The 57,671-nt window shown below is 32.8% G+C and carries 60 protein-coding genes and 1 pseudogene (1 of these 61 cut by a window edge); 49 read left to right on the forward strand and 12 right to left on the reverse strand.

From position 1 onward, the window contains the following. Positions 1–16: 16 nt before the first annotated feature. The 6 genes from WFZ86_RS04725 to WFZ86_RS04750 all read right to left on the reverse strand — a co-directional run bounded on the left by WFZ86_RS04725 (position 17) and on the right by WFZ86_RS04750 (position 3,551). Complete coding sequence (locus WFZ86_RS04725; protein WP_024981118.1) at positions 17–322, reverse strand: 2TM domain-containing protein; 306 nt, start codon at positions 320–322, stop codon at positions 17–19. A gap of 2 nt (positions 323–324) precedes the next feature. Next, a complete protein-coding gene (locus WFZ86_RS04730) occupies positions 325–627 on the reverse strand; it encodes a 2TM domain-containing protein (RefSeq protein WP_342690864.1) in 303 nt (100 codons plus the stop codon). Positions 628–629: 2 nt separating this feature from the next. Beyond that, positions 630–956, reverse strand: coding sequence for a 2TM domain-containing protein (locus tag WFZ86_RS04735; protein ID WP_342690865.1), 327 nt, complete (start codon positions 954–956; stop codon positions 630–632). Positions 957–958: 2 nt separating this feature from the next. After that, positions 959–2,314 (reverse strand): histidine kinase, encoded by a 1,356-nt coding sequence (locus tag WFZ86_RS04740; protein WP_342690866.1) that lies wholly within the window; start codon positions 2,312–2,314, stop codon positions 959–961. A gap of 72 nt (positions 2,315–2,386) precedes the next feature. Next, complete coding sequence (locus WFZ86_RS04745) at positions 2,387–3,010, reverse strand: hypothetical protein (protein ID WP_342690867.1); 624 nt, start codon at positions 3,008–3,010, stop codon at positions 2,387–2,389. Between the two features lie 136 nt (positions 3,011–3,146). After that, positions 3,147–3,551, reverse strand: coding sequence for a DUF2141 domain-containing protein (locus WFZ86_RS04750; protein ID WP_315169980.1), 405 nt, complete (start codon positions 3,549–3,551; stop codon positions 3,147–3,149). 217 nt (positions 3,552–3,768) lie between these two features. Between WFZ86_RS04750 and WFZ86_RS04755 the strand changes: the two genes are divergently transcribed. Beyond that, the gene (locus WFZ86_RS04755) at positions 3,769–4,023 is read left to right on the forward strand and encodes a hypothetical protein (RefSeq protein WP_342690868.1); all 255 of its coding nucleotides are present in this window, start codon (positions 3,769–3,771) and stop codon (positions 4,021–4,023) included. Positions 4,024–4,083: 60 nt separating this feature from the next. Further along, entirely contained in the window at positions 4,084–4,407 is a 324-nt protein-coding gene (locus tag WFZ86_RS04760; protein ID WP_342690869.1) for a hypothetical protein, read from the forward strand. 443 nt (positions 4,408–4,850) lie between these two features. Here the strand turns inward: WFZ86_RS04760 and WFZ86_RS04765 are convergent, their stop codons facing one another. Further along, complete coding sequence (locus WFZ86_RS04765; RefSeq protein WP_342690930.1) at positions 4,851–6,977, reverse strand: TonB-dependent receptor; 2,127 nt, start codon at positions 6,975–6,977, stop codon at positions 4,851–4,853. A 392-nt stretch (positions 6,978–7,369) separates the two neighbouring features. On the opposite strand from WFZ86_RS04765, the gene WFZ86_RS04770 reads away from it, so the two are divergent. From WFZ86_RS04770 to WFZ86_RS04820, 11 genes are all read left to right on the forward strand, one after another. Continuing rightward, positions 7,370–7,765, forward strand: coding sequence for a hypothetical protein (locus WFZ86_RS04770; protein ID WP_342690870.1), 396 nt, complete (start codon positions 7,370–7,372; stop codon positions 7,763–7,765). 153 nt (positions 7,766–7,918) lie between these two features. After that, positions 7,919–10,408, forward strand: a complete 2,490-nt coding sequence (locus WFZ86_RS04775) for a YbcC family protein (protein ID WP_342690871.1) — start codon at positions 7,919–7,921, stop codon at positions 10,406–10,408. An 11-nt stretch (positions 10,409–10,419) separates the two neighbouring features. After that, on the forward strand, positions 10,420–12,288 hold the full coding sequence (locus WFZ86_RS04780; RefSeq protein ID WP_342690872.1) for a proton-conducting transporter transmembrane domain-containing protein: 1,869 nt from the start codon (positions 10,420–10,422) through the stop codon (positions 12,286–12,288). Between the two features lie 31 nt (positions 12,289–12,319). Then, complete coding sequence (locus WFZ86_RS04785; RefSeq protein ID WP_342690873.1) at positions 12,320–13,921, forward strand: SulP family inorganic anion transporter; 1,602 nt, start codon at positions 12,320–12,322, stop codon at positions 13,919–13,921. Between the two features lie 122 nt (positions 13,922–14,043). After that, complete coding sequence (locus WFZ86_RS04790; protein ID WP_342690874.1) at positions 14,044–14,808, forward strand: DUF2490 domain-containing protein; 765 nt, start codon at positions 14,044–14,046, stop codon at positions 14,806–14,808. Between the two features lie 79 nt (positions 14,809–14,887). Then, positions 14,888–15,283, forward strand: coding sequence for a hypothetical protein (locus WFZ86_RS04795; RefSeq protein WP_342690875.1), 396 nt, complete (start codon positions 14,888–14,890; stop codon positions 15,281–15,283). A 155-nt stretch (positions 15,284–15,438) separates the two neighbouring features. Next, positions 15,439–15,978 (forward strand): IS1096 element passenger TnpR family protein, encoded by a 540-nt coding sequence (locus tag WFZ86_RS04800; protein WP_159686032.1) that lies wholly within the window; start codon positions 15,439–15,441, stop codon positions 15,976–15,978. 117 nt (positions 15,979–16,095) lie between these two features. After that, positions 16,096–17,154 (forward strand): nucleoid-associated protein, encoded by a 1,059-nt coding sequence (locus WFZ86_RS04805; protein ID WP_342690931.1) that lies wholly within the window; start codon positions 16,096–16,098, stop codon positions 17,152–17,154. 110 nt (positions 17,155–17,264) lie between these two features. After that, entirely contained in the window at positions 17,265–19,637 is a 2,373-nt protein-coding gene (locus WFZ86_RS04810; RefSeq protein WP_342690876.1) for a GAF domain-containing protein, read from the forward strand. Between the two features lie 398 nt (positions 19,638–20,035). Continuing rightward, positions 20,036–21,130 carry an FRG domain-containing protein gene (locus WFZ86_RS04815; protein WP_342690877.1) on the forward strand — a complete coding sequence of 365 codons (1,095 nt, stop codon included), beginning with the start codon at positions 20,036–20,038 and terminating at the stop codon, positions 21,128–21,130. Between the two features lie 152 nt (positions 21,131–21,282). After that, positions 21,283–21,816 (forward strand): hypothetical protein, encoded by a 534-nt coding sequence (locus WFZ86_RS04820; RefSeq protein ID WP_342690878.1) that lies wholly within the window; start codon positions 21,283–21,285, stop codon positions 21,814–21,816. A gap of 115 nt (positions 21,817–21,931) precedes the next feature. Here the strand turns inward: WFZ86_RS04820 and WFZ86_RS04825 are convergent, their stop codons facing one another. Then, positions 21,932–22,318: a transposase gene (locus WFZ86_RS04825; RefSeq protein WP_342690879.1), complete on the reverse strand. Its 387-nt coding sequence runs from the start codon at positions 22,316–22,318 to the stop codon at positions 21,932–21,934. Positions 22,319–22,782: 464 nt separating this feature from the next. On the opposite strand from WFZ86_RS04825, the gene WFZ86_RS04830 reads away from it, so the two are divergent. From WFZ86_RS04830 to WFZ86_RS04920, 18 genes and pseudogenes are all read left to right on the forward strand, one after another. Beyond that, the gene (locus tag WFZ86_RS04830; RefSeq protein ID WP_342690880.1) at positions 22,783–23,406 is read left to right on the forward strand and encodes an NAD(P)H-dependent oxidoreductase; all 624 of its coding nucleotides are present in this window, start codon (positions 22,783–22,785) and stop codon (positions 23,404–23,406) included. An 835-nt stretch (positions 23,407–24,241) separates the two neighbouring features. Further along, positions 24,242–24,580 (forward strand): hypothetical protein, encoded by a 339-nt coding sequence (locus WFZ86_RS04835; protein ID WP_342690881.1) that lies wholly within the window; start codon positions 24,242–24,244, stop codon positions 24,578–24,580. Positions 24,581–24,785: 205 nt separating this feature from the next. Further along, positions 24,786–25,774: pseudogene (locus WFZ86_RS04845) on the forward strand (IS30 family transposase). A 170-nt stretch (positions 25,775–25,944) separates the two neighbouring features. Then, the gene (locus WFZ86_RS04850) at positions 25,945–26,334 is read left to right on the forward strand and encodes a hypothetical protein (RefSeq protein ID WP_342690884.1); all 390 of its coding nucleotides are present in this window, start codon (positions 25,945–25,947) and stop codon (positions 26,332–26,334) included. A gap of 195 nt (positions 26,335–26,529) precedes the next feature. Then, on the forward strand, positions 26,530–27,051 hold the full coding sequence (locus WFZ86_RS04855) for a hypothetical protein (RefSeq protein WP_342690885.1): 522 nt from the start codon (positions 26,530–26,532) through the stop codon (positions 27,049–27,051). Positions 27,052–27,339: 288 nt separating this feature from the next. After that, positions 27,340–28,218 (forward strand): helix-turn-helix domain-containing protein, encoded by an 879-nt coding sequence (locus WFZ86_RS04860; RefSeq protein WP_342690886.1) that lies wholly within the window; start codon positions 27,340–27,342, stop codon positions 28,216–28,218. Between the two features lie 71 nt (positions 28,219–28,289). Continuing rightward, positions 28,290–29,123 carry a Rossmann-fold NAD(P)-binding domain-containing protein gene (locus WFZ86_RS04865; protein ID WP_342690887.1) on the forward strand — a complete coding sequence of 278 codons (834 nt, stop codon included), beginning with the start codon at positions 28,290–28,292 and terminating at the stop codon, positions 29,121–29,123. 20 nt (positions 29,124–29,143) lie between these two features. Beyond that, entirely contained in the window at positions 29,144–29,665 is a 522-nt protein-coding gene (locus WFZ86_RS04870) for an anthrone oxygenase family protein (protein ID WP_342690888.1), read from the forward strand. A gap of 17 nt (positions 29,666–29,682) precedes the next feature. Then, a complete protein-coding gene (locus WFZ86_RS04875) occupies positions 29,683–30,063 on the forward strand; it encodes a DUF5367 family protein (protein WP_342690889.1) in 381 nt (126 codons plus the stop codon). Between the two features lie 197 nt (positions 30,064–30,260). After that, positions 30,261–30,764 carry a hypothetical protein gene (locus tag WFZ86_RS04880; protein ID WP_342690890.1) on the forward strand — a complete coding sequence of 168 codons (504 nt, stop codon included), beginning with the start codon at positions 30,261–30,263 and terminating at the stop codon, positions 30,762–30,764. Between the two features lie 183 nt (positions 30,765–30,947). Further along, entirely contained in the window at positions 30,948–31,991 is a 1,044-nt protein-coding gene (locus tag WFZ86_RS04885; protein WP_342690891.1) for a hypothetical protein, read from the forward strand. Positions 31,992–32,138: 147 nt separating this feature from the next. Beyond that, positions 32,139–32,669 carry a hypothetical protein gene (locus tag WFZ86_RS04890; protein ID WP_342690892.1) on the forward strand — a complete coding sequence of 177 codons (531 nt, stop codon included), beginning with the start codon at positions 32,139–32,141 and terminating at the stop codon, positions 32,667–32,669. A gap of 318 nt (positions 32,670–32,987) precedes the next feature. Further along, positions 32,988–33,641 carry a hypothetical protein gene (locus WFZ86_RS04895; protein WP_342690893.1) on the forward strand — a complete coding sequence of 218 codons (654 nt, stop codon included), beginning with the start codon at positions 32,988–32,990 and terminating at the stop codon, positions 33,639–33,641. A gap of 119 nt (positions 33,642–33,760) precedes the next feature. Next, positions 33,761–34,426: a hypothetical protein gene (locus tag WFZ86_RS04900; protein ID WP_342690894.1), complete on the forward strand. Its 666-nt coding sequence runs from the start codon at positions 33,761–33,763 to the stop codon at positions 34,424–34,426. 188 nt (positions 34,427–34,614) lie between these two features. Further along, positions 34,615–35,187, forward strand: a complete 573-nt coding sequence (locus WFZ86_RS04905; RefSeq protein ID WP_342690895.1) for a hypothetical protein — start codon at positions 34,615–34,617, stop codon at positions 35,185–35,187. A gap of 152 nt (positions 35,188–35,339) precedes the next feature. Further along, on the forward strand, positions 35,340–36,125 hold the full coding sequence (locus WFZ86_RS04910) for a hypothetical protein (RefSeq protein ID WP_342690896.1): 786 nt from the start codon (positions 35,340–35,342) through the stop codon (positions 36,123–36,125). A gap of 409 nt (positions 36,126–36,534) precedes the next feature. Beyond that, entirely contained in the window at positions 36,535–38,070 is a 1,536-nt protein-coding gene (locus WFZ86_RS04915) for a M20/M25/M40 family metallo-hydrolase (RefSeq protein ID WP_342690897.1), read from the forward strand. A gap of 219 nt (positions 38,071–38,289) precedes the next feature. Further along, positions 38,290–38,859: a hypothetical protein gene (locus WFZ86_RS04920; protein ID WP_342690898.1), complete on the forward strand. Its 570-nt coding sequence runs from the start codon at positions 38,290–38,292 to the stop codon at positions 38,857–38,859. 59 nt (positions 38,860–38,918) lie between these two features. Here the strand turns inward: WFZ86_RS04920 and WFZ86_RS04925 are convergent, their stop codons facing one another. Next, a complete protein-coding gene (locus WFZ86_RS04925; protein ID WP_342690899.1) occupies positions 38,919–39,209 on the reverse strand; it encodes a hypothetical protein in 291 nt (96 codons plus the stop codon). Positions 39,210–39,449: 240 nt separating this feature from the next. Between WFZ86_RS04925 and WFZ86_RS04930 the strand changes: the two genes are divergently transcribed. Continuing rightward, positions 39,450–40,061, forward strand: a complete 612-nt coding sequence (locus tag WFZ86_RS04930) for a TrbJ/VirB5 family protein (RefSeq protein ID WP_342690900.1) — start codon at positions 39,450–39,452, stop codon at positions 40,059–40,061. Between the two features lie 199 nt (positions 40,062–40,260). On the opposite strand, the gene WFZ86_RS04935 is transcribed toward WFZ86_RS04930, so the two are convergent. Then, on the reverse strand, positions 40,261–40,644 hold the full coding sequence (locus tag WFZ86_RS04935; protein WP_342690901.1) for a hypothetical protein: 384 nt from the start codon (positions 40,642–40,644) through the stop codon (positions 40,261–40,263). Between the two features lie 182 nt (positions 40,645–40,826). Here WFZ86_RS04935 and WFZ86_RS04940 point away from each other — a divergent pair, with 182 nt between their 5' ends. The 4 genes from WFZ86_RS04940 to WFZ86_RS04955 all read left to right on the forward strand — a co-directional run bounded on the left by WFZ86_RS04940 (position 40,827) and on the right by WFZ86_RS04955 (position 43,547). Continuing rightward, positions 40,827–41,210: a hypothetical protein gene (locus tag WFZ86_RS04940; protein ID WP_342690902.1), complete on the forward strand. Its 384-nt coding sequence runs from the start codon at positions 40,827–40,829 to the stop codon at positions 41,208–41,210. Between the two features lie 474 nt (positions 41,211–41,684). Beyond that, the gene (locus WFZ86_RS04945; RefSeq protein WP_342690903.1) at positions 41,685–42,209 is read left to right on the forward strand and encodes a YozE family protein; all 525 of its coding nucleotides are present in this window, start codon (positions 41,685–41,687) and stop codon (positions 42,207–42,209) included. Positions 42,210–42,683: 474 nt separating this feature from the next. After that, complete coding sequence (locus WFZ86_RS04950) at positions 42,684–43,337, forward strand: hypothetical protein (protein WP_342690904.1); 654 nt, start codon at positions 42,684–42,686, stop codon at positions 43,335–43,337. A 24-nt stretch (positions 43,338–43,361) separates the two neighbouring features. Continuing rightward, complete coding sequence (locus tag WFZ86_RS04955; RefSeq protein WP_342690905.1) at positions 43,362–43,547, forward strand: hypothetical protein; 186 nt, start codon at positions 43,362–43,364, stop codon at positions 43,545–43,547. A 390-nt stretch (positions 43,548–43,937) separates the two neighbouring features. Here the strand turns inward: WFZ86_RS04955 and WFZ86_RS04960 are convergent, their stop codons facing one another. After that, positions 43,938–44,108 carry a 6-carboxytetrahydropterin synthase gene (locus tag WFZ86_RS04960; RefSeq protein ID WP_342690932.1) on the reverse strand — a complete coding sequence of 57 codons (171 nt, stop codon included), beginning with the start codon at positions 44,106–44,108 and terminating at the stop codon, positions 43,938–43,940. 438 nt (positions 44,109–44,546) lie between these two features. On the opposite strand from WFZ86_RS04960, the gene WFZ86_RS04965 reads away from it, so the two are divergent. Both WFZ86_RS04965 and WFZ86_RS04970 read left to right on the forward strand, forming a co-directional pair. Further along, positions 44,547–45,599 (forward strand): DUF1852 domain-containing protein, encoded by a 1,053-nt coding sequence (locus tag WFZ86_RS04965; RefSeq protein ID WP_342690906.1) that lies wholly within the window; start codon positions 44,547–44,549, stop codon positions 45,597–45,599. A gap of 32 nt (positions 45,600–45,631) precedes the next feature. After that, a complete protein-coding gene (locus WFZ86_RS04970; RefSeq protein ID WP_342690907.1) occupies positions 45,632–46,663 on the forward strand; it encodes a methionine synthase in 1,032 nt (343 codons plus the stop codon). Positions 46,664–47,034: 371 nt separating this feature from the next. Here WFZ86_RS04970 and WFZ86_RS04975 read toward each other — a convergent pair whose 3' ends face one another. Next, entirely contained in the window at positions 47,035–48,027 is a 993-nt protein-coding gene (locus WFZ86_RS04975; RefSeq protein WP_342690908.1) for a bile acid:sodium symporter family protein, read from the reverse strand. Between the two features lie 167 nt (positions 48,028–48,194). Here WFZ86_RS04975 and WFZ86_RS04980 point away from each other — a divergent pair, with 167 nt between their 5' ends. The 11 genes from WFZ86_RS04980 to WFZ86_RS05030 all read left to right on the forward strand — a co-directional run. Then, positions 48,195–48,647, forward strand: coding sequence for an Lrp/AsnC family transcriptional regulator (locus tag WFZ86_RS04980; RefSeq protein WP_342690909.1), 453 nt, complete (start codon positions 48,195–48,197; stop codon positions 48,645–48,647). A 1,061-nt stretch (positions 48,648–49,708) separates the two neighbouring features. Next, complete coding sequence (locus tag WFZ86_RS04985; protein WP_342690910.1) at positions 49,709–51,841, forward strand: TonB-dependent siderophore receptor; 2,133 nt, start codon at positions 49,709–49,711, stop codon at positions 51,839–51,841. Between the two features lie 105 nt (positions 51,842–51,946). Further along, complete coding sequence (locus tag WFZ86_RS04990; RefSeq protein WP_342690911.1) at positions 51,947–52,675, forward strand: DUF4198 domain-containing protein; 729 nt, start codon at positions 51,947–51,949, stop codon at positions 52,673–52,675. Positions 52,676–52,682: 7 nt separating this feature from the next. Further along, positions 52,683–53,015, forward strand: coding sequence for a hypothetical protein (locus WFZ86_RS04995; RefSeq protein WP_342690912.1), 333 nt, complete (start codon positions 52,683–52,685; stop codon positions 53,013–53,015). 21 nt (positions 53,016–53,036) lie between these two features. Further along, positions 53,037–53,339 carry a hypothetical protein gene (locus WFZ86_RS05000; protein ID WP_342690913.1) on the forward strand — a complete coding sequence of 101 codons (303 nt, stop codon included), beginning with the start codon at positions 53,037–53,039 and terminating at the stop codon, positions 53,337–53,339. A gap of 2 nt (positions 53,340–53,341) precedes the next feature. Continuing rightward, on the forward strand, positions 53,342–54,883 hold the full coding sequence (locus tag WFZ86_RS05005; RefSeq protein ID WP_342690914.1) for a PepSY-associated TM helix domain-containing protein: 1,542 nt from the start codon (positions 53,342–53,344) through the stop codon (positions 54,881–54,883). Between the two features lie 19 nt (positions 54,884–54,902). Then, on the forward strand, positions 54,903–55,058 hold the full coding sequence (locus WFZ86_RS05010) for a hypothetical protein (RefSeq protein WP_342690915.1): 156 nt from the start codon (positions 54,903–54,905) through the stop codon (positions 55,056–55,058). A gap of 569 nt (positions 55,059–55,627) precedes the next feature. Further along, complete coding sequence (locus WFZ86_RS05015) at positions 55,628–56,191, forward strand: Crp/Fnr family transcriptional regulator (protein WP_342690916.1); 564 nt, start codon at positions 55,628–55,630, stop codon at positions 56,189–56,191. Positions 56,192–56,275: 84 nt separating this feature from the next. After that, on the forward strand, positions 56,276–56,731 hold the full coding sequence (locus WFZ86_RS05020) for a hypothetical protein (protein ID WP_110305247.1): 456 nt from the start codon (positions 56,276–56,278) through the stop codon (positions 56,729–56,731). A 6-nt stretch (positions 56,732–56,737) separates the two neighbouring features. Continuing rightward, on the forward strand, positions 56,738–57,430 hold the full coding sequence (locus WFZ86_RS05025) for a DUF4386 domain-containing protein (protein WP_342690917.1): 693 nt from the start codon (positions 56,738–56,740) through the stop codon (positions 57,428–57,430). A 226-nt stretch (positions 57,431–57,656) separates the two neighbouring features. Next, on the forward strand, positions 57,657–57,671 hold the 5' portion of the coding sequence (locus WFZ86_RS05030; RefSeq protein ID WP_342690918.1) for a hypothetical protein. 324 nt of this gene lie beyond the right edge of the window; only the first 15 of its 339 coding nucleotides appear in the window; its start codon is at positions 57,657–57,659; its stop codon lies off the right edge, out of view.

A 57,671-nucleotide genomic window follows, 5' to 3' on the forward strand; every position in this document is an offset into this window, starting at 1 on the left:
TGTTTTTTATTTTAATTTATTTCCAATCGTTTCTGGATTGTTTTTCTTTTTCCATAAACTCTTTAATTTTTTGCTCTTCCCATTCTTTGCCGAAAAAGGGCATCCAATTGAACACTTTCATCGCGTGAAAGAACACGCCTACACCCCAACCTAGTAAAGGCCAAAAGAACCATAAATATCCTGGCGAGGTCAACAAATTAATTACTGCTAAAAATATATTCACTACAATGTAAGAGGTCAAATTTCCGTAAAATCCTTTTAAATCCTCTACTCTTTTCTTGGCTTGATAATATCTGTCTTCTTCTTGAAAATTCGTTTCCATAATTATTTCCAAATTTGTTTTTCTGTCTTTTCTCCAAGTATTTTTTTGATTTGCTTCTCCTCCCAATCCTTATTAAAAAATGGAGCGAAATCATACACTTTTAATCCATTCAAAACTACTGCAATTCCCCATCCCAACAAACACCATATAAAATATAAATATCCCGGAGATGTCATGAGATTTACAACTATTACAATTGGGTTTATCAACAAGTAAACGGTCAAATGTTCGTGAAATTTTTTAATTTCTTTTACTTTTTTTTGAGCTTGATAATATCTATCTTCTTCTTGAAAATTCGTTTCCATAATTATTTCCAAATTTGTTTTTCGCTGTTCTTTCCGATTATTCTTTTAATTTGCTTTTCTTCCCAAGATTTACCCAAAATTACTTCGGTAAAAAACAATTGAACTGCTTGAATAACAAAAAAGGTCGTCCAAATCGCCATTACAAAAACGTTGATATACCGAATGGGGAAAAAGTTCAAAGGTGCGCCATAATACGTTTTCAAAACATAGATTACTACGCCTAGCATAAAAAATACCATATGAAAATAAAAATCTTTCAGCTTTTTTACTCTCTCTTTGGCCATTTGAACCAAAGCTTCTTGTTCTTGATTCGTATCTATTCGTTCCATCTTTATTTCCATTTTTGTTGTTCGTCTTCTTTTCTTAAAATCTCTTGAATTTTTCGTTCTTCCCAGCTAGAGCTGTAACCAAAAACTTTGAAACCGTGCATAATCAAACCAAATCCCCAGCCACCAGCGGAAAACCAAAACCAATGAAATTGTGGGACAAAAGTAAGATTCACATAAATTAAAATAGGGATAACTACACAATATGAAATCAGATTGCCATAAAATCCTTTTAATTCCTCTACTCTCTTTTTTGCGCGGTAGTACGCATTGTTTTCTCTGTAATTTAATGTCGTTTCCATAACAGTTATTTGTTGGGTTAAAATGGGTATTTTAACGGTAAAAGTTTGTTCGTTTTGTTCAATCAGTACTTTTCGTTTGGTAATGATTGCGTATCGATTGATGATGTTTTGTAATCCAACACCTTGTCGGTCTTGCAATACTTCTTTCTTTTGAAAATCATTCTGAATCACCAAATAATCATTTTCAATATAAATTCGGATATGCAAAGGTCTTTGCTCGCTTACCACATTATGCTTTACGGTGTTTTCTAATAACAGTTGCAGTGAAAGCGGCACTACTTTGGCGTCTGGGTTTTGAACTTCGGCAGTCACTTCATAAAACAAGCTGTTCTCAAAGCGCATTTTCAGCAATTTCATATACGTCGTTGCAAAACTCAATTCCTCGGCTACCGATACCAATTCTTTATCTTTTTGTTCCAACACATAGCGGTAAATTTTAGATAATGAAGTGGTGAATCGTTGGGCATTATCTGGATTTTCTTCGATAAGTGAACTCAACACATTCAAACTATTGAAAAGAAAATGTGGATCGATTTGATTTTTTAAGGTTTCGAATTTGGCCGAAGCTGTTCCAGCAATAATCTTTTGTTCGATGACTTCTTTTTTAGAAGCTTGTTTCCAATTGAGCATAAAACTACGCGCGTGCATAAAAATAGAAACTCCCAAGGAAAGAATGATATAAAACATATGCACCCAAACCATTCTGTTGTTGAAAAACTCGGATACTTCCAGCTTCTGAAACACTACGAAAGTCAAATAATCAATTCCTAAGACTACTGGAATAGTATACAAAATGGTACAAAAAATTCCAAAATACACTCTCAAATTGGTTTGCTCTAACCAATTCCATCTGCGGTCCAAAATATCATTGATGAGTCCGTTTCCAAAACCAATTCCGTAAGAATATAGAGCACTAACTAAAAAAGTGGTGAGTAGACTTTGAGGACTGAAATCCCCTTGCAACAACGAAAAAACAAGCGTAAATACTAGTGTAATCTTCAAACAATCTATAAAGCCTTTTTTGATTCCTTCTAGTGTACTGTATTTCTGTTTTTCCATATTCTTTGACTTTTGGTTTTGGTTTTTCAACCCTTTCAGCGTTTTTGACTCCGAAAGGATTTGAAATTTATGCTATTTTTTACAATTTTTTTGAGCTTCTTGAGCACGGTCCAACCCCCATTTTGGTGAGAAAGCTGTTTCTGGTTTAAAAGTAGCAAAAAGTCCGATAGCTTTATCAATTTGTGCACACATAGGTGTTGTATCTGTTCCCCAGAACTTCGCCCCACCAATTTCAAACTCGGCTTTACAAAATACCACTCTTGGATTTTCAGGAGCAATAGCCTGTGCTTTACCGTAGAGTTCCATTACTTTTCCAGACAACTTTTGTCCATTGGTCATTGGGTCATAGGCAATCCAAGCGGTGTGAATCATAGCTTGCATTACTAATAATTCGGGATTGTTTTCGTTTTTGATTAATTCTACATCCAAAGCGTTTTGTGCTTTAGTCAACAAAGCTGTTACTTCGTCTTTGCCTTTGGTTCTAAAAGCGGTTGTAGTGTTTACTAAAGCCACATAATAATTAGGTAACCAATTGTTTTTTTCGACTGCTGCAATTCTTTCGAATAAAGCTACAGCTTCGGTATTTTTTCCTTCTCCCCACAACTGGAACGCTTTTCCCATTCCTTGTTCGTATTGTCCTTGGGCAGCTAATAAACTGCAAATAAATAAAGCGGTGGCGGTTAAAACTTTGATCATAATTTCTATTTTTTTAGTTGTTAATTTCTTTTAAATGGTTGTTGTTATTTTGATGATGTAAAAGTACTACTGATGTAACTGCTGTAAAATTGATTGTGACTGAACTGTCGTTTTTTGAGGATGAATTGTAAACTGCTTATACTTTCAATACGATGTGCTTGTTTTGGGTGGCTTGGAACTTAGCGTCTTTGTATTTTGGAGGTCCCATAAACCCTTTGGCATCGTTTGAAGCTGCATAAGCTTCTTTTGGAATTCCCATAAAGTTGGTGTCTAATTTTCCGTTGCTGTTTTCATCGTGAAAAACACTAATCGCATACTCGCCAGCAGGAAGGTTTTCAAAAGTGAAGGTAGCTTTTGCATTTTTGATTAAAGCGACATTGCCTTTGTAGACTTTTTTTAGAAAATGATTCTCGGAATTGTACAATCCGATTAGGACTTGCCCTTTGTTGTTTTTTAGACCAACGATGTCTACTTTGATAGCGACTTGAGCTGTTGCCATTGCACTTATGGCTAAGAACAGGATAAGAACTGATGTTTTCATAGTTTATTTTTTTAAGGTTGTTTATTATGTTGATGTAAAAGTAGTTTGGACCAATCGAAACTAAAATTGATTGTAACTGAACTGTTGTTTTTGGAGGATGAATTGTAAAAAACAACAACTATTTGTTTCTCTGGTTAAGAATGAGTTACTATTATTAAATTCACCGGAAAACAAATTGTTGCTACTGTTTTTTGTATTTTCGATAAAATTTAAAAAAATGTCTACGAGCAAATTGAAATTAAAAATTTTGAAAAGGTTGGATCATTTAAGCGAATCTAACTTGAAGAAGTTTTATGACCTATTGGTATCAGCGACCGAATCAAAAAAAGACATTTCTGATTGGGATTCTTTATCTCAAAACCAACAAAAAGGTTTGATTGAAGCTACTGAAGAAATAGATCATTCAGAAGGAATGGAACACGAGACATTACTAAATTCGCTTAAAAAAAATATGCTTAAATCCGTTAGTTAGCTGTTATTTTATCAAACGAAGCAAAATTAAACGAGATAAAATATATTAATCTCAAAAGGAATGATTGACAAACTAAATGAAATTTCGAAAAAACTAGATCTTTGGAATATTGCTAAGACAAATGCTATGCAATGGATTGAGAATGAAGGCTTAGATGAAATACGTCAAGATCCAAAATTTTCAAAAGTGGTTTTAATTGACATTGAGTTCATTAAAAAAAAACAAAGTTTAATATTTTGGAATTGTGAACTCGGAAAAACTTATATATTGCGCACAGAATATGTTCTAAAAATTACAAACGGTTCTGAAGATACAGAGGGTTATTACTCTTATGATATTGATGAGAATGGTGATTTTTTTGAAGAATGGTTAAGATTTAAATAAAAACAACCGTTAATACACGCTAAAGCAATTTGGGTTTCGTCTTAATGGAAAAATTGGTTTGTATGCGGAAGTTTTGGCTAATCAGGAAAATAATGCTAATTAGTCCCAAACCACGTGAAGCAGGAAACCGTTTTGAAGTTATTCCAGTAAGGCAATTTTGAGAACTTTGTAGGCATATCATCATCTCCAGAAAACCTACAAGGTTAAAAAAAACCTTGCAGGATAAACGATTCTTTTGATGACTATCTTTTAAAATATAACCCTTTCAGCGTTTAGAACGCTGAAAGGGTTATGCTATTTCTACAAGTATTTTGAAAACGATTCTTCCTAACTAGCCCCGGGAGGAGCGGCATCCTTTGCTGACGGGGTTCGGCAGCAAAGATATAGCGGATCACGGGACGATGCCTGCTGGAAAAGCCCTATGCTTATTGCTCCAATTTAACTTATAAATTCTTTAACTGATTGTCGTTTTTGTTGTCGCTGATGGTCCAGAAGAAACCTACGAAAAAGAAACTATCGGCCGTTGGTGTGATGGCTCTGCGGTTGTACACGCCCGCTGCATCTGGAGTATTGGCGTACTCGTAACCAAAGACATTTTGAGTTTGTAAAATATTGGACACGGAGAAATACAGGATTTTTTGTTGCGACACCAAGTACGCCCAATTGAAACTCAAATTATTGAAAGCTTTGGTTTTTCCGTTCATAAATTGGGACTCGTTAGGATTGTTGTACGGACGACCTGTGGCAAACGAATGGGTGAAACCGATTTGTGATTTCCAGTCGGTGATGAAATATTTGGTCACCAAAGACGCTGTATGATCCGCCACGAAACTTGGCGTAACTTGTTTAGTGAAGTTGCGATAATCGCGCTCCGTATCGATGTAAGAATAAGAAATCCAATATTCTAAATTCTTAATCGAGCTGCCGTCTCTCCAGAACAAATCTAGTCCTTTGGCATAACCAGAACCGTTGTTGTTGTACACTGAATTAAACATTGGCGTTGTTGTATTGAATTTTACCAAATTACTGTAGTCTTTGTAATAGGCCTCGGCTCTAAACGTTTGACGGTCGTTGTTGTATTGAAAGTTCAAGATGTAATGTGAGGCTTTTTCGCTTTCGAATTGGTGCATTTTGGAATATTTGATAAAATCGACACTTGGCGCCTGAGTGAAATCGCCATAAGCGAAAGAAAACTGACTGGTTTTATTTAGTTTGTAAGCCAAGGAAACACGAGGAGCAATGGCGGTTTCGTCCAACAAATCGTTGTATGAGGCCCGAACCCCTACTTTGGCAGCAAAGTTTTTGGTGAATAAAATATCGCCTTCGGCAAAAGCTGCTGCTATTGAGGAATTGTATCCGCTAGTACCACCAAATCCAGAATTTGGCGTGAAATCTTCGTTGAAACGAGTAATGAAATAATCTGTTCCTACAGCCAATTTAACGTGTTGCGAAATGCTTTTACGGAGTTTGAATTTAAGATGTGAGGCGTTTTCGTCATTGTTTAGTTTATCCAAATCCAATCCCAATTTGTTTTTTGAATAGCCATAACTCAATCCTGTTGTCATTTGCCAATTGTTCCCAAAAACACCTTTATAAGAAGTATTTAAGTAAAAGTTGTTATTGTTCAAATCGACTCTGACTTTGTTAGGAGAATTAACGCTTTCTTGATTCAAATCGAATTTGGAGGAATCAAAAGCAGCATACAATTTTAAGATTCCGTTATTGAAATTGTAGCGATACACGGTTTCGCCAGATAGCGATTGAAAAGGATTGTTCCATTCGATATTTTGAGGCACCACTTTTTGATACGGAGCCAAATTGATGTAAGCGGCATTAACACTCAAGGAGCTTTTTTTCCATTTTTGTGTATTTCCAACGCCCAAACCTACGGTCATTAACGAAATTTCGGTTTTGTTTTGATCGGGTTCGTCTTGGGTATTCAATAACAACACACTCGATAAAGCTTCGCCATACTCTGCAGAATAACCTCCAGTAGAAAAAGAGATGCCGCTGAACAAAAACGGAGAAAAGCGTCCGCGAGTAGGCAAATTATTGGTAGCAGCACCATAAGGCTGTGCCACTCGAATACCGTCGACAAAAGTTTGTGTTTCATTGGCCTCACCTCCACGAACGAACAAACGACCGTCTTCACCCACGTTTTGAGTACCTGGTAAAGTTTGTAGCGCAGCAATAATATTTCCAGCAGAACCCGCTGTGGTGACAATATCCAAAGGTTTCAATACTGAAACACGAGCTTTCTCTCCCGACTCTAAGGTTCCCGCCGTAATCACCACCGCGTCTAAGGTGTTGACATTCTCTTTGAGCGTTATCGTTTTGTCTTTGTAATTGGTTACATCTATAACGAGAGTTGCCGTTTCGTGTATCAAAGAGCTTATGATTAGCGTCACATTTCCTTTGACTGTGGTTTCGAATGAGAAAAGGCCTTTCTCATCGCTTGTGGCGCCATCATAAGTGCCTTCAATATAAATATTGGCGCTAACTACGGGCTTACCTTTTGGATCGATAACTTTTCCTGAAATGGTATTTTGAGCAAGAGCCATACTACTCATCAAAACCAATAGGGCTACTAAAAAGAATTTGTCTGCGATTTTTTTGATACTTGTTTCCATTATTCTGTTTGTTTTTTGATGAAGCAAATATCTTTCGGGATTATGAATTCTCTAAAAAGTAATGACCGAATTGTAGAAAAACGAGGCTGAATTGCAATCCTGATCAAATAGAAAATTCTCAATAAAATATAAAAATCTACCCAAAGAATCAATTAAAATCATAAAACACCACCAAACAACTCTAATAATTCAACAAAAAAATGTTGTTAAAAACAGTATTCATTAAAAAAAGCTTTCTGTTTTTTGATATTTCATAATAATAAAAAAAAGTAAAACACCTCTTTGGTTATTCAGTATCAATTTATTTATGTTTGTGCCAAAATTGGCAATTCATGAACGAGATCAAAAAAAAACATATTAATAACAACAGCAAGATTGCCTTGCTCTTTTTATTAGTGTTTTTTAATTTTTTATTGTACTCGGCTTTTAGTGCTATTCCGATTTTTTCCTCTTTTAAATTAGAAAAAGAGAATCTGGTTCAATCTGCAACAAAAGGTGATCATTCAAAATTATCGAAAATTACTTATCCTACCTCCGACATGGAAGAGGATTTTGAATACAGCGAGATTGAAATAAACCCTTTTCTACAAGTCCAAAACAATTTATTTACACTAAATTCTTTGGGGAGTTTTTTTTTAACTACCCAATCTAAATACCACAAAAGCTATTTCTATAAAAAAAGTGGTTTGTTTCTGCTGTTTTGCAATTTAAAATATCATTTGAGTTAGTAAACCTATTGAAAAACATTTTCGATTATTAGTTTATTAACCCCCTAAAGTAACCCAAAAGTTAGTGAAGATTGCGTTAGTCCGAGAAAAAAGGACAACTGTACAATTATTTGCAATCAATACTATTGGGCTGTTTTAGCAATATATTTTAAAATGAAATCAACTTCTATAGTTTTTGATGAACATGAAGTCCTTCATAGTCTAAAGCATTATTTGCCAGCGCAAAACCCGCTAAAGGATTTTGTTCATCACAATACCCTACATGCGTTTCAAGGAAAGACTTTTTTTGAAGCATTAGAGGAATCCTCTAAAATCTTTGGCTACAAAACCTATTTGCCATTAGCAAATTTTAGAGAACGATTTGATAAAAAAGAAATCAATAATGAAGTTCTTGAGCAGGTTATACGTTCAAAAAAAGGAGAAGAACAACTCGCTACTTGGAAGCACAATCTTCTTTACAAAAACTATGACGAGTCAATATATCCTAGAATTGGAAGCCTCCGTTCTACATGGAAGAAAGAATACGCCATCAATCTAGAAAAATCAACATACAGCATTTTATTCAAAGTTCTTTGTGGCTATCTCGATCAAGGAATTGCAATTACTACGTTTCCAGTACTGAAAGATAGTTTCTTGGAGTCTATCAAAGAACTAGATAAAAACAGTTCAATAGGTATTCTTAAAACCAAACGCGCTAAAAATATGCTCCAAAAAGGAGCCTCTATTGAAGAGTTGCTGCATATCATTGTTGGGGATCCTATTTATTATGAATACTATTTATTTGATCAACAGTTTAGCCATCCGGGTTGGAGTGGTATCGTTGCTACCATTGAAGGTAATCCAGCTTCATTATTAGACAAACGTTCTATTTCTCTAAAAGAGTTAATTCAGTTTGAATTACTGCTTGAATTAGATAGTTTGGATCAAAAATTCAATTCCATTTGGCCTCCTTTAAGTTTCAAAATCAACCAAAAACCGGTTCCATTATTTGAAGAAATAAAAAAATCAGAACTTTTTGAAACCTTATCGCTTTGGCAAGAGGCATTCGAGTGGACGTTTTATGACCAAGTTTTATCAGGAATAAAAACAGTTGAAAAAGAAGCGACAACCACAACACCTTCTTTTCAAGGATTATTCTGTATGGATGATCGTGAGTGTTCCTTCAGAAGACACATTGAGCATTTAGATAATTCAGCAATAACCTTTGGTACTCCTGCATTCTTTAATTTCGAATTCTTTTATCAACCGGTTAATGGGCAGTTTTTTACTAAACTTTGCCCAGCACCTATGCAACCGAAATACTTAATAAAGGAAGAGAAAAGAAAGAAAAAACAAGCTAGAGATTTACACTATCATAAACATTCGCATTCCTTAGTTTTTGGCTGGATTATCAGTCAAACTCTTGGTTTTTCGGCAGCCTTAAAATTGTTTTTGAACATTTGGAAACCAACTCTAACTCCAGCAACTAGTGCCTCTTTTAAGCATCTAAATAAAAAATCAAAATTAATCATAGAACATGATGATACGTTTGACAATATAGATGGGCTACAAGTAGGCTTTACTGTTGAGGAAATGGCAAACCGTATAGAAGGTTTATTAAAAAGTATTGGATTGGTGTCTAATTTTGCACCAATAGTTTATATCATAGGCCATGGAGCCACTAGTGTAAACAATACGCATTATGCCGGCTATGATTGTGGCGCTTGTTGTGGAAGACCAAGTTCTGTAAATGCTAAGGTGGCTTGTTTTGCTGCTAATCATCCTGAAGTTCGTGAAATCCTGAAAAAACGTGGTCTCCTTATTCCTGATACAACACAATTTTTACCTGCGTTGCACGACACCACAAGAGATGAGATTGCTTTTTATGATGAAGAAACGCTAACCGCTAGCAATAAAGAATTACATCAACAAAACGAAATTACTTTTGCAAAAGCCTTATCTAGAAATGCCAAAGAACGTTCTCGCCGATTTGACACGATTGATTCTACACAAAGTCTAGAAAAAGTGCATGAAAAAATCAAAAGACGTTCCGTTTCACTTTTCGAACCTAGACCTGAATTAAATCATGCCACCAATGCTATGTGTATAGTAGGCCGTAGAAGTTTGTCTAAGCATTTGTTTTTGGACCGACGTTCGTTTATGAATTCATACGACTATCAAATTGATCCTAAGGGAGATTATCTTGCTGGAATTCTTGGAGCTGTTGCTCCTGTTGGCGGTGGAATCAACTTAGAATATTATTTTTCTAAAGTAGACAACCAAAAACTAGGTGCTGGTAGTAAGCTACCTCATAACGTTATGGGATTGATAGGTGTATCCAATGGTATTGATGGTGATTTGCGTTCTGGTTTACCCAGTCAAATGATTGAGGTACATGATCCTATCCGCTTATTAATTGTTGTAGAACACTTACCTGAAGTGGCTAAATATGCGATTTCAAAAAATCCTGCTACTTACGAATGGTTCAAAAATCAATGGGTAAAATTGATTGTAGTTCATCCTGAAAATCAAGAACTCTTTCATTTCATAGATGAAGCCTTTGAAGCCTACTCCCCTATTCAGCAAGAGAACGCAAGCATTCATGACGAGTTAGCATTGGCAGAAGTTTCACAAGAAAACCTTCCAATCTATATTCTAAAATAACAATATCCCTTATGAACGAGATACTACAATACTTTATATTACTACCATTTATTGGATTTGTAATCAGTTTACTAATTCCAGAAAGAAAAGAATCCAGTATTTCCTGGTTGGCTTTTGGTATCGTTTTTACGCAACTTACAGGTATTGCTATTTTTACCATCTTTTGGATTTTAAATGGAAGCAAAACTTTAAACTTAGATGAGTTAACGATAGTAAAAACGGACAATTACACCTTTTTTATCGATTTTTATTTTGATAAAATTTCGGCGGTATATTTGTTAATTGGCGCTTTATTAACGGCTATGATTTCTACTTACAGCAGGTATTATTTACATAGAGAAAAAGGATATAAGCGTTTCTTTAATACTGTGCTTTTTTTCTTTTTTGGTTACAATTTGGCCATTCTCTCTGGCAATTTTGAAACGCTATTCATTGGTTGGGAAATCATTGGAATTTCTTCTTTTTTACTTATTGCTTTTTACAGAGAGCGTTATTTACCCGTAAAAAATGCTTTCAAAGTGTATTCGCTTTATCGCATTGGGGATGTTGGATTGATTTTAGCCATGTGGGCTAGTCATCATTTGTTTCATGAAAACATAACATTTATTGAGTTAAACAATTATGTATTAGTCCATCATCATTTAGAAAGTCATACTTTTATTGGTTTCTTTATTGCTTTCAGTTTAGCATGTGCAGCAGCTGTAAAATCGGCTCAAATCCCATTTTCGAGTTGGTTACCTAGAGCAATGGAAGGACCAACACCCTCAAGTGCTATTTTTTATGGTTCATTATCTGTTCATTTAGGTATTTTCTTAATGCTGAGAACGTATCCCTTCTGGGAACACCAAATCATTGTAAGAATTGCCATTGGCATCATGGGATTGACCACAAGCATCATTGCTTCGATGATTGGTAAAGTACAATCCAATGTAAAAAGTCAAATCGCTTACAGCTCTATTTCGCAAATTGGATTGATTTTCATAGAAATTGCTTTAGGATTAGACAATCTAGCCTTACTTCATTTTACTGGAAATGCCTTATTGCGCACCTATCAATTACTAGTATCACCATCAGTAGTAAGTTACTTGATTCGTGATCAATTTTATAATTTTATTCCATTAGAAGAAAAGAAAAACCATTGGCTTTCAAAACGTATACGTAATTCTTTGTATGTGCTTAGTTTGAATGAATTTCATGTAGAAAATATTCAAAGTGCTTTTTTGTGGAGACCTTTGCGAGCCTTGGGAAAATCATTAGATTTTTTAAACTTAAATAGAGTATATCTTATCTTCTTACCTCTTTATTCGGCAGGAACAGTAATATATGTTTTCAAAGAGAGTGTAGCCCCTGAAATAATAAATAGTATTCCTAACTTATTTGCTTTTTTTGGTTTTGTCTTTGTATTAAAATCATTTTCGGAGCGCAAAACACCATTCTTAGCTTGGACATTAATTGTTTTGAGTCATTTTTGGATTGCTATGGCTATTCTGTTTAACGAAAAAGTAACAGCAAGTGAACTTATTATGTACCTATCAGGGATAACGATTTCTGGAATCATAGGGTATATCTCTTTATTACAACTCAAGAAATTAGAAAAACGCATTTTGATTAATCAATATTTGGGTCATGCTTATGATCATCCAATATTTGCGCTTTTCTTTTTGATTGCTGCACTAGGTGTTACAGGATTTCCAATTACTTCCACTTTTATAGGTGAGGATCTTTTGTTTAGTCATATTGAAAGCAATCAATACCTATTAGCATTTCTTATTTCTTCTTGCTTCGTTGTTTCAGGAATTGCCGGCATACGTGTATATGCCCGATTATTCTTGGGACCTCACGTAAAGACCAATCACGAATTACCATATAAATCAGCTTAGCCTAATTTTAACCAACTTAATTATCAAAAAAATGTCATTAAAAAATAAACTAAATATACCTGCAGATGGAATTGCGGGATTAAAAGAGAACTTTAAAACAGATGCTATTTCAGGTTTCATAGTTTTTTTACTAGCGTTACCGCTAAGTTTAGGTATTGCTAAAGCTTCTGAGTTCCCTCCTATCATGGGACTTTTAACCGCCATTATTGGGGGGTTAGTAGTCAGTTTGATGATGGGATCAAAACTGACCATCAAAGGACCAGCCGCTGGACTTATCGTAATTGTTGCTGGTGCTGTTGCAGAATTCGGTCAAGGAGACCCAATCACTGGATGGAAACTTGCCTTGGGCGCTATGGCAGTTGCTGGAGTAATTCAAATCCTTTTTGGGGTTTTAAAATTAGGTAAACTGGCCGATTTTTTTCCGCTTTCAGCTATTCACGGGATGCTTGCCGCCATTGGTATCATCATTATAGCCAAACAATTCCCTGTCTTACTTAATGACGATCCAAATTTAGCCAAAGGAAAAGGACCTTTAGAATTGATTGCCAACATTCCGAATTTTATTATGAATCTAGATCCAAAAGCTACCTTGATAGGTGTTGTTAGTTTAGCCATAATGTTAGGATGGCCTTACATCAAAAACAAAACAATCAAAATGATTCCAGCTCCATTGGTAGTATTGCTTTTCGCAATTCCGTGTGAATTGTTCATGCATTTCAAAGAAACAGAACCAGCATATTCTTTAGTGAAAATTGGTAATTTCGTTGACAACATCAATATTAACATCAGTTTTGATGGTATTTCTCAAACAGGTTTATTCATAAAATATGTAATCATGTTTGCATTAGTTGGTACCATTGAATCTTTACTTACAGTGAAAGCGATTGATTTGATGGATCCTTACAAAAGAAAATCAAACATGAATCAAGATTTGATTGCAGTAGGTATAGGAAATACAATTGCAGCTATTTTTGGTGGTTTACCCATGATTTCTGAAGTAGCTCGTTCTTCTTCAAACGTAAATAATGGAGCTAAAACACGTTGGGCAAACTTTTTTCATGGCTTCTTTATCTTATTATTTGTGTTGTTAGCAGCTCCAATTCTAGAAATGATTCCAAATGCAGCTTTGGCAGCCATGTTAATCACAGTAGGAATTAAATTAACACACCCAAGAGAATTTATCCATACATTAAACATTGGTAAAGAACAATTGGCCATTTTCTTAATTACTATTTTCTTTACCCTTCATGAAGATTTATTGGTAGGAATTGCAGCAGGGATTTTATTAAAAATCTTCTTTCACTTAATTCATGGTGCTCCAATTAGTTCTTTATTCAAAGCTACTGCATTGGTTTCCTCAAACGGTGATGATTATTTAGTCGAGGTAGAAAAGTCGGCTATTTTTAGTAACTTTTTAGGAATCAAAAGTAGATTAGAAGCTCTACCATCAGCCATGAATGTGACCATTGATTTTACAAAAACAAAACTAGTAGATCACTCGGTTATGGAAAACATTCATCATTTTGAAAACGAATATGTAGCAAAAGGCGGAAAAGTAACCATAATTGGTTTAGATGATCACATCACTTTCTCAGATCACAAATTGTCTTCTAGAATGAAAGGTCAAAAATAATTAATTGTATTAAGTCGTTTGATTTTAGTTAGGGTTGCGATTGTACTTCCCGCAAGAAAACACTTGCGGGAGTATTACTCGCGTTCCTATATTCAAGTTACATCTTCACTTTATAAAACAAAATGAAAAAAAAAGCAATATTCCCAATACTATTACTATGCCTTTTCTTGAATTTTACCGAAGCTTCTGCTCAAGTAAAATCGCAAAATAATGACATTTGGTTCCATTATTTTGGAAAAAACATGATTACCAAAAAGACGTCCATTTCGTTTGAAGCCGTAATGCGCTATGCGAATGGCTTTAGTGAAAAACAACAATGGTTTGTTCGTCCATCTATTGATTACCAGTTTACCAAGAGATTCATGGGAAGCCTTGGTTATTCACACTACAACACCTATTCTTATGGTGATCCTGCTATGAATAAAATTAGCATTCCCGAAAATCATGTTTGGATACAAGGCACTTACACCATTGTTTCAGGCGATTTTAAATTTGTTAATCGTTTAAGAGATGAATTTAGATATGTTGGCGTAGCGGTTGGACAAAAAGATCCCCTATCAAGTCAAACGGAATATACTATAGATCATTATGATTATAGAAACCGACTTCGTTATCTTTTCTTAGCCAACTATAATTTGACCAAAAAAGACGACAAGGTGAAACTCTTTACTTTTGTTGGTGATGAAGTATTTATGAATATTGGTAGTAATGCTGGAGCTACCTTTTTAAATCAAAATAGAATTATTGGTGGTTTTGGATACAATATCAATGCGCATCATCAAATTCAGCTCTCTTACATTCATCAACATATTTGGAATTATAAAAATACGATTCAAGAAGATAATCCAACCTTGAGAGTATCCTATATTACAAATTTTAACTTATAATGGCTGTTATTTAAATTCGTTCTTTTTTTCAACAACTAAAAAGTTGATACCTTTGAACCAATAACTTTAAACAATAACCATGAAATCTTTAAAATTCTTACCTGTTTTGTTCTTCTTTTTAGTCGTTTCTAATTTGTCTGCACAAACTACTTTTGAAAAATGGCCTGCTATCAAAACCTTCCACGGGGTAATGTCACAAACTTTTCATCCAGCAGAAGAAGGTGATTTGAATCCAATTAAAACGCGTTCTGAAGAAATGGTTCAAAAAGCTGATGCGTTGTCAAAAGAAGCTATCCCAGCCGAATTCAAAACACCAGCAATCTTAGCTTCTATCAAAAAATTACAAGCAGGCGCTAAAGACTTGGACAAACTAGTAAAATCCAAAGGTTCAGACGAAGCTACACTAAAATCATTGACTGCCTTACACGATGTATTCCATGAAATCGTAGGTTTATGTTCTGAAGAGAAACACTAAAACTTCAATTTTAATCATAGTAAAAGCTGTCTGTTATGGACAGCTTTTTTTGTTTGTGCAGCTTTTGAAAATAAAATCTTTTCAACAAAATAAGATTGCAAAACGGTTTTCTAAAATTAAATTTTACCTTTGACGTTTCAACAAAAACAAAAATTATGGTTTATAAATTTAGAGTTATTCTAGATGCCGAAGAAGACATTTTTAGAGACATAGCAATACTTTCTGACGATACTTTAGAAGATTTACACAACGCTATTTTTAATGCATTTGGCTTTGATGGTATGGAAGTAGCTTCCTTTTATACCTGTGATGAAACTTGGAATCAAGAAGATGAAATTCCTTTGTTTGATACGGGAGATGTTCCTGGCGAACAACGCACCATGAGCGATTACGCTTTGTCTGATATCCTTGATGAAGCCAATACCAAAATCATCTATGTGTACGATTTCATCAACATGTGGACGTTCTTGGTTGAATTAGCTGCAATAGAAGAACCAGTGGCTGGTGGCACGTATCCAGAAACCTTATTCTCTCACGGTATTATGCCAGCAGAAGCCGGTGAAAAAAACTTTGAAGCCGATATGAATGACGACATCTACGGCGAATTCGAAGACGATCTTGACGAAGACGATCTAGATATGTTTAGTGGTGACGATAGCTTCGAAGACTACGGATTCGAGGAGAATTGGAACTAGAAGCCCCCTAGCCCCCAAAAGGGGAACTACAACGAGATTTCAAAAAAGTATTTAATCAAATAAACTGTCCAGTGCTTGACTCCTCCCTTTTGGGGAGGACGGGAGGGGCTTACCATAATGATCAACTTATTCAACACCCACATCGAAACGCTTTCCATACATCGTGTTGGAAACAAGAGTCGTAATGAAGCGATCTTCTTATCAGAACAACCTTTTAACCTCAACGATGAAATTGTTCCGTTGATTAAAGAATTCTTCTTGAAACCTTTTAGAGAAAAAGAAGAAAATTACTTTCAATTTGCACACGAAGTAGATTTGGATTACAACGACATGTTCAAATTTGCCTCTCAAATTTTTGATAATCCAGGTAGTTTACACGAAGTTTCTAAACAAATCACACAACACTTGTTCGAGCAATCCAATCATCCACACATCAAGAATGGTGAGGTGTATGTGGCGCACTTGACCAACGTTTCGATAGACAATAACGTGGTAGACGCTATTGGTGTGTTTAAAAGCGAAATCCAATCCGACTTTTTACAATTTGAGGAAAAAGAAACGCATTTGGAGATGATTCTACAACACGGCGTGAGCTTGAACAAACTTGACAAAGGTTGTTTAATCTTTAACCACAAAAAAGAAGAAGGCTACAAAATATTGACTGTAGACAGCAATCGTTATGATGCGCGCTACTGGTTGGAGCATTTCCTTTCTGTAGATGCTTTTGAGGACGAAAACTTCATCACCAAAAAATATTTGAAATTTTGTCAAAACTTTGCCAAAGATGTTGTTTTTCCTGCCGAAGACAAAAAAGAAGAAGTAATGTTCATGAACCGCTCGGTGAATTATTTTGCTAAAAATGACCAATTTGAAGAATCGAATTTCTTGAACGAGGTTATTGATAATCCCGATTTGATTCCTGAATTCAAAAACTATAAAGTTGACAAAGGAGAAAAATACAGCATCGAAGATGTGACCTCCTTCCCTATTGCCAATGCTGCTGTTTCGGATGCTAGAAAATCCATCAAAAACGTGATTAATCTAGATACGCATATCCAAATCAAAATGGATTTTATCAATCCAGAAAGTGCCGAAAAATTTGTAGAAAAAGGCTGGGACGAAGAAAAACAAATGTACTACTACCTAGTATATTTCAACAAAGAAGAGAAAAACTAGATTTTATTTCTGAAATGCAAAAAAATCCTCAATTGCCCGTGCAGTTGAGGATTTTTTTTGAGCCATAGCACACAAAGATTGTGTAAATTTGCATTCTTAAGCCTACGCAGATGAAAAGCATTACACTCAAAGAAAGTCCTTTCAAAACGCTCATTTCGTTTCATAAACTCATCGAATCTTTAGAAGAAATTGCGCAATCCAATGTGGACTACCGTTCCAACTATGCCAAAGCCTTACTCAAAGAAATCGAAGCTTTTCCTGAATTTAGAGACGGAATCGAGGATTTAAGCTTAATCGAAAACAACGAAGCCTTAGTCCGAAATTTACTTGCCGACTTGTTTCCTACCGCTTTAACCCACAACGAAATCAAAGCGGTAGCCATTCCTTTTCAAAATCTGACCTTCAATTATACCGAACGATTCAAAAAAATACTCCACCACCAAGGATTTACGCCAGAATTCTCGATAAGAGATGTAGACGATGACCAATTGTACATTATGAATTGCGCCATGATTCTCAATGAATTCTATGATCAAAAAATCAATTTCAACCAACCTTTGTTTTTTGATATCCAAGATCAAAACGGCATTATGAATCATTATCGCATCATGTACAATGCTGATTTTGTCGAAATCATTCCTACCGAAAAATCATTGACTTTAACCCCAGAAGAAGTACATGAATTGCTCGATAATTATGACAATATCGACCTTTGGAAAGCCAAATTCCCTAAAGAAAGTTGGATTCTCAAAGGCTTTGGAATTGTGTCCTTGTATGATGCCACGACCGAAAGTGCTATTTCGAATTTAAAAAGTAACCTTTTGAAATCCGAAATCGAAAAACCTAAATATGCAGATGAATTTGAAACCATTTTCCGTTCGGTATTTCGAATTCCTGAACTAAAAGTGGGATTCATTTTGTACAATCAAGAAGAAAATACCTTTATCAAACCGCCTTATTCTGATGAGACCTTGTCGAGCTATTTGCTTTTTAACGAGCAAGAATTGAGTTGTTCTGATTCGCTGTTTAGCTGTTGTTTCGAAGAAGCCATCACAGAAAAAAAATCACTAGTCATTGCTGATGTAGACCAATACATACTCACAACAGAAAATAAAGTCTTGTGCGAACATTTGCTTTCGCAAGGCATTAAAAGCGCGGTATTTTCACCTGTCATCAAAAACAATGTGTTGTTGGGTGTTATTGAACTCGTGGCACCCACCGCTAGAGTACTCAACAGCCTCAATGCCGAAAAACTCGATTTGATTAAACCTTATTTAATCGACACTATAGAACGCCATAACGTCGATGTTTTGCATCAGGTCGAAGCCGTGATCCAACGAGAATATACAGCCATTCACCCCAGCGTGTATTGGAAATTCAAAAAAGAAGCCCACAAATACATTCAAACCAACAGTTTCAACAAAGAGTATATTTTCAAGGAAATTGTCTTCAAAGAAGTCTTTCCGCTTTATGGTCAAATCGATATCAAAGGCTCTTCTGTTCACCGTAACGAGGTAGTCAAAGAAGACTTGAAAAACCAATTAAAAACATTGTTGGATATTTTTGCGAACCAAAAATCCAATCAGCATTTGTTGTTGCTCGAGCAACGCCAATTCGAATTACAGTCGTTCTACAACGAACTCGACGCGCCGCTCAAAGCCGACTCGGAGCAGCTGATTCAGAATTACATCGAAACCGAAATTCACCCCATTTTGAGAAACACCAAAATGGATTTTGATACCGAAAAAGTAGAAAACAGCTATTTTGCGAGTTTGGACCCCAAAACGGGATTGTTTTACCACGCCCGCAAAAAATTCGATAACGCCATGTCGATTATCAACAAAAAACTAGCTGCTGTCCTTGACAAAAAACAAGTCGAAGCACAGCAAATTTATCCGCATTACTACGAACGCTTCAAAACCGATGGCGTAGAACACAACCTCTACATAGGCACCAGCATTGCCCCCACCCGCAGTTTCGACATGATGTATTTGCACAATTTGCGCCTTTGGCAATTACAAACCCTTTGCGAAATGGAATTGGAACACCACCAACTCAAAGCCTCTTTGCCGTATGAACTCGATGTTACCTCGTTGATTTTGGTCTTTAGCGCCCCGCTTTCGATTCGTTTTCGCATGGACGAAAAACGTTTTGATGTAGACGGCACCTACAATGCCCGTTACGAAGTGGTCAAAAAACGCATCGACAAAGCCCATATCAAAGGCACCCAAGAGCGCATCACCCAAAAAGAAAAAATCACCATTGTGTACTCGCACAACAACGAAGAGCAAGAATACCTCAAATACATCAAGTACCTACAATTCAAGAACATCCTTGAGCCAACCGTAGAGCAATTAGAAATCGAGGATTTACAAGGCGTTTCGGGTTTGCGCGCCCTACGCGTTAAGGTCAAAAACACCACCGAGAGCGACACTCCCACCAAAACCTATTCCTACCAAGAGCTACTCGACGAAATCAAGTAATGGTAGACAACATACCTCATCCCAATACTTTAATGTTGGGCATGCCCCCCGCCAGACGTTTGGATTTTCACCACAACCAAAGGCCTAGCGGGCGTCGGGCTGTACGCTATATCTCTTGGGGCGAACCCCGCCCCAAGAGGATGCCGCTCCCATCCCTCATGCGAAGGTAGAAGTACGAAATTAGAAGTCAGAAGTTGAAAAAAGAAAATGGGAAGTAGCAAAACAGAAGGGTATATTTCAGAAAATGTTTATATTTTTTGAAGGAAAAAGAATATATTTGGAGGCATCAAGACATACTAAAGTAAGACCTGTCGCTCGAAATTTAGGTATGATTAAGTCCTATTTTATCAAACTATATACTATTTAGTAGTAATATTATCAACCAATTCAGTTCATACATGCAAAACTATACAGGAAAATTATCAAAAGAACTTGCTGAAAAATATGATCCAAAATTTATTTCTAAAAGCGAACCGTTTTTAGTTGAAACTTTCCCTGAATTAGTTGCACAAGTTGCTCATCTCGCTTATTATAACAAAAATCAATTGTTATTCTTTAGAGGACAAGGAAATGATTATACAAACAGAAAAAATTCTTCAACCTTTTTACCTAGCATTTATAGAGGCGATTATGTGGCTAAAAATGAATTAGAATATCGATTTGATATACTTGAAGAAGCAAGTAAAGAAGTATCTAAACGATTTGCAGAAGAAAAAATAACTGGTTACTCTGAATTCAAAAGAAAAAAATTAATGCAGTGGAGCATTCTACAACACTATGAAGTCTGTTCAACTCCTCTATTGGATTTTACACAGTCATTAAGGGTAGCTTGCTCTTTTGCTTTTTTAAAAAATGAAACTGATTTTGCATACATATTTGTTTTTGGCTTACCTTATTTAACAAACAGAATTTCATCTAACTCAGAAGAAGACATTGTAAATATTAGACTTTTAAGCATTACACCCCCTGATGCTCTTAGACCATTCTACCAAGAAGGATATTTAGCTGGAACTACAGATGTAACAAGCGATTATGATTCAAAATCAGAATTGGATTTTAATAACAGACTTATTATGAAATTCAAAATTCCTGTAAAACAAAGTTTTTGGGGAAGTGATTTTAATATAATCCCAGAAAGTGCACTTTATCCAAAACAAGATAAAATCTTAGAAATTTGCAATGACATAAAATTGAATTTAAATGATTATCTGAAATCTGGAGATATTGGCGACTTCTTAAAAGAATGGAATGATGTTGAAAAAATACTTCTTAAAAAAGCCAACCTCACTCAGAGGCATTATTCTGTTATTGAAGCCGTTAAAGCGTTAAATAATGAAAATAAATTAGATATGAGTTTAGCTTATCAAATAGATTATTTAAGACGTTTCAGAAATAATTTAGTGCATAATTTAAGTTCTGTAAATTCTCACGCAATTCAAGACTATATGCAAACTTTATTAAATGTTAAACAAGAATTAAAAAAACTTAAATAAAGTACTACTGCTAACAGCCACAATGGATTTGGGTATTTGGTTTAATGGAAAGTTGGTTTTGTATTTGGAAGATTTGGCAAATCCGAATAATGGGCTTAATTTAGTCCCAAACTGCTTGTAGCGCGGGAAAGTTACCAGCTATATTACACCAAATGAACACAGAAGAAAGAAATTTAAAGATAAAAACATTGCGAAAACTGGAAGAAAGAAAACTAAAATTACCTGAATTAATCTCTTTCATTTCCTCAATTTCAGAAAAAATAATTTCAGAAAATGAAATTTTAACAATCGAAGAAATTGAACAGAAAGCAATCGAACTTAACGGAACTGATTTCAAATTTAACTACTTAAATTTAAGTTTTACAGAAGATGAAATTAGCAATCTTACAAAAACGCTTCTAACTCTTAAAGCGGAATTATCTAAAGAAAACTTTCTTAAACTTTACCGTTTTGCAGAAATAGCAATTTTAAAAATAGAAACTAAATTTATAATTGAAAATATTGTCGAAATTGTAAAATTTGACGGAGATTCATTTTCTATTTATGACAAAGATTTTAAAAATGGTATTTGGATTGACTATTCAAAAGATTATTGGTTCAAAAACAACAAAACAGAAAATTTATGGATTTATGAATTGAGAATATTTGGAAAAGACTGGATAAAATTAATAAGTGCGGAAATATAAATACAGCTGGTAACACACGTGGCTGTTGCACAACTAAAAAAAGACTAAATCTAACTTTTAATCTTTTTTAAATCAATTAATTCATTTAAAATCAACACATTATATTTTAAATAATTTAACAAATTAGAATTTTAGGAGGAAATTTTAGCTGTGCAACAAGCACACACGCTACAACGGATTTGGGAAATTGGCTTAATGGAAAGTTGGTTTTGTATTTGTGAGAATTTGGCAAATCCGAAGAATGGGCTTTCTTACTATTGTGCGCCCGACTTTTGGTGCCATCAATAGCAATGGTTTCCCCAGCAATCAGCTCAGCATTTTTAAGAAACAAAACAAACAACTTGAACATTTTTTTTAATCCCGATGGATTATTTTTTCTAAAATCAGAGATACTGTGATAATTGGGTACAATGCCACACAAAGGCCATTGCAATTCTATATTGCGAATGCTCTCTTTTTCTAGCTTTCTCGAACTTCCAAGACTATTGAGATATCTATCCATAAAGATAAAGTTTAAGAAATACTTTTGATTCAAAACTAGGACGGCCTTCACTTTTAAGAATACGAGTCGTAAAACCAAGCAATTCAAGCGAGATATGCTCTACGAAAGCTTCAATAAAACGAACAGGATTATCAAGACTGATTTTATCCTCTAAACTACTTAATTGTAACTGTTAACGGGAGATTCCAGATATGTGTTGCATGCTTAAATATACAACTTTTCCTCTTTATGTTACTCAATTTTGACTACTTTTGAAATAAAAATAAACGGAGTTTTTTTCACAGACTGACGTCAGACTGTGAAAAAACCTCATCAAATTTAGCAAGTATTCGGAGGGCTACCAAAGAAAAAAATCAAATATGAGATTCTCAAGAGGTTGATTTTAGTTTTTTCACAGACTGACGTTAGGCGACATAGCAGTGGCGTTACGGTTAACTTCGAGCAATTATCTAAAAAATAAAAAGATGAATATTTTAGTTATATTTTGTCATCCAAGTAAGAAATCTTACACATTCCAAATTTTGGAGCAGATAAAAGCAGAAATTTACAAACAAAAACACAGCGTTAAAGTTTCTGATCTTTATGAAATGAATTTTCAAAGCGATATGACTGAACAAGAGTACGAAAGAGAAGCATTTTCCAATTTCGATAATGAAATCCCAAACGATGTGAAAATAGAGCATGAAAAATTAGATTGGGCAAATTCTGTAATTTTTCTATATCCGGTGTGGTGGAGTAATTGCCCCGCAAAATTAAAAGGTTGGTTTGACAGGGTTTATTCAGTCGGCTACGCTTATAAAAACATTTCCGGTATAAAGAAAATGAAAAAGTTCAACTATGGTGCGGTAATTTGCACCGCCGGTTATTCCAATAGTCAGCTTAACGAAATGGGAATCGCTCAAAGTATGAAAACGATAATGCTAAAAGATAAGCTGGGCGATAGATTTAATAATAAAAAAATGTTCATACTCGGTGGAACTCTAGACATTAATGGTGTTAAAGACAATCACGCAGAAGTTATAGCTAATATTATTAAGGAAATGAGCGCTACGTCGCCTAATCGAGTAGACGGCTCCGCCAGCAACTGACGGAGTGCGACTCTCAAATATTTATATTCACGAAAACCAAAAAAACAATAAAAACCTGAGTACACCACCGAGCGTACGGGTCATCCCGCAAACTTTCGGGACAGGCTGTACTCGGCGGTTCGTTATCCATCATATAATTGCTCTTTGCACCAATTAGGCTATCTGAGACTTTATAAATAAGCTAAGAGTATCTTTATTATTTTAATTTTACAGAGAATAACGTTCAGTCCTTCCTTGTTTGTGAGACCTCCATGCCTTTTGGCGTAACTCGTTGCCACAAGTACTATGACTTCTGCTGACTTCTCTTTATAACCAACTCGTGGTTTAAGAGACCTCCCATGGTAAGAGCTTTTTCCTTCATCCAATTCCTGCGGCATCTACTGAAATACGATTTTGATAATCTTTGGACGTTACAACGGTGTGCTTGCTTATCCTCGTATAACAGCCTCCTATGCCGTTTCTGTTCGTCAGTACCGGACTTTGTCGTTTCGCTTCCTTCACTGAATACCTCACGGTAAACCAGCTTGCGACGTACTAATGATTCGGGTTTTCAATCCGCTCATAAGGGACTTGCACCCTCTGGAAAAATAACACGCTGTAAGATTTGTGTTCTAATCCAAAATTTGTATTTTCGGATTTTTATCAAAGCCTACGGCGTGTGTCCTGCTCATGCAGGGCACACACAGCAGTTTTAAGAAATTGGGGTTTTCGGGCTTAATTTAAAATTTGTTTTGTAATTTTGAACTTCGGTGTTTAATCGAAAGTTTAGGCAAACCAAATCCCCAACTTCTTAAAGCTGCAAAACGTTAGCGGCAAGTTTAACCATATATCGAAAATGAAATTCATAAAAATTAGCGCAATATTTATATCATTAACTTTCATTTCTTGCGATGAATCTGTTAGCATTAAAGATGATTTTACTATTCGATATGAAGAAATGTTTTCGTCAATATCTTTAACTAAATTGACAGATGATAATACAAGTCAAGTTTTCGTAAGTGATGTGACCGAAGCATATTGGAATAATGATTCTTTAGTTGTTTCAGGAAATAATGGCTGTTTTCTAATAGAATTCGGAAAAACTCAATACAATGACGAAATGGTTAAAATAGAATGCGATAACTTGAAAAATAAATTAAAAAAGGGAAGTATAAAAAAATATCTTCTAGATTAAAAACTTACTACTAAGAGCGTTTGGCAAGATTTGGGTTTTCGGCTGAATTTAAAATTGGTATTGTCTTTGAAAAATTAGTCATAAACGAAAAAAAAAAATAGTCCCAAATCTCTCCAAGCCACAGGACATTAACGGCAAATTTGAAACTCGACGACGAATTCAATAACTTAATGCAACAAATGATAAATTTTATCTTTGTTGAATTATGGAAAAATTACGCAGGCGATTAACCTTAAATGAACGGATTATTATTCAGACTTTACTGGGTGAGAATAGATCCAAAAGCTACATTGCAAATCAACTTAAAAGAAACAGATCTACCATAACTCGTGAAGTTAATAATTGGATTAGAAAAGCTTCTCATAAATACGATGCAACAATTGCAGACTTCTTTGCTAAAGAAGAATACTTAAACAAACGAAATAGAGACAAAATAAGCACTCATAAAAGTCTCAAAGCTTTTGTATATAGAGGATGGATTACTCTCTGGATTTAGTCCAGAACAAATTGCTGGTAGAATTAAAGTGCTCTATCCAAATGACATAACAATGTCAATATCTCACGAAGCAATTTATCAGCACATTTACAAGCATCGACAATCATATTTAGGAAAGAAATTGATTAAGCTTCTTCCCTATCATCATCACAAAAGAAGAGAAAAAAGAAAGTTTGGTAAAAATAGAGTTCGCATTAAAGACCAAATCAATATTAGTCAAAGGCCTAAACACATTGAATTTCGCGTTGAAGTTGGACATTGGGAAGGTGACTTAATGATTGGAACTGGACAAAAGAATGCTATTGGAACCATTGTAGAAAGAAAAACCAGATACACTTTTATTGTCAAAATAGAAAACAGAAAATCTAAAACAGTAACCCAACAATTTGCTAAAATTTTAAATACACTGCCTAAATACATCAGGAAAACAATGACTTACGACAACGGAATTGAAATGGCTAATCACAAATGGCTTTCTAATAACACAGGAATGGATATTTATTTTGCTAATCCTTATTCTTCTTGGGAAAGAGGAACTAACGAGAATACAAACGGATTAATTAGACGTTTTTTCCCTAAAGGAACTGACTTCAATAAAATAACCATTGAACAGCTTAAACAATAGACCTAGGAAGATTTTGGGATACAAAACTCCTAATGAAATTATGAATCAAGAAATAACCAATTATGCCGCATAGACAAAGTCAATTTCGGAAATAACTTTTGGCTATTTAAAAAAGCCAAAAAAGTTATTCTGAAATTATGCTGAATTGAAATAAAAACTAAATTTGATTATTACAATATTAAATGACCTTGTTGCATTAAGGTCTTGAATCCGCCATAGGCGATAAAGAGAAAACGTTAACAAATGAGAAAAACTATATTATTGTTATTTTTAGTAATACTTCAAGGGTGTAATAATCTTACTATGGTTGATGTTTATAGGGAAAATTTATCTGATGAAGCAGATGGATCTATCTCGGAAATGGTAAAAGCAAAAGGCGGAAATGCTACGTTGAAAATATATAAAGACGGAAAATTTAAATCAGTGGGAGTAAATGCTGAAATTTTTTATTTAGTAAAGATCGGAGATGGTTTTATCAAGAAAAAAAATAGCAATAAATGTTTAGTCAAAAGAAATGATAGCCTTATATGTTTGGATTGTTACACATTATCAAAAGAAATTAAAGATTCTTTGGGTTCTGTTGAAGAATGGTCAAATGAAGAAAAAGGATTTTGGTTTAAGAAATATAAATAGCCTGCCACTAACACACGTGGCTGTTGTACAACTGAAAAAAAAGACTAAATCTAACTTTTAATCATTTTTTTTAATAAATTACATATTAAAAATCAATCTGTTATATTTTAAATGATTTAACAAACCAGAATTTTAAGAAGGAATTTTAGTTGTGCAACAAGCACACACGCTACAAGCTTAAAAACCCGAAGTAAATTGAAGAAGATATTTTATCCTAGAATACTTTTCCCGACAATAAAATTTATTTTTGCAATATCTAGCTTAACGATGTTAGTATATGTAATTTTAAAAATATTTGAAAAGTCAATGAGTAGTCTAAAAACAAGTGTTTTATTTTCAGCATTTTTCTTCATCTTCTTCATTGGTTATTTTACATTTCATTTATTATACTTCTTTTGTTTCTATTTTAAATACGTTGTTATTAAGAAAAACACTATCTCAATATTTGAACTAAAAAATTTTAAAATAACTAAAGCCGATTTTGATGACGTGTTAGGTTATTCAAAATCAGAAGTCTATTTTGGAAAATATACATGGAAATCAAAATCAATAATAATTTATTATAAATCAGGAAAAGTATCTGAAATAACTAGTAGTTTTGTTTCAAACGTACAACTTTTGGAAAAAGAATTAAATACTAGAAAAGTAAAAAACATGGGATTTGAATACTATAATACTGGATGGTTTTATCGAAAATATATGTTTGCAAAAAAATAAAAACTACTGCCAACAAACGTGGCTGTTGCACAACTAAAAAAAGACTAAATCTAACGTTTAGTCATATTTTAAAAAAAAATTATATATTAAGAATCAATATGCTACATTTTAAATAATTTGACAAACCAGAATTTTAAGAAGGAATTTTAGTTGTGCAACAACACACAATTTGAAATAAGTTTTGATTTGGCAAATCCGAAGAATGGGCTTAATTTAGTCCCAAACTGCTTGTAGCACGAGAAACTTAGCGATCATTGTACCAGAGACGACAGAATCTAATAATAAATAATGACAACAGATATTATAGAAATCAATAACTTCATCGTTTTAATTGAGCAATCCAACTCTGATAAGACCATTGTGCAAACATGTGCCATTGATGGAGATGCTGTAGGATTTGCTTTTTATAGTTCTGGCGAAGTAGAACTAGAAATTAAACATCAAAACCAAACAAAAATAGTTACTAACACAAATGGTGCTGCGATTTCATTTTTTGGCAACAGCAAGGTAGAGTTTTCTCATAAAATCGGACCAAACAGACCACTACAATCTGTAAGCATTTTTTCAAAACTAAATAAGCTCCATACTTTACCTAAAGAAGAGCAAGAAATTTTTAGCGATTTTTTGCCAGAATTATTAGCCCCAAACACTGACTTTGTGGAAGGTCCAAGATTTTACATGACTCCCGACATGCAAAAAGCCGTAAATAAAATCATGACCACCAAATACAAAGGAAATACAAGGCGAATGTTTTTAAAAAGCCAGGTAAATGAATTGCTATCTCATTTTTTTGCATTCCTTGCATCTGATAAGAAAGAAAATATGTCTAATGAAGATAAAGGAAAGCTTTTCAAGGCTAAAGAAATTATGGAGAACAACATTTCCAGTCCTCCTTCTTTGAATGAGCTATCCAAACTTATTGGCCTTAATAACAATAAACTCAAGAAGAATTTCAAAGAGCTTTTTGGTGTTCCTGTTTTTAAATATTTACAAGAAGAACGTCTCAAAAAAGCTTATGAGATGCTTAGCAACACTGATGATAGTGTTCAAGAAGTAGCGTGGTATGTTGGGTATGACAGTTTGAGTTCATTCTCCAATGCATTTCAAAATAAGTTTGGTGTCAGACCTAACGAAATCAAGCGACAATTCCTTTCAAACAAATCTTAATCCTTTTACAACAAAAGTAAAATATAGAACTACCTCACCTTTGCATCATCATTAATTTAAAAACAATTATTATGAAGCAAAGTAAAATTTTAATCCTTGGAGGAAAAGGAAAAACAGGAGGCAAAGTTGTTGAAAGACTACTCAATTTAGGATATGAAAATATCCGTATCGGTTCAAGAAGTGAAATTCCAGCTTTTGATTGGGAAAACCAAGATACCTGGTTAGAAGTAATTAAAGATGCAGATACAGTTTACATTACTTTTCAGCCTGACTTAGCAATACCCACAGCAGTTGAAACTATTAAAAGTTTTACCACTCTCGCCAATGATAATGGTGTAAACAAAATGGTGTTACTATCGGGCAGAGGAGAGAAAGAAGCCCAGCTGTGCGAACAGGCAGTTATGAAAATCGCTAAAAAATGGACTATTGTGAGAGCAAGTTGGTTCAATCAAAATTTCAGTGAAAGCGTATTTCTTGAGCCAATTCTTGCAGGACATGTAGCCTTACCAAGAGCCGAAGCATTAGAACCTTTTACAGATACCAATGACATCGCAGATGTGGTGGTACAAGCAATTATAGATGATAAACACAATGGACAACTCTATGAATTGACAGGTCCAAGACTTATGACCATACCTCAAGCCATTACCGAAATATCGGATGCTTGTGGCAGAAGTATTCAATTTCAACCCCTCACTTTAGAAGAAAACGTTCAGCTTTTAAGAAGCTATCAATTACCGGAAGACTATATATGGTTGGTCAATTATCTTTTTACAGAGGTATTGGACGGACGTAATGCTACAGTATCTTCTGATATTGAAAAAGTATTAGGGAGAAAAGCGACTGATTTTTCAGAATATGCAAAAGTAACAGCAGCAGCTGGAATATGGAATCTAAATAAATAACACCAATAAAATATACACATATGGATACATTTATTTTAGATAAAAAACTAATCGCTTTGTTATTAACTACACTTTTTACAGGTCTTTTAGCGGGTGTGTTTTTTATATGGACGAATGCTATTACACCTGGTATTGGAAAGTTGGATGATGTGAGTTACCTCAGATCTTTTCAAAATATGAATAGAACCATCATCAACCCATTGTTCTATATCGTAATTATTAGTCCTATATTTCTATCCCCATTATCCGCTTACTTATATAAATCCAATCATAGTTTTATGTTTTGGGCAATAGTTGGTGCATCTATATTTTATTTTCTGGGTGTTTTTGTTGTGACAATGATTGGGAATATACCATTGAATATTTTATTAGAAAAAATCAATTTGAGTGAAATAAGTGTAGGAGATGCCAAAATAATGCGAGATAAGTTTGAGGTAAAATGGAATAATTTGCACCTCATTCGAACAATAACTTCAAGCGTTTCCTTTCTTCTTTTAATATTAGCTTGTTTGGCTAGGACCGAAAATAAAATTATTAATTAATGATCAAATAAATTAAAATGAACAAAATAAGAGCAATTTTAACTGGAGCATTAGTGTGGCTACTGATATTTATAGTATTTGCTATACTAAGTAATATATCAATCACAAAAGATTCGTTGAATCTGCAAGCATCCATTGTGGGCATATTCATTATACCGTTTGCTACATTTGGAGCCTCCATTTACTATAAAAACGGCAATAAAAACAATGGATTTATTGTAGGCTTAATAATGGTAGCAACAGCATTAGTATTGGATGCAATAATAACTGTACCACTTATAGAAATCCCTCATGGGCGAGGTTACCAGAGTTTTTATACATACCCATTACTTTGGTTGCTCGTTGCAGTGAATTTAGCAACCGTATATTTTTATTGGAAATTAAAAGTAAAACCATAAAAATTTACTCCCATGTTAACTTCAGAATAAAGAATTGACTTGAAAAAAGAAACAACAAACCGCTAACAGGCGTTTAGCAAGATTGCAATTTTGTAGTAAATACACGTTTATTTATCGCAAGAAATTTTATCTTTGATAGAAAATAATCAGTTCAGTAGTTCGCAACTTCGCCAAGCCCAGAAACATTAGCTAAAATTATGAAAAACGTACTGAAAAATAATTACAAAATCATATTTTTCACCTTAACATTTCATTTTGCTATCAACTGTTTTGGACAAGAAAAGCTTAGTCAAAATGATATCGACACTTTGTATGTAAAAGCTTTACAACAGCGAATGGATTTGGCACTTTCCAGTGGTTATAAATATATTGATATAGATAATCAAACTAACGCACCGCAGACAATATTTACTGAAGGACAAATTAAAATTTTGAATCAGGATGAAATAATTAAAATTTCACGTAAAGAAAACAAAGAGTTTACAGTTTACACTATCTCACATAGAATAATTAGCAAAGATACTGTTGACATTAATTTTGGAGAATACAAATTAAAAGGCTTAAAGAAAAAAGGTGAAAATTCTCCACTTGCAGAAATATCTGAATGTAAATGTGGAGTTGTAAATTATAAGCCAGATGTTAGATTTGTTTTAATCAACAACAAATGGAAAATAATTGAATCTAAATTCATTAAGACCTAAATCAACTGCCACTAACAGCTACAACGGATTTGGACAATGAGCATAATTTGAAATTGTTTTTGTATTTGGAAGATTTGGCAAATCCGAAAATAGGGCTTAATTTAATCTCAAACTGCTTGTAGCGCGGGAATATTATGTGTGATTTTGCGACACTAACAGGTATTCAAAGACTTAATACAAAAAATGAACAATAAAATTATTTCAAAATCGGAAAGAAGTTTAACGAACACTATCATTATTTTTATTGGTATAGTTTTATTTACATTCTTTATAATTTTATTAAATAATAATTTTCAACCAAAAAACAATTATGAAAAAAATCTTAAAATAATAGGGTTTTTAGTTTTAGCGTTAATTATTTTTTATTGCATTTATTATTTACTTAATCAAAAAAGAATTTATGTATATGAGAACTATTTTGAAATCAAAAGGATATTACAAACAAAAAAATATCATTTTTCTGAAATTACAACTCATTTTTCTGAATATTTTGAAGGAAAATACAATTCTTGGACTGAATATTATTTGATTTTAAATACAGGAGAAAAAATAACATTAATTGATTCAGAATATTCTAATTTTTATGATTTCTTTTCCAAAATAAAGATTAGAGTAAAAGAGAACAAAAAATTAAATAAAAAATTATCTCAACCAAAATTCCTAAAACATTCAATTATTTGTGGTATTATTAGTTGTTTAATGTTTTATTTTTCAAGTTGCTTTTATGATTTTAAAACAGTTAAAAATAGTGATTTTTCATATATTTCAAGTGAATTAGTAAATGATATAAAACTTATTAAAAAAAGAAAAGGAAATAATCGATTTGAATTTGAATTAACAAATTACCCGAATTTTGTGTTTATCATTGCTGGTGCAAATTATACAGGTATATTAGATGATGGTATATTTTTAAAAGAATTTAGAAAAGGTACTTTAGTAAAGATTGGAATACAAAAAGATGAATTCGAAAAAAAAATATCTAAATCAAAAGATTTAAATTTTATTGATAAGTATTTAAGATTCTCTAAAATCCAAGTTTACCAAATTATCGACGATAATAATATTTATCAAATAGATAATAGAAAAGTAGATAGTTGGCATGCTGAAAACAATTATTGGGGAATGGGTTGTTTTTCGTTTTTGGGATTATTATTTTTATTTCTAGCTATTGGAAATTATAAATCTTATATCAAATCTGATAATCAAATAAATAAAAACCACACATAACAAGCGTTGGCAAGATTGCGAATTTTGTAGTAAATTCAAGTTTATATTTCGAAAGAAATTTTATCTTTTAAAGAAAAAAAAACGGTTACGAAGCTAGCAATCTCGCTAAGCCCAGGAACATTAGCTAAAATTATAAAAAAACGAACTATGAAAGAGTATTTTAAAAAACATAAAATCACAATCATATTTTTTTTAATAATTATTTTTTTGTCTTTCACATTAATTCCAAATGAAAGGAAACATTATCTAACAGAAAACATAAATGATTTTAGAGAAAATATTTATTGGAAAATAATGACAATTGTATCGATTATTGTTATTCTAATCGTAATAATTTACAAAGAAATTTATAAAAATAATCTGAAACAAATAATGGCCGAATTTATCAAACTTACTCTTATTTGTTTAGTTTATTCTTTTCTTTTACAAAACGTAACAATGTCAATTCTACTATTAATAAATCGCTTGAAATCGAACGAAATAATTAAAAAAGAATATGTTGTTATTGACAAAATTGAAAATAATCACTTTGTAGCAAAAGCATTGAATTCTGACGCAATTATAACCGAAAGAGATTATTTTAAACAAAATGGAAAAATTGAAATTGAGAAAATAAATATAAAAGACACTTTGAAAATTGAAACTAAAAAAGGGCTTTTGAGAATTGAATACTATTAAAAAATACTACCGCTAACACACGTGTCTATTGCACAACTAAAAAAAAGACTAAATCTAACTTTTAATCATTTTTACAAACAAATTATGTGTTAAAAATCAATATATTACATTTTAAATAATTTGACAAATCAAAATATTAGAAGAGAATTTTAGTTATGGAACAAACTCAGCAGTTTGCAGAAATTGCGGGGTTTGAGATTTACCAAAATTGTTACTTTTGAAACTAAATCCTGTCTTTTTCGTAATTAAAAACATTGAAAAACAACAACTTAATAAAAAAAAACAACACATTATAAGCATTACTAAAAAACATCCTAAATGAATAAACTAATTCTATTTGTCTTATTTATAACTTTGAAAATTTTTGCAACTGAGCAAATACCTGACATCTTAATATATAATGGAAAAAAGTATGAATGGAGAAGTTTCAATCCTGGACGAAATTATATAAAAAAGTTTAATTTTAAAGTGCCTGAAGACGCCATTGAGACAACTGCAAATTATGGCTTTTATAATTTTACTTATACAATCGAAAACGACTCCTTATTTCTAACAGACATTACAATCATAGTTAAGAAAGAAAAAGGTTTAGATTCAAGGTCTGTCTTTAAAGACTTTTTTAAAGACAAAGAAAAAATCATTATGGAATACTCTAAAATACAAACATTACCATATGGAAAGCAAATTGAAGTAACAAAATCGAATTGGACAGATATTCATTTTACAAAGTATCTTCTATTTGAATTTAAGAACGGAAGAGTTGAAAAAAATTATGATTTAGAATATAAAAGGTTTTTAAAACTAAAGAGGGATTTATTTTTAAAGTTTAAACAGACCGATGAATATTCTAAATATAAAGTAACTGAAATTGAAAATTTAGAGAATTTTAATGAATTTAGACCTGAAAAATTCTCAATGAAAAGGTATTTAGAGTTTAAAATCATTGGATTAATTAAAACGCTTAAAGAATAAAGTACAGTTCACAACAACTACAACGGATTTACTTTGTCTGTTCGGCTTACAAGCTCGGGTGGGCATTGGGCTTAAAGAAAACCGAAAAATAAAACTAAGTTTAATAAGAAATCAAAATAATGAACGAAAAATTTACTCTAACTGGAGGAGCAAGAATTGGAATGGCAAATGCAACTTTTCCTTTTGCTGATTTGTATGTAGACAAAGAAATATTAAAAATAAATGCTTCGATTGTTGGTAATCTTGTATTCCAACCAAAAGATATAATTTCAATAAAATCATATTCTTCTATTCCAATTATTGGAAACGGAATAAAAATTAATCATAGAATTGAAAATTATGATTCTGAAGTAATATTTTGGACTCTTAAAAATCCAAATTCTGTAATTCGTGAAATTGAAAAAACTGGATTTCTACAAAATACAAATAGTGTACTAAGCGCTGTTGATTTAGAAATTCTGAAAAAGCAAAATGAAGGTGGATTTCCTATAAAAAAATCAGTTGCAATATTTTTTATTGTTGTTTGGAACTTACTTTTTCTTTCTGATATTCTTCCGTTTTTTCTAAATGACAAAACCGAAGGTCCGCCAATTGGAATTGGAATGAATTTAGCAGTTGGATTTATATTTACTAGTTCAATTTTAGCTATAGTTTCCGAAAAATTTCGAAAAATTATATTGAAAGAAAATAGAAATTTTGATGACATAAAAAAGTTTGCCTATTTCATCGCATTTGTAACCGGAATAATGTTTGTTGTATTTACAATTGGAAATTTAAATAAATAAAAAACCGAACGCACAACAACTATAACGGATTTGGGCATTGGGCTTAATGGAAAGATAGTCTTGTTTTGGTAGTATAGTGATAACCGAAAAATAAAACTTAATTAGTCCCAAACCCGCTGTATTACCAAAACGTTAGACATAATTTTATCTAAGAAACTAAAATCCTGCAAACATCTTTAAAGTAAAAAATGAAACCTGAAATCGTATACGTTGAAACTGGAGCAAATCACGATGGATTAGCACAGATTGGAAAATGTTACTTTTCAAAAACTGGTCTAACAATATATTTTAATGGAAATGTATACCAAAAAGACGGAAGAGGTAGTGCAGGCAACTATTATGATATTGAAACTGGAAAGGGATACTGGATTTCTGGAGTTAAAAAAAACGGAACAGACAGGCATAAATTCGGAAAAGGTATAATAGAAATAGACGAAAGTGTTATTGATGAATATTTGAAAATAATTGGAGAAACTGAATTGCAGAAAAATAAGTTTAAATTAGTTCAATTAAATAACGTTCCTGCAAAAGAAAAAGCAACAGAAATACTAAATGAAAAACACGAAACTGAATTTGACAGCTCTATTCGTTTCAAAAATCCAAGTGATTTAACCAAAATTGAACTTGAAAATTTAATTAAACATTACAACGATTTTGATTTACCGAAAATGTATAAGAAAAACAGAAGAGAGTTTATTGAAGGATTGAAAAATTTAGAAATAGAGCTTGAGAAACGAAACGTACAAAAAAACTATGTCTAACAGCTACTCATATGATTTGAGCAATTGGCTTAATGGAAAGTTGGTTTTGTATTTAGCAGTTTAGTGATAACTGAAAAATAAATCTTAATTAGTATCAAACTCGCTGTATTACCAGAATGTTACCTGCTATTTTACCACAGAAAATCAGAAATATGAAATTAAAAATTATTCTTGGATTGGCGATAATTACCGTTACTTCTTGTTTTGGACAAAAAACAAAAGTTGATAGTTTACTTACTGAATTTAAGAAGAAATCTTTTTATAGAAATGTTTATCCTGCCGAACAAGAACTTGAAAACTATCAAAAAATAATTCTTCCTGAATTAATTAAACTTTTGAAAGACACGAGTATAGTAAAATTAACAGATACTGCAGATTTGATTTATCCAGGTAGCACGACTTTTTATGGACACGGGCATTACATACCATATGATATGGATTGGATTTCTGTAAGGTCAGGTTGGCTACTTGAAGAAATAACGTTTCAAGATTTTGGCTACAAGAATTCTGAAGTTAATGACGAAACTCTCTTTAAACTTATGAAAGAAAACTATAATAGCTATGTAGAAAAAGGAAATTATGACCTAGATTGGAAAAATAAAACTTCAAACAAAAAAATTATAGAATACCAAAAAATACTTTCAAAGAATGCAGAAAAATGGTGGAAGGAAAACCACAAAAAATGGAATCGTATTTCTGCTATTAAAGAAGCTTTACAATCTGATAATGAAAACAGATTGAATAATGTCTTTCAATACTTAAGATTTGGAGATTCACAATGTGATAATATGACAAGAGAATTATATAATATTGAAATAAAACCAATAATAATATCTCTAAAAGAAACAACGAAGTATTCCAAAATACAACAACAAATTGATTTACTACAGAACGGAAGCATAAGTTCAAAAATATTGGATAAAAAAAACAGCAGGTAACATCCACCACAACGGATTTGAACAATTGGCTTAATGGAAAGTTGGTTTTGCATTTGGAATGATTTGGCAAATCCGAAGAATGGGCTTAATTTAGTACTAAACTCGCTAGTAACAGAGCGTCAAACTGTCTAAAAGCTTAAATCAAGTCTCTGAGAATTGCGCATTTTGAGATTTTTAAAAGAGAGGAATTCAAATGTAAAAATTAAAAACGGAAGTTTTGAGACAAACTGACGTTAGGTATCATTCACTCTAGACTCCTACTCTGACGGCAGAAAAGTGGAGAAATGGAAAGAATTAATCAAAAAAATAGAATTATAAAATTTTGATTTACAAAAAATTAACAAAACGTTAATTAGACTACTATAGACGAAAACTTACATTGCTTTAGAATATTAACTGAACTAATTTTATGAAAAAATATTTCATCTTTTTCCTTTTAAGTTTTCTGATTGTCGAATCAGTTTCAGCACAATCACCAGAAGTTATAACAATAAAAAAATACGGAACTGAAAATGCTGGCAACATCATTAAAGAGTTCTCCGAGTTTCTCTATTTACCTAATGTTGCTGCTGACCCTGTTGGTCAACAAAAAAATGCTGACTTCATTATGAATATGATGACCAAAAGAGGTATTCAAAAAGTGCAGCTTTTAAGGGCTAACACAGTAGGTGTACCACCAGCAGTATATGGCGAAGTGAATGTACCTGGTGCTACAAAAACTCTTATTTTTTATGCACATTATGATGGGCAACCCGTCAACCCAGCACAATGGGCAAAAGGACTTGAACCGTTTCAGCCAAAGTTATTTACGGATGCCATAAATAAAGGAGGGACAAATATTCCTTTTCCTGCAGATGGTAGTTATAAAAGCGAATGGAGAATTTATGCCCGTGGGGCTTCTGATGACAAGGCTGGTATTAATGCTATCATAAATGCGTATGACGCTATTATAAAAAGCGGACTTGCTCCCAACTATAATCTTAAATTTTTCTTTGAAGGAGAAGAAGAAGCAGGTTCTCCACATCTTCATGAAATACTAGAAAAGCATCAGTCATTACTTCAATCAGACCTATGGATTATTTGTGATGGACCAATTCACCAATCAGGCAAAAAGCAAATTATATTTGGTGTTCGAGGTGATGTAAATCTTGAACTTACTGTATATGCTTCAAAAAGACCACTGCATAGTGGACATTACGGAAACTGGGCTCCTAACCCTGCAATGATGTTGGCAAAATTATTATCCTCTATGAAAGACGACACTGGAAGGGTAACCATAAAAGGATTTTATGACGATGTAACCCCGTTATCTCTTCTTGAAAAAAAATCTTTGGATGAAGTTCCCTCAGTTGATGAACAAATGAAAAAAGAACTGGGAATTAGTGCAGTAGAAATGAAAGGAGTAACATTAAGTGAGGCAATAAACCAGCCTACATTAAACATCAATGGTATGCAAAGTGGTAATGTTGGTAAAATGGCTTCTAATCAGATACCAACTTACGCAACTGCTGTTCTTGATTTAAGATTGGTATTAGGCAATGATTGGAAAAGGCAACAACAAAAAGTAATCAATCATATAAAAGCCGAAGGTTATTATGTAAGCGAAACTGAGCCTACTGATGAAGAAAGAGAAAAATATGCAAAAATCATCAAAGTGGTATCTAATAGCGATGGTGTAAATGCACAACGAACATCAATGGATTTGCCAATTATACAAAAAGTTATTGCCGCAGTTAAAACGACAACCCAAAACCAGATTGTATTACAGCCAACAATGGGTGGTACTTTGCCACTTTTTTTGTTTGAAAAATATTTAAAGGCAAAAACTGTTACTATTCCAATAGCAAACCATGACAACAATCAACATGCAGAAAATGAAAATATTCGTATTGGCAATTTATTCGAGGGAATAGTAATGATGGCGTCTATTATGATGTTTAAATAATTGCGGTGTGACTTACTCCCATCTTAAGACAATTCTGCTATTAACAAGAAGTACGAATACACAACATGGGGTTTTGTGCAAACAGAGCTTAACGTTTAAACTTTGGCAGTTTGCATCACTGTAGTCCAATATAAAAAATTAAAAACGGAGGTTTTGAGACAAACTGACGTTAGGCGTCAGTTGACAAAAAACAAGACTGAATTAGAAACGAAAAATAATATGAATAAATTAGTTTTGTTAATCTACCTAATCACATTGAATTGTTTTTCGCAAAAAATTGAAAAACTTGAATTTTCAATTTCCGAAATTGATAGTTTAAGTAAAAATGAAAGTTGTCTGGTCATTTATGATTTGGGAGGCAAAATTGAAGCCCAGAAAGTAACTAAAAATCTTGAAAAAGAAGTAAAAACTAGTGGAATTGGATATTTTTCAATAAAACCACATTCATATCTGACAGAAATTCTGAAAACTGAAAATCTATCCCAAAAAAAGTTGAAAAATTATAATCAAGACCAAAATTGCAAGTTATTAAGAGCCGATTATGACAGTAAAATTGATTTTAAAGATGGAACTTTTAATAAAATAAATGTGAAATTTTATTACAATAAAAATAAATTATTTTATGTAAAATATCAAGAACAAAACAAAAATGATAAAGTCAATGAAACTGAAATAAATCATAACTTTTTTTTGGTCGATATTGACAAAGAATTTATCGAAAATGAAGATTTAAAAAAATGGATACTAAATCAAAACAAAGAAATAGTTAAAAAGTGCCTATTGAATTGAAACAGAAATTAAATAAGCAACCGAACACCTAACAGCAACAACGGATTTAGGCAATAGGCTTACTGGAAAAATGGTTTTGTATTTGGCAGATTTTGCAAATCCGAAAAATTGGCTTTCTTACTATTGTGCACCCTACTTTTGGTGCCATCAATAACAATGGTTTCCCCAGCGATCAGGTCAGCATCTTTAAGAAACGAAACAAACAACTTGAACATTTTTTTTAATCCCGATGGATTATTTTTTCTAAAATCAGAAATACTGTGATAATTGGGTACAATGCCTTCACTTTTAAGAATGCTAGTCTTAAAACCAAGCAATTCAAGCGAGATATGCTCTACGAAAGCTTCCATAAAACAAACAGGATTTTCAGGAGTAATTTTATCCTCTAAACTGTTTATTTGTAAATGCTAGCGGGAAATTCCTTGGATGTGTTGCATACTTTAAATATACAACTTTTCCTCCTTATGTAACTCAATTTTGACTACTTTTGATAAACAATAAGCGGAGGTTTTTTCACAGACTGACGTTGGTGACAATACTACTTGAAAAAACGAATAAACCTGAAATTCACCAAAATAATTAAAGAAAAAATGAAAAAATATTTATTGAGTTCATTAGTAATATCGTCAATTTTCTTGATAGTTTCTTGTAATGAAAACAAACGTGAAAATAAAAACTCTGAAATTCAAAATCCAGAAGCGTTTCAAGATGACATAAGCCTAAAAAGTTTATCTAAACGAGGTGGAAATTTAATTGAAGAACTTTATGCAGAATTAGTAGAAAAAACTCCTGAGTTAAAAAAACTAGAAACAGAATTAGAAACGTTTCAAGAAACTCCATCAGAAACTCAAAATATTTTTTACAATTATAACGGAAAATCAACACAGTTTTATGGCAATGCTACAGGATTTGCAAATCAAATTACGGATAGCTTAAATAAAAAAAGAGTTTTAGATTTAATCAAAAAAAGTAATGAAAAATATGATTCAGAATCTAAAGAAATTAATGAACTTGTAAAGCAAATTTCTAACTCACAAAATTCAATTCAAGACAATCATAATATTCTAAAAATAGTTTTGACAATTTCATTAATAGAAAAATATCAAAAAGAAAACTTACCAAAAAAGAAACAGTTTTTGGAAACAATAGCTAAACAAAAAGAATTGAATAAAAAAATAATAGAGAAAACACCAAAATACTAATAAGTATTGCCACCAACACACGTGGCTGTTGCACAACTAAAAAAAAGACTAAATCTAACTTTTAATCATTTTTTTATAAACAAATTAACCATTGAAAATCAATATATTATATTTTAAATAATTTGATAAATCAGAATTTTAAGAGGGAATTTTAGTTGTGCAACAAGCACACACGCTACAAGCAATTTGGGTTTTAGGCTTAATTTAAATATGGTTTTGTATTTGGCAGATTTTGCAAATCCGAAAAATTGTCTTTCTTACTATTGTGCGCCCGACTTTTAGTGCCATCAATAGCAATGGTTTCCCCAGCGATCAGGTCAGCATCTTTAAGAAACGAAACAAACAACTTGAACATTTTTTTTAATCCCGATGGATTATTTTTTCTAAAATCAGAAATACTGTGATAATTATAATTGGGTACAATGCCTTCACTTTTAAGAATGCTAGTCTTAAAACCAAGCAATTCAAGCGAGATATACTCTACGAAAGCTTCCATAAAACGAACAGGATTTTCAAGACTGATTTTATCCTCTAAACTACTTAATTGTAACTGTTGGCGGGAAATTCCTTGGATGCGTTGCATACTTTAAACATACAACTTTTCCTCCTTATGTTACTCAATTTTGACTACTTTTGAAATAAAAATAAGCGGAGGTTTTTTCACAGACTGACGTTATAGGCAATGCGACCAAAACTGAACGAAATATCCTTTGTCAAAAATCCCTATTAATCTATAGTTTAGATAATTTAATAAGATACTTGAAAATGTCAAGAAGAATAAAAGATTACGATAGAATAAAAAAAGACTCGAGGAGAAAAAAAGCGAAACAATACTTTTACATATTGCTTGTATTGTCTCCATTATTATATGTCGTTCTTGGTATTATAAAATGGCCAATATATAACTCATTACTTGACAATTATGGGATAAAAACTGAAGCGACGATTATAAACGAGAAAAACTTTATGGGAAAAGGAATCATCACTCAAATGTTTAGTTATTCATATGAATTTTCAATTAACAATAAATGTTACCGAGGAGATTCTAAAGACAGGAAATATAAAATTGGAAACAAACTGGAAGTCGAATATTTAGAATTCTTTCCTCAAGTGAATCGTACATCTAAAAAACAAACGCACTGCCTATAATCGAGTAGACGGCTCCGCCAGAAACTGACGGAGTGCGCCCTACTTTTGGTGCCATCAATAACAATGGTTTCCCCAGCGATCAGGTCAGCATCTTTAAGAAACGAAACAAACAACTTGAACATTTTTTTTAATCCCGATGGATTATTTTTTCTAAAATCAGAAATACTGTGATAATTGGGTACAATGCCTTCACTTTTAAGAATGCTAGTCTTAAAACCAAGCAATTCAAGCGAGATATGCTCTACGAAAGCTTCCATAAAACAAACAGGATTTTCAGGAGTAATTTTATCCTCTAAACTGTTTATTTGTAAATGCTAGCGGGAAATTCCTTGGATGTGTTGCATACTTTAAATATACAACTTTTCCTCCTTATGTAACTCAATTTTGACTACTTTTGAAAAACAATAAGCGGAGGTTTTTTTTACAGACTGACGTTGGCAGTCATTATAACAAACAAAAAAAAATGAAAATATTATGACAATACAAGAATTTATCAAAAAATGTTCTTCTTTAGATAGTCCAATCGGAGATTTAGCGAACGACATTTTGGGCGACAAGAATTTTCCTTTATCAAAATCTGAAAAGGAAGTAGTTGAATATTTAGATTTTGAAACAAAACGAGGTGGGACAAATTCTACATTTCAAGAATTCCTTGCTGAGTATAGAAAGAGAAATAACAAAACCTTAAAATTCATTTTGAACTATCTCAAGACAAATAATATAAAATCACTTGAAGATGCAAATCAAAAAGGAATAGCGATGCCTTACGTTGAGACTTGTGGCAATATTATAAAAATTCCCGTTGGAAATAATTTTCCCGAAACTGTAATGAATGACTTGAGGGAACTTGAGGCAATGAATGAAAAATGGGAAGAAATTTCAGATGGAAAAAAAGTACAAAGCCATATGCTTTCCAACCCGAATATAAATGACGGAATGAATATAAGCTTTTGTTGTCAAAAAATGCAGTTTGAGTTTCTACTATCATTGGTAGATTAAAAAAATAACGACTGCCAACACACGTGGCTGTTGCACAACTAAAAAAAGACTAAATCTAACTTTTAATCATTTTTTATAAATATATTACACACTAAAAATCAGCATATTAAATTTTAAATAATTTAACAAACCAGAATTTCAGGAGAGAATTTTAGTTGCGCAACAAGCACGCTTGCCACAAGTAATTTGGGTTTTAGGCTTAATTTGAAAATGGTTTTGTATTTGAAAGATTGGGTAAATCCGAATAATGGGCTTAATTTAGTCCCAAACTGCTTGTAGCGTGGAAACATTGTGCGACATTATAAAACAACGTTACGATGAATAAAAGACAAAAAGTGTTCCCGAATTTTCCGAATAACCAAATGATTTTAATGGTTATTCGGTAGAGTTTGTAATTAAATCAAATGAAAAAATAATATTTAACCCGAGGTATATAAATAAAACACTAATTTTATATACTCACAAAACATAAAAATGAATAAAATAAAATTTTCAATATTAGGATTAATTGCTTTGTTACTAAGCACAACTATATTAATCTCTTGCTCAAAAGACGAAGATACTCAAAACCCAGTTGCAACAAATAATGAAAGTCTTTTGCTTAAAAAAGCATATGGTTTTGAAAGTATAAGTTATAAAAATGACAAATCAAATAACTTAATGTTTAAATCATCAACAAATTTAGACAGACTTACATTAAACAAATCAAGTAAAAGTCAAGATTTAGACTTAAGTAATGTAACTCAAATTAATTGGTCAAAAGAAAAAATTTCATATTTAATACCTTTTATCAACAATTCAAGAAAATCTCTAGTCATAACCATTAATTCTAATGAAATTGGGAAACCTTTAAATTTTGAAACGGCTGAAATTGTTGAGAATACCATAAACAGCTTAAATGGTAATGGTGAAATAATATTAACAAACATTAGCGGTTCATTTAAGAAAACTTTTGAAAAAGGAAAATTGATAAATGAAGTTAATATTTACGGTAAAAAATCACCTTTTAGAAAATGCTTTGATGATGCATATGACGCAATCTGTGATGGTTTCATCGGTTGTGCCTCTTGGTATTCAAGCCCACTTCCTGCTTTAACTGCAATTGCATATTGTGGAGCAACAACATAAAAATTAATCACTTAAATCAATAAAATGAAAAAAAGAAATAAACTAATTTTACCAATCGCAATAATTGGTTTAATTTTCGGGACATTATTTAAACTACAAGGGTATAAAATTTTAGGAGATATATTTCTTGGTATTTCATCATTGCTTTGGCTAAATTTTATTTTTACATTCATATTTGGAAATAGAAAAACAAGTAATTTAAATAATTAATTAAATTTTTGATTAAACTTACAGCAATTTAGGAAAACTATAATTGCTGTTTTTTTGTAAATAGAATAACAATCGTACAACACACGTAGCTGTTGCACAACTCTCTTAAAAAGTAAAATTTCAAGATACACATAAAAAAATAACCTCGTTTAAGGATATTTAAGCGAGGTTTATTTTTGGTTTTATCATTTTATTTTACCGTTGTGTTGGCAATGAATAGATGATTTTTGTTTAGCTGGGTTATGTTTTTTTTGAACAAAACAATATTATGTTGGTAAATTTATTAAAAAAACTATCCTAAATTACTGTTACTCCCCTACCTCAATCAACATAATTCTTACCCGTTTCATAAAGCGTAATTGCCAATTGATTTTGTTGTGGAAACAAGAATTATAAAATTCCATAAATTACCCAAGCAACATTTTTGGTAGAGACCATTTTGTCTTTGAATTCAGGACAATCAAAATTGAGTTTTTTATAACCAAAACGGTCTTCTATTTCTTCTTTTATAATAGTTCCCAAGACTCTCATATCCATTACACTATCCGTTTCGGGATTAATTTATCTGGTTATTTTTATAATAAGCCTAAAGTTATGTCCTTGGTAATTCGCGTTGTTGCATATTCCGAAAACAGTCTTGTTCTTTTCTTCCGTCCAATTAGGATTGTGCATTCTATAACAGGCATTAAAATATGCTTCACGCAAAGTGGAGTTGCTACTAATCTACCATAGTTTTTTGTGGTAAAAACGGAGGCAACTCCAATTTCTTTGGTTGTTAATTTAGCCTCTTTTTGTAGCACTCTAGGAACTCCAAATCAATCATAGCTATGTTCTCTAAAGAATAATTATCTGTTTTTCTCATTATTATATTTTCAAAAAGACCAATTATCTTAAAGAATACACTAAAAAAGAATAATTATCTGATTTTTGACACAAACAAAAATTATTCATCTTTTATTTCAAACTTTGCAAGGTAAAAAAACTAAATATTGTTATCGGATGAAAGCGAACATACAAGAAGATTTAAGATTAAACAAAAAGCAAGATATTGAAAATACTGAAAATACAATCAAGAATGATTTTGCATTTACATTGCAGCGCACTTGTTTAGATGAAAACTATAACCCATCAAGTAAAACTCGTCTGACAACCAATTTTGCAAACTTGGCTAGAGGAGCTAATCGCCAACAAAACTTACGTAACGCCATAAACATGATTAACAATCGATTCAATGCCTTGGCTTATTTGGATAACCCAAAAGGGGATCGTTACCTTGTAGAGCTTGAAATCATTACAGTAACGATGCATATTGATGATAAGAATATAATTGACAAGGTGCCGATGATTGAAGTTTTAAAAACGAATATTTTTGACCGCAAGACCAACCAGCGTATCGAAGGTATTGCCGGAAATAATTTCTCCTCTTATGTTCGTGATTATGATTTCAGTATTTTATTGATCGATCACAATAAAAATAAATCTAATTTTTGTATTCCTGAAAATTTTGGTGATTTGCACGGAAAACTTTATAAGTGCTTTGTGAATTCAGCCACTTATAAAGAGTACTTTAAGATGTCACCGATCATTTGTCTAAGTGTATCGAGCAACAAAAGGTATACTCGCACTGCGTATCAGCATCCGGTTCTGGGTTATGAATATTTGCAGGATCAGTATTCACTCACTGATGAATATTTCTCAAAAATGGGCTTAAAAGTTCGTTTTTTTATGCCTCCGAATAGTGTGGCACCCATGGCTTTTTATCATTCCGGAGATCTACTTGCTGATTATACGGATCTTGGACTAATCAGCTCCATCAGCACGATGGAGACTTTCCAGAAGATTTATCGTCCTGAAATTTACAATGCAAATTCAGTGGCTGGAAAAATCTATCAACCTAGTCTTAAACACGAAGATTATTCACTGACTCGCGTGGTTTATGACCGCGAAGAGCGCAGCCAATTGGCAGTTGAACAGGGTAAATATGCTGAAGAGCATTTCATTACCCCTTACAAAAGTCTTCTGGAACAATGGTCTGCCAATTTCACTCTTTAATTAATATAACAACACATTAAAATTATTTTACTATGAATAAATTAGTATTACCCACCTCAATTGTTGGAAGTTTACCCAAACCTGCATGGCTTGCACCACCTGAAAAACTTTGGTCACCTTGGAAATTAGATGGCGATCAGCTGCTTGAAGGGAAACAAGATGCTTTGCGCATTTCTTTGCAAGAACAACAATTGGCTGGGGTTGATATAATCAGTGATGGTGAACAAACACGTCAGCATTTTGTGACGACTTTTATCGAGCATTTAAGCGGTGTAGATTTTGAAAATCGTAAAATTGTAAAAATCCGTGACCGTTATGATGCAAGTGTTCCTGTTGTTGTAGGTGAAGTGGCTCGTCAACAATCAGTTTTTGTTGATGATGCTAAATTTTTACGTAAACAGACTAATAAGCCTATAAAATGGGCATTGCCTGGTCCGATGACAATGGTAGATACCTTATACGATGACCATTACAAAAGCCGAGAAAAACTGGCGTGGGAATTTGCAAAAGCGCTCAATGAAGAAGCAAGAGAACTGCAAGATGCAGGGGTAGATATTATCCAGTTTGATGAACCTGCATTTAATGTGTTCTTTGATGAAGTAAACGATTGGGGAATGGCAGTATTGGAAAGAGCCATTGAAGGTTTAAAGTGCGAAACTGCTATACATATTTGTTACGGTTACGGAATACAAGCCAATACTGATTGGAAAAAGACCTTGGGTTCAGAGTGGCGTCAATACGAAGAAATTTTTCCGAAAATTCAAAAATCTAAAATTGATATTGTGTCATTAGAATGTCATAACTCAAATGTACCTTATAATTTAATGGAACTTGTTCGTGGTAAAAAAGTAATGGTTGGTGCCATTGATGTGGCAACCAATACTATTGAAACACCCGAAGAAGTAGCTGATACACTACGCAAAGCGCTGGAGTTTGTAAATATTGAAAATCTTTACCCTTCTACAAACTGCGGTATGGCTCCGTTAGCTCGAAACGTAGCTAGAGGCAAGTTAAATGCTTTAAGCGCAGGAGCAACAATTATACGCAAAGAATTTGGGATGTAGTTCCAATACTATATTCCAAAATTTACAGCATTTGATTTGGGCGTGTCCCTCGGCAGAAAAAGCCTCGGGTCGGGCTATACGTTCCCGCTTTTTTTTGCTGGGCAAGAAAAATGCCCAGCAAAAAAAGAGCTCCACTGCACACGAGCGATAGCGAACTGGCGAAGCAATCCCTCACGCACAATGTCATTAAGTTAAGTAATTGCTCTTTTTGTTTTCACGCAGATTTCGCAGATTTATGCAGAAAAACGAGTGAAAATCTGATGAATCTGCGTGCTATTTTTTCTTTTTCCCCTTAACTTAATGACATTGCCCTCACGCAGTATAACTCACAAAAGACTGTCCTTTTTAGAATTAAGCTATAAAAAACTAAATTATACTTCTTTTCGTCGAGCCATACCTTGAGCAATGATACTAGCGGCAATCAATTGCAAGGCGTGATAAATCATAAGCGGCAACAATACGATGCCGGTAATGGTACTGTGCTGAAAGAGTACTTTTGACATGACGGTGCCGTGTACCAAAGACTTTTTAGATCCGCAAAATAAGACCGTAATACGATCTTCATCTGAAAAACCAAGCAAACGACTGACTAGTCCCACACAAAGAAATACAGTAAAAAACAAAACCATCATCCCTGTGGCGAGTCCAGCAAGTTCAAGTGCAGTGAAACCTTCGAAAAGATGTTCGGAAAATGACTTACAAAACGACGTATAAATGATGGTAAGAATGACTGCCTGATCAAAATATTTGAGCTGTTTCTTATATTTTTCAGCAATGGCTCCAAAACGGGAGTTGAGGCAGATGCCAACAATGACAGGCAACAAGACTTGAAAAATCAATTTAAAAAAAACATCAGTAACATCAAAATCGCCTGTTGCAGAAGCTATGAACAGCCCAACCCAAAGCGGAGTAACGACTACTCCAATCAAACTGGAAATGCTCGCATTAAAAATGGCTGCGGGAATGTTGCCTTTGGCGATAGAAACCATAACCACAGAAGAGGAAACTGTCGATGGTAAAGCTGCCAGAAAAAACACCCCTAACCAAAGCAACTCGAAGTCAGTGTCGATAAACAACGGACGAAATGCCAAAACAATGAGCGGAAAAAACAAAAAGGTTGTCAACTGAACGACAATGTGCATTTTCCAGTTAGCCAGCCCGGCTTTAAGTTTCTCAACACTCAGTCGCAAACCATAAAACAAGAAAATAAACGATACGCCTACATTGGCAATATCCTCCAGCGAAACAGGTTCTTTAATCATGCCTGGCTTTGGCAAAAAATAAGCCAACAGGATCATGGTTCCTATCATTAACAGGAAACCGTCGAAACCTGCTTTACGTAATACTTCTAATAATTTCTTCAATGTGTTCTTAATTTTTATTTTTAGATTTTTATACTACAAAAATAAGTTTTGTAGATCATTAAATCTTCAACTTAATCAAAAAACGGTTTCTGTATTGTTTTTTATTACATTTGAAGATTATTATTCTTTTTTGTAAATTAATTCAACCTTTTTAAATAAAATATTCTATGGAGCAGATAGACGATATTGATCTTAAGTTACTAAATATACTTCACGATAATTCTAAATACACGGTAAAAGAACTGGCAAAAATGGTAAATCTTTCGGCATCGCCAGTTTTTGAGCGTATTAAAAGGTTAGAAAACAACGGTTATATTAAAAAATATATAGCCCTGCTGGATGCAGAAAAATTAAACAGGGGATTCATCGTTTTTTGTAATATCAAACTTAAACAACACGATCGTACTATTGGGAATCAGTTTGTTAGTGATATTATGAAAATAGAAGAAGTTGTGGAATGCTACAATATATCAGGTGATTACGATTTTTTAATGAAAGTTTATGCCAAAGACATGAAGCATTATCAGGATTTTGTGTTTAATAAATTGGGATCCGTTGAAAGCATTGGGAGTACCCAAAGTACCTTTGTTATGTCGGAGATAAAAAATCTCTACGGATAGGCTAAAGGAAAGCTTATTGGTTTAATGAAATCGAATAGTGTTTTTGCATCTCATAAAGTATATAATCCTAACACTATTAATAGCGCCTAATCCTGAAATATTTTGAGTCCTTGTTTTCAAAGTTCTTTCTAAAACCAAGCAGGAAGTTTATATAAACGTTTCTGCTTGGTTTGATACAAGTACTTTTTTTGTTCTGATTTACACTCGTACGTTTCTAATTTTAGTACTAAAATTTTAGTTTTTAGCTATGATTTTAATTTTGTTGCTAAAAAAATATTTAAACTCTGAATTTGACTATACAATTGTTGCGGTGAAATAGAAAGAAAGAAAAGTAAGAATTTTATTTTGGTTCTTCGTCTAAAACAGTGGTATTCAAAAAGGCATTTTGTATTAAAACATCAAAAAAAGTTTCCCAAATCTACAGGAAGTGGTTTTAGAATGCATCCCACAGATTTGGTAGATTTAGCGAATTTGATAACTATCGAAAAATGATTTTCTACTAATCATAACGAAGAGCCTTTATTTTTTTTAGTCCCCAAATTCCACAAAATTCTTATCGGTTTCATAGAGTGTAATTGCTAATTGATTTTCTTGAGCCAGTATTCGTTTTAGGATACCATACCATAAATTACACAAACAAAATTTTCGGCAGAAGCTATTTTGCTACTTTTAAAATAAATAAGATATCTATTGTAAGTGTTCTACAATATACAAAGTCATTTTAAATTACTCCAATATTAGTTTCATTTCTTAATCCTCCGATTTAAAATACTGCTGTTTTTTTTGTATTCTTTAATTGCAAGGGCTAGTTGCTTTAAATAGTTGTTTCATCACGACTCTTATAAAATTAGTTGTTTTTAAATTTATATAGAAATACAATTGACTCTTAAAAAAAGTATTTATAAAAAAAGTTAATTTATTTTCCTAAAAAATCTTTTAATCTTAAAATAAGATATATTTCGCAAAATTTACCTTTATTTAAAAATATTCTAAATAAGACTCAGGTAAACATTTCTAAATTTTTATATTTGCGTAGTTATTTTTAATTAAACTAAATAAAAATGAAAAGCAAAATTATACTATCAACCGCAGTTCTATTTTCGATAACATGTTTTGGCCAAGAAATCAAAAAAGACAGCGTTAGTCAATTGAAAGAAATAGAAATCAATAATAAATACAAGTACAAAAGGGAAAAGAGTACTACTGTTTCTAAAATGCCTTTAAACAATATCGAAAATCCACAGGTTTATAATACCGTAACAAGTGAATTGTTGAAAGAACAAGTTGTTACAAATCTTAACGATGCGCTTAAAAACGCAACAGGAATTACTCGTCTTTGGGAATCAACAGGTCGAGGTGGAGACGGTGCAGAATATTATAGCATGAGAGGTTTTGCTGTACAACCAACTATGGTTAATGGGGTACCAGCTGTTACTAATACCGCAACGGATCCTATTAATATTGATAATATTGAAGTAATAAAAGGCCCTTCTGGAACACTTTTTGGCAGTAGCTTAATTTCTTATGGAGGTTTGATTAATATCGTAACTAAAAAACCACATAACACTTTTGGTGGTGAAATAAACTATACCTCTGGAACTTACGGATTGGATAGAATTACTGCTGATGTCAATACCCCAATAAATGAAGATGTTGCTTTCAGATTTAATGCAGCTTATCAAAATGAGAACTCATTCCAGGATTCAGGATTTAGCAAATCATTTTTCTTAGCTCCATCTTTGAGTTATAAAGTAAATGATCGTCTTTCATTTTTAGTAAACACTGAATTCAGTAGCAAAAATTCAGTAAATGCTCCAATGATTTTTTTGAATAGAAATGTTAAGCTTTCTTTCAATTCTATGGATTTGTTCGAGCAAAACTATAAGAAATCATACAACTCTAATGATTTGGTAATAAGTAATCCTTCGTTCAATATGCAAACGCAAATGTTTTACAAATTGTCAGACCAATGGACCTCACAAACAGTTTTATCTAGAAGCCATACTAAAACCTTTGGTTACTACTCCTACCTTTGGGATGGAGGTGATGGAGATCATTTTGGAAGATTCATTTCAAAAGGAAATGGTCAAACTAATACAACTGACATTCAACAAAACTTTATTGGCGATTTCAAAATCGGAAGTTTAAGAAATAGACTAGTCGCTGGTGTTGATTATTTTAAATCCAATATTCAAAGCGGCAGTTCAGGTTGGGTAGCTAATGGAATTGTTTCTCTAAAAGATCAAACTGATACTGGAGACTTAACTGAAGCTGGAGTTGACAATTTATTAAAAGGCACTTACACAGGAAACAGTACCGCTGAAACCGAAGTTATCAGTGCCTACGCATCAAATGTACTTAATATTACAGATCGTTTTTCGGCAATGGTGAGTTTAAGAATCGATAATTTCAAATCGGGCACAGCTGATGAATCAAATGACCAAACTGCTGTTTCTCCTAAATTTGGTTTAGTATATCAATTGATTCAAAACAAAGTTTCAGTTTTCAGCAACTATATGAATGGATTTACCAATATAATGCCTAAACAAGTCTCTAATATTGACGGAAGTAATCCTCGTTTACAATCTTTTGATCCAGAACATGCAAATCAATTTGAAATTGGGTTAAAAACCAACTTATACAAAGATATTATTTCAGCTACTGTAAGTTATTACGACATTGATGTAAAAGACAAGTTGATTACAGATCCAAATAATATTAACAACTCTATACAAGGTGGAGCTGTATTTAGTAAAGGTTTTGAAATTAGCCTTACAGCAAATCCTGCAAAAGGATTAAACATAATAGCTGGTTTCAGTAATAACAAAAGTGAAGTTACCAAAGAAACTCCTAATGCTGGTTATTTAGGCTTAAGGCCAGAGGAAGCAGGTCCTGAAACTTTAATCAACCTATGGGCAAATTACAACTTCATCTCAGGAAGTCTTAAAGGATTTGGAATTGGATTTGGAGGGAATCATGCTAGCGAATACAAAACATTAAATCGTTCCAATATCGGTACGTTCGCATTACCTAGTTATACAGTATTAAATTCTGTACTTTCTTACAACAGTACTAAATTTAATTTCTCTCTTAAATTAAACAACCTCTTAAATGAAAAATACTATGCAGGTTGGTCAACCATTACTCCTCAAAGACCGAGAAGTTTATTGGCTGGAATAACATATAAAATTTAGTTTCAGAATTGTATCTAATTTAGTTAAAGCTCCTCATTTCTGTGAGGAGTTTTATATGTTTAAAACTAACATTAACTTAAAAATAAAAACCTCATAAAAAAAAGCATGAAAAACGTATTAAAAAAAGTATCATTCCCATTCCTAGCACTAACATTATTATTTAGTGCTTCAACATTTGCACACGCCCTTTGGATTGAAACTAAAGCAACAGGAACCAAAGGAAAATCCCAAACCATCAATGTCTATTTTGGAGAATTTGCGGATAATGATATTACCAAAACAGCCAAATGGTTTTCAGACATTAAAGAATTTTCGCTAATCTTGATTTCTCCTTCTAAAAAAGAAATCAATTTGACTGCAAAAGCTTTGGAAGATAAATACCAAGCCTTGTTTACTCCAGATGAAGAAGGCGTTTACACCATAGCAATGCACCACACCGTAAAAGATGTTTACGGAACAATGAAATTAGACTATAATTCTAGCGCAACAGTTGTAGTTAGTAACGATTCAAAAGGAAACGATGCAACCGTCAATCCAAACATCATCAGCTTGTTTTCTAAAGAAATAAAAAACGCAAAAAAAGACACTAAAATAACGGTAAATGCATTATACGAAGGTAAAATTGCCAAGGAACAAAAAGTAAAAGTCATCGCTCCAAACGGTTGGGAAAAAGAATTATGGACTAACATAAATGGAGAAATATCCTTTACCCCTATTTGGTCTGGAAACTATATGGTAGAATTTACCTATACAGAAAAAAAATCTGGCGAACACAACGCAAAAAAATACGACGAAGTTTGGAAAATGGCAACTTATTTTATTGGCGTAAAATAATTTTAAGATGATAACAATTGCTTTCTGCACGCTATTTTTAGCATTCTATATGCTGTATTACACTTCAAAACGAGTCAATTTAACTTACAAGTTCGCCTTTGAAAAATGGATGCGTATCAATCCAATTGGTACCAAAATAACGGGATTGTGTTTGCTTTTAGTAGCTTATTTTTTATGGATTAACACTATGGGCTTGGTATCTGGATCATTATTTTTTATTGTCACCTTAATGACCATTGCAAGCTTAATTGTTATTTTAAAACCGCTAAAAATAATACCGCTAATAAACCTTTTATTCCTATTTATTGTATTAGAAATTTTAGAAATGTATTATTCTTAAATAACTTTTTACTTTATTACTATGCCTGCCAATCCTAAATATTTAACGCGATCTAAAGGACAGCGTTTTCTAAAAATATCCGCCGCAATATTGGGCGGCTATCTTGTTTCTATAAGTTTTCATTTGGCTCTTGCGGCTTGGTTTAATAAAGCTGCTATTATTATGACAATGGCTTTTAGCAGTTCTATCCTTTGGGTCGCTTTGATGGTAGTCGCGTTTTTAGGTAAAAATGGCTTCAAGATATGGGGTATTTATCTATTACTAACCTTGATTTTTGCTTTAACTCTTTATCTAGGTCAAACCTATAACCCTACAACTAAATAACGATGAACAACAGAAACTATAACATCTATTTTCACACACATACTGTGAGCGGTATTGTGATAAGTGTGGTACTTTTTGTGATTTTCTTTGCTGGATCTTTTTCCTTTTTCAAAGAAGAAATCAATAATTGGGAGCGCAATCAATCGGTACTGCTTCATAAAGAAATCAATGTAAATACCGAAGCAATACTAGATTCCATCAGCAAAAAACATCCTTTACACGCTCGCACAATTTCATTGAACTCAACTGACAATTCAAGAAAATTAAATGTTTCGCTAGAAGCCTCGAAAGACAGTTTGGCTCCTCAAAAAGAAAAAAAAAGTGAGTACTTTATATTAGATACCCAAACATTTAAAATAGCAACTTATGAAGACTCTTATTCATTAGGAGAATTCTTATATCGTCTCCATTTTTTAACACAAATTCCTTATCCTATTGGGTATTACCTTTCGGGCTTTGTGGCTTTATTTTTTTTGTTTGCCATAGTAACTGGAATTTTATTGCACTGGCAAAAAATTGTATCTAACTTTTATCTCTTTCGCCCAAACGAAAAATTAAAAACAATATGGACCGATGCACATACTTCACTAGGCGTTTTAGGTTTGCCATTTCAGTTTATATATGCTGTAACAGGTGCTTTTTTTATGATTAAATTAGTTCTCCTTGTCCCAGTTGTCAATACATTATACAATGGAGATCAAGATAAACTCTATAAAGATTTAGAGTATAATTCAGCTCCTTATGAATATAAAAATAGAGCATTAAAAACACCTTATCCTATTAATGAATTAGTCACCAAAGCTAAAAACAAATGGGAAAATTATGAATTGACATCCATAAAAATTGAAAATTTTGGCGATGTCAATATGCACCTCATTGCTGAAGGAAAACTAAATGACAATCAAAAATTTAGTGGCAATGGCAAATTAATATTTAATGTAGCAACAGGCAAAATTGTCAAAGAAAAAAATCCTTACACCCAAACTACTTATATAAATGTTTTAAAAAGTATTTTGTATCGCATCCATTTTGGTAATTATGGTGGTTATGTCTTAAAAATCGTTAGCTTTATTTTGGGACTTATTACTTGTTTTGTCATTATTTCGGGGGTTAAGATTTGGCTGGTTGCTCGTGACAAAAAAGGTGTTCCCGAAAACAAAAGGCGTTTCAATCGCAGAGTGGTTCGCATTTATTTAGCTATTTGTTTGAGTATGTATCCTATAACTGCACTGACTTTTATAGTTTGCAAACTATTTTATCCGCTGGGACAATCCGGAATTTATATCACTTATTTTGTGGGATGGCTCTTGCTGGCTGTGCTTTTTATCGTGAAAAGAAACGATGCTTTTACCAATAAATATTGCTTGCTTTCAGGAAGTATCCTTGGTTTTCTAGTCCCAATTGCTAACGGGATTGTTACAGGAAAATGGTTTTGGACCACCTATAATAATGAATTTCAATTATTTTTTGTAGATGTATTTTGGATTATTTTGGCTTCAATTAGTTTGTATGTGGCTTTGAAACTTAAAAAAGTCAAATGCTAAACCTCAATTCAATATCATTATGCTAGAGTATTCCATACAAATACTAGAAAAAGTGAGTTTTGACTCCTTTCTTTTTTCAAAAGAATTGCAAAAAGCCATTCATACATTATCCGAAGAAGAAATTCAAAAATTAGGAACTGGTTTTTGGATTATTCACAATCAAACCCTGAATTAGAAGAATTTGCAACTTATTTTTTGAATTAATTGAACTAAATGTACTACCAGCTTTATTAGCATTTATTCAAGGTACAATCCAATTTGATTTATAAAGAACTATAGAAACAAAAGAAGAAAACACTCGAAATCACTTTTTTCAAAACCTTTTTGGAGCGTTTTTTTGGCCGAATGTAATAATAGTCATCCATTATTAGTAGATGCAAATTGCACATAAAATCGTTTGTAAAATGTAACAAACAAGTAAAAACGTTTTGTCAAAGTTGTTTTTATTAGTTGAATGTGTCATAAGAATTTCAAGAGACTATTGCACCTCTTTTTTTGGAGAAGTTTAAAGTCTGTTTTTTTAAAATCGCTTTTCAACATAAGCCTTCTTACCCGTAAAGTTAAACTTCGAAGTACATTTGAGATTATCGTAAAGATAGATTTAGGTTATTGATTTGACTTAATTTGAAAATAGTTTTGTATTTGGAAATTTAGCGATAACCGAAAAATAAATCTTATTTTAGTCCCAAACTCGTGATAGTATCCCAACATTATAGGTTATTTTAGAGTGACACAAAACAGTATATGGAAAAATTAAAAATGTATTTTCGGAGCGTTGGTTTTGACACTATAGCAACTGATAAAATCACCGGTTGCTTCCAACCAAAATTGTTTGACAAAGGCGACTGTTTTGTGGAAGAAGGCAAAACTTCTTTGCAAATGGGTTTTATTGAAACGGGGTTGTTTCAATACTTTTCTGTCACCGAACAAGGCGAAGAAAGAACCACCTATATTTCTTTACCAAATACGTTTGTTACTTCACTTTTAACTTATCTGACCGAATCGCCAGCAAGAGAAAGTATAAGAGCTTTAACACCTGCAAAACTTTGGCTTATTGACAAAACAGATGTAGTAGCATTGCAAAATCAAATTCCAAAATTTAAAGACTTTTACATCCAACTTATGGAATGGCAAATATACTGTATTGATACATCAAAGTTTGATCTTATTATATTGACGGCTGAACAGCGTTATGAAAAATTACTCAAAGAAGAACCTGAATTATTACAACAAGTACCCTTACAATATATTGCATCAATATTGGGGATCACACCAAGGCATTTAAGCCGATTACGAAATAAAATTTAACAGCAAATCACTTTTAGACATTTGTCCTGTTGGTTGGTTCAAGTTTGAATGACCTTTGCAACGTAATCAAAAACAATTTACGTTATGCAAAAAAATCTTCTTTTACCTTCAATACTTTTTCTAACAAGTATGGCCTTCGCTCAAGGTAAATTCCCTAAGCATCAAATTAGCATTAATGGTTTTAGAAATCCATCCATTGGTTTGGAATACCAACAAAACCATTTATCTGTTCACGGAGGGTATTATGTAACCAATTTTACAAGCGGCGTTACAACCGAATTTTTAAAAACAGGTGTAACCTATTGGTTTTTACCTGTTGGTCATAACGAAATACCCTCTTCATTTTATGCTGGGGCTTCTTACTTGCGTGGATTAACAAGGGATTATAACGACAAAGATGCCTTTGCGGTTGAAACAGGCTTTCGTTGGTATGTTTGGAAAGGGCTCAATCTCCGTCTGGGTGTCATTGCCCTTACCGCACAAGGCGAAGACCTAAAAATAAATCCTACACCAAGTATTAGTTATTCATTCCAATTCTAATGAGCTATGAAAACTGAAAAGACAATTGGTATTTTATTCATTGTTGGTGCAATAGGTGTACTTGTCGCCTACACGTTTTTGACCATAATTTTTGATTATCCCAATATTCTTCGACAAGAAACAGGGATCATTTTGATAAAATTTCACGAAGGTGGCAATCGGTTAGTATGGACTTGGTGGGCTTTTGCCATTTTAGGATTACCACTTTTAGAAGCTGTTGTTTTAATTGGACAAAAATTAGAAACGAAATTTTATTTTATCCGTTGGGCAACTACTCTAGGCATTATTGGTCTATTCATACAAATGATTGGCTTATTGCGTTGGACTTTTGTAGTACCCGTTTTAGCCAACAATTTTGTTACAGGAAACGAAATGACAAAAGAAGCCAGCAAAGTCGCTTTTCAAGTTGTTCATCAATACGGTGGTGTCGTTTTAGGGGAACATATTGGGCAATTATTTACCATTGCCTGGACAATAATGATGACATCGGCTTTTGCCCAAACCCAACTTTTCCCTAAATGGACAATTTGGCTGGGCTATATTGCATCAATTATTTATCTACTTGCACAAACAGAACTTTTTGCAACAGTGATACTTACTATTCCAGTGGTAGGCATGGCAGGTTTTTTGGGTAGTACACTTTGGATTGTTTGGCTAATTGTGATTGGTGTTACAATTAGAAAACTGAAACTTGACTAACCAAAGCGGTAGTCTTTACATAAAAAAGAATCCTGAAACTCTATAAAACATTGGTTTTTAAGCGCTCATTTAAAATTATCAAAGGCTCTACTAAAAAGCTTTCTGTTTATAAGCTAAATATGTAAAATAAAAAATCACTATTTATAATGATTTTTTTACAATTTAATACTTGTAATTTTGAAAAAACAATATTCATTGTTTATGGAAACAGTAGAAAAAAGGAACCATGATTAAAAACGAC

The sequence above is a fragment of the Flavobacterium polysaccharolyticum genome (assembly GCF_038739875.1).
In the GTDB taxonomy this organism is placed as follows: Bacteria; Bacteroidota; Bacteroidia; order Flavobacteriales; family Flavobacteriaceae; genus Flavobacterium; species Flavobacterium polysaccharolyticum.

What these genes read in the sequence shown, in the direction of transcription:
- WFZ86_RS04805 (WP_342690931.1), top strand. Translation starts at nt 16,096, where the DNA reads ATGATCAACTTATTCAACACCCACATCGAAACGCTTTCCATACATCGT.
- WFZ86_RS04890 (WP_342690892.1), top strand. Translation starts at nt 32,139, where the DNA reads ATGAAAGAGTATTTTAAAAAACATAAAATCACAATCATATTTTTTTTA.
- WFZ86_RS04725 (WP_024981118.1), bottom strand. Translation starts at nt 322, where the DNA reads ATGGAAACGAATTTTCAAGAAGAAGACAGATATTATCAAGCCAAGAAA.
- WFZ86_RS05005 (WP_342690914.1), top strand. Translation starts at nt 53,342, where the DNA reads ATGAACAACAGAAACTATAACATCTATTTTCACACACATACTGTGAGC.
- WFZ86_RS04990 (WP_342690911.1), top strand. Translation starts at nt 51,947, where the DNA reads ATGAAAAACGTATTAAAAAAAGTATCATTCCCATTCCTAGCACTAACA.
- WFZ86_RS04930 (WP_342690900.1), top strand. Translation starts at nt 39,450, where the DNA reads ATGAAAAAATATTTATTGAGTTCATTAGTAATATCGTCAATTTTCTTG.
- WFZ86_RS04800 (WP_159686032.1), top strand. Translation starts at nt 15,439, where the DNA reads ATGGTTTATAAATTTAGAGTTATTCTAGATGCCGAAGAAGACATTTTT.
- WFZ86_RS04780 (WP_342690872.1), top strand. Translation starts at nt 10,420, where the DNA reads ATGAACGAGATACTACAATACTTTATATTACTACCATTTATTGGATTT.
- WFZ86_RS05010 (WP_342690915.1), top strand. Translation starts at nt 54,903, where the DNA reads ATGCTAGAGTATTCCATACAAATACTAGAAAAAGTGAGTTTTGACTCC.
- WFZ86_RS04870 (WP_342690888.1), top strand. Translation starts at nt 29,144, where the DNA reads ATGGATACATTTATTTTAGATAAAAAACTAATCGCTTTGTTATTAACT.
- WFZ86_RS04775 (WP_342690871.1), top strand. Translation starts at nt 7,919, where the DNA reads ATGAAATCAACTTCTATAGTTTTTGATGAACATGAAGTCCTTCATAGT.
- WFZ86_RS04790 (WP_342690874.1), top strand. Translation starts at nt 14,044, where the DNA reads ATGAAAAAAAAAGCAATATTCCCAATACTATTACTATGCCTTTTCTTG.
- WFZ86_RS04730 (WP_342690864.1), bottom strand. Translation starts at nt 627, where the DNA reads ATGGAAACGAATTTTCAAGAAGAAGATAGATATTATCAAGCTCAAAAA.
- WFZ86_RS04955 (WP_342690905.1), top strand. Translation starts at nt 43,362, where the DNA reads ATGAAAAAAAGAAATAAACTAATTTTACCAATCGCAATAATTGGTTTA.
- WFZ86_RS04755 (WP_342690868.1), top strand. Translation starts at nt 3,769, where the DNA reads ATGTCTACGAGCAAATTGAAATTAAAAATTTTGAAAAGGTTGGATCAT.
- WFZ86_RS04995 (WP_342690912.1), top strand. Translation starts at nt 52,683, where the DNA reads ATGATAACAATTGCTTTCTGCACGCTATTTTTAGCATTCTATATGCTG.
- WFZ86_RS04760 (WP_342690869.1), top strand. Translation starts at nt 4,084, where the DNA reads ATGATTGACAAACTAAATGAAATTTCGAAAAAACTAGATCTTTGGAAT.
- WFZ86_RS04820 (WP_342690878.1), top strand. Translation starts at nt 21,283, where the DNA reads ATGAACACAGAAGAAAGAAATTTAAAGATAAAAACATTGCGAAAACTG.
- WFZ86_RS04950 (WP_342690904.1), top strand. Translation starts at nt 42,684, where the DNA reads ATGAATAAAATAAAATTTTCAATATTAGGATTAATTGCTTTGTTACTA.
- WFZ86_RS04880 (WP_342690890.1), top strand. Translation starts at nt 30,261, where the DNA reads ATGAAAAACGTACTGAAAAATAATTACAAAATCATATTTTTCACCTTA.
- WFZ86_RS04735 (WP_342690865.1), bottom strand. Translation starts at nt 956, where the DNA reads ATGGAACGAATAGATACGAATCAAGAACAAGAAGCTTTGGTTCAAATG.
- WFZ86_RS04830 (WP_342690880.1), top strand. Translation starts at nt 22,783, where the DNA reads ATGAATATTTTAGTTATATTTTGTCATCCAAGTAAGAAATCTTACACA.
- WFZ86_RS04945 (WP_342690903.1), top strand. Translation starts at nt 41,685, where the DNA reads ATGACAATACAAGAATTTATCAAAAAATGTTCTTCTTTAGATAGTCCA.
- WFZ86_RS05000 (WP_342690913.1), top strand. Translation starts at nt 53,037, where the DNA reads ATGCCTGCCAATCCTAAATATTTAACGCGATCTAAAGGACAGCGTTTT.
- WFZ86_RS04895 (WP_342690893.1), top strand. Translation starts at nt 32,988, where the DNA reads ATGAATAAACTAATTCTATTTGTCTTATTTATAACTTTGAAAATTTTT.
- WFZ86_RS05015 (WP_342690916.1), top strand. Translation starts at nt 55,628, where the DNA reads ATGGAAAAATTAAAAATGTATTTTCGGAGCGTTGGTTTTGACACTATA.
- WFZ86_RS04785 (WP_342690873.1), top strand. Translation starts at nt 12,320, where the DNA reads ATGTCATTAAAAAATAAACTAAATATACCTGCAGATGGAATTGCGGGA.
- WFZ86_RS04825 (WP_342690879.1), bottom strand. Translation starts at nt 22,318, where the DNA reads ATGGATAGATATCTCAATAGTCTTGGAAGTTCGAGAAAGCTAGAAAAA.
- WFZ86_RS04915 (WP_342690897.1), top strand. Translation starts at nt 36,535, where the DNA reads ATGAAAAAATATTTCATCTTTTTCCTTTTAAGTTTTCTGATTGTCGAA.
- WFZ86_RS04980 (WP_342690909.1), top strand. Translation starts at nt 48,195, where the DNA reads ATGGAGCAGATAGACGATATTGATCTTAAGTTACTAAATATACTTCAC.
- WFZ86_RS04875 (WP_342690889.1), top strand. Translation starts at nt 29,683, where the DNA reads ATGAACAAAATAAGAGCAATTTTAACTGGAGCATTAGTGTGGCTACTG.
- WFZ86_RS04795 (WP_342690875.1), top strand. Translation starts at nt 14,888, where the DNA reads ATGAAATCTTTAAAATTCTTACCTGTTTTGTTCTTCTTTTTAGTCGTT.
- WFZ86_RS04900 (WP_342690894.1), top strand. Translation starts at nt 33,761, where the DNA reads ATGAACGAAAAATTTACTCTAACTGGAGGAGCAAGAATTGGAATGGCA.
- WFZ86_RS04970 (WP_342690907.1), top strand. Translation starts at nt 45,632, where the DNA reads ATGAATAAATTAGTATTACCCACCTCAATTGTTGGAAGTTTACCCAAA.
- WFZ86_RS04750 (WP_315169980.1), bottom strand. Translation starts at nt 3,551, where the DNA reads ATGAAAACATCAGTTCTTATCCTGTTCTTAGCCATAAGTGCAATGGCA.
- WFZ86_RS04940 (WP_342690902.1), top strand. Translation starts at nt 40,827, where the DNA reads ATGTCAAGAAGAATAAAAGATTACGATAGAATAAAAAAAGACTCGAGG.
- WFZ86_RS04865 (WP_342690887.1), top strand. Translation starts at nt 28,290, where the DNA reads ATGAAGCAAAGTAAAATTTTAATCCTTGGAGGAAAAGGAAAAACAGGA.
- WFZ86_RS04835 (WP_342690881.1), top strand. Translation starts at nt 24,242, where the DNA reads ATGAAATTCATAAAAATTAGCGCAATATTTATATCATTAACTTTCATT.
- WFZ86_RS04935 (WP_342690901.1), bottom strand. Translation starts at nt 40,644, where the DNA reads ATGCAACGCATCCAAGGAATTTCCCGCCAACAGTTACAATTAAGTAGT.
- WFZ86_RS04860 (WP_342690886.1), top strand. Translation starts at nt 27,340, where the DNA reads ATGACAACAGATATTATAGAAATCAATAACTTCATCGTTTTAATTGAG.
- WFZ86_RS04920 (WP_342690898.1), top strand. Translation starts at nt 38,290, where the DNA reads ATGAATAAATTAGTTTTGTTAATCTACCTAATCACATTGAATTGTTTT.
- WFZ86_RS04925 (WP_342690899.1), bottom strand. Translation starts at nt 39,209, where the DNA reads ATGGAAGCTTTCGTAGAGCATATCTCGCTTGAATTGCTTGGTTTTAAG.
- WFZ86_RS04965 (WP_342690906.1), top strand. Translation starts at nt 44,547, where the DNA reads ATGAAAGCGAACATACAAGAAGATTTAAGATTAAACAAAAAGCAAGAT.
- WFZ86_RS04885 (WP_342690891.1), top strand. Translation starts at nt 30,948, where the DNA reads ATGAACAATAAAATTATTTCAAAATCGGAAAGAAGTTTAACGAACACT.
- WFZ86_RS04905 (WP_342690895.1), top strand. Translation starts at nt 34,615, where the DNA reads ATGAAACCTGAAATCGTATACGTTGAAACTGGAGCAAATCACGATGGA.
- WFZ86_RS04850 (WP_342690884.1), top strand. Translation starts at nt 25,945, where the DNA reads ATGAGAAAAACTATATTATTGTTATTTTTAGTAATACTTCAAGGGTGT.
- WFZ86_RS04815 (WP_342690877.1), top strand. Translation starts at nt 20,036, where the DNA reads ATGCAAAACTATACAGGAAAATTATCAAAAGAACTTGCTGAAAAATAT.
- WFZ86_RS04770 (WP_342690870.1), top strand. Translation starts at nt 7,370, where the DNA reads ATGAACGAGATCAAAAAAAAACATATTAATAACAACAGCAAGATTGCC.
- WFZ86_RS04740 (WP_342690866.1), bottom strand. Translation starts at nt 2,314, where the DNA reads ATGGAAAAACAGAAATACAGTACACTAGAAGGAATCAAAAAAGGCTTT.
- WFZ86_RS04810 (WP_342690876.1), top strand. Translation starts at nt 17,265, where the DNA reads ATGAAAAGCATTACACTCAAAGAAAGTCCTTTCAAAACGCTCATTTCG.
- WFZ86_RS04910 (WP_342690896.1), top strand. Translation starts at nt 35,340, where the DNA reads ATGAAATTAAAAATTATTCTTGGATTGGCGATAATTACCGTTACTTCT.
- WFZ86_RS04745 (WP_342690867.1), bottom strand. Translation starts at nt 3,010, where the DNA reads ATGATCAAAGTTTTAACCGCCACCGCTTTATTTATTTGCAGTTTATTA.
- WFZ86_RS05025 (WP_342690917.1), top strand. Translation starts at nt 56,738, where the DNA reads ATGAAAACTGAAAAGACAATTGGTATTTTATTCATTGTTGGTGCAATA.
- WFZ86_RS04765 (WP_342690930.1), bottom strand. Translation starts at nt 6,977, where the DNA reads ATGAGTAGTATGGCTCTTGCTCAAAATACCATTTCAGGAAAAGTTATC.
- WFZ86_RS05020 (WP_110305247.1), top strand. Translation starts at nt 56,276, where the DNA reads ATGCAAAAAAATCTTCTTTTACCTTCAATACTTTTTCTAACAAGTATG.
- WFZ86_RS04985 (WP_342690910.1), top strand. Translation starts at nt 49,709, where the DNA reads ATGAAAAGCAAAATTATACTATCAACCGCAGTTCTATTTTCGATAACA.